This is a genomic window from Aestuariivirga litoralis (assembly GCF_003234965.1).
GTDB classification, from domain to species: domain Bacteria; phylum Pseudomonadota; class Alphaproteobacteria; order Rhizobiales; family Aestuariivirgaceae; genus Aestuariivirga; species Aestuariivirga litoralis.
The window spans coordinates 1-57,671 of sequence record NZ_QKVK01000012.1 but is presented as its reverse complement, the minus strand read 5'-3'; the positions used below and the strand labels follow the sequence as shown (position 1 = coordinate 57,671).

The 57,671-nt window shown below is 66.9% G+C and carries 47 protein-coding genes (1 of these 47 running past the window's edge); 12 read left to right on the top strand and 35 right to left on the bottom strand.

Annotation, left to right across the window (positions count from 1 at the left end; translation table 11 throughout):
* Nucleotides 1-560: the 3' portion of a 5-deoxy-glucuronate isomerase gene (gene iolB / locus DK847_RS19065; RefSeq protein WP_111200143.1), read on the top strand. The gene continues 238 nt to the left of window position 1, outside the view; 560 of the gene's 798 nt are visible here — the last part of the coding sequence; the start codon falls outside the window, past its left edge; the stop codon is at nt 558-560.
* A 115-nt stretch (nt 561-675) separates the two neighbouring features.
* Here iolB and DK847_RS19060 read toward each other — a convergent pair whose 3' ends face one another.
* From DK847_RS19060 to DK847_RS19005, 12 genes are all read right to left on the bottom strand, one after another.
* Entirely contained in the window at nt 676-1,656 is a 981-nt protein-coding gene (locus tag DK847_RS19060; protein ID WP_111200142.1) for a class II aldolase/adducin family protein, read from the bottom strand.
* Nucleotides 1,650-2,399 (bottom strand): TIGR01459 family HAD-type hydrolase, encoded by a 750-nt coding sequence (locus tag DK847_RS19055; RefSeq protein ID WP_161957384.1) that lies wholly within the window; start codon nt 2,397-2,399, stop codon nt 1,650-1,652. The genes DK847_RS19060 and DK847_RS19055 overlap by 7 nt, the downstream gene beginning before the upstream one ends.
* 4 nt (nt 2,400-2,403) lie before the next feature.
* Entirely contained in the window at nt 2,404-3,669 is a 1,266-nt protein-coding gene (locus DK847_RS19050) for an FGGY-family carbohydrate kinase (protein WP_111200140.1), read from the bottom strand.
* The gene (locus DK847_RS19045) at nt 3,666-4,661 is read right to left on the bottom strand and encodes a sugar-binding transcriptional regulator (protein WP_161957383.1); all 996 of its coding nucleotides are present in this window, start codon (nt 4,659-4,661) and stop codon (nt 3,666-3,668) included. The genes DK847_RS19050 and DK847_RS19045 overlap by 4 nt, the downstream gene beginning before the upstream one ends.
* A 7-nt stretch (nt 4,662-4,668) precedes the next feature.
* Nucleotides 4,669-5,724 (bottom strand): glycerol-3-phosphate dehydrogenase, encoded by a 1,056-nt coding sequence (locus tag DK847_RS19040; protein WP_111200138.1) that lies wholly within the window; start codon nt 5,722-5,724, stop codon nt 4,669-4,671.
* Entirely contained in the window at nt 5,721-6,773 is a 1,053-nt protein-coding gene (locus DK847_RS19035) for an ABC transporter ATP-binding protein (RefSeq protein ID WP_111200137.1), read from the bottom strand. The genes DK847_RS19040 and DK847_RS19035 overlap by 4 nt, the downstream gene beginning before the upstream one ends.
* A gap of 197 nt (nt 6,774-6,970) precedes the next feature.
* Nucleotides 6,971-8,290, bottom strand: coding sequence for an iron-containing alcohol dehydrogenase (locus tag DK847_RS19030; RefSeq protein WP_111200136.1), 1,320 nt, complete (start codon nt 8,288-8,290; stop codon nt 6,971-6,973).
* Nucleotides 8,287-9,813 carry a xylulokinase gene (locus DK847_RS19025; RefSeq protein ID WP_111200135.1) on the bottom strand — a complete coding sequence of 509 codons (1,527 nt, stop codon included), beginning with the start codon at nt 9,811-9,813 and terminating at the stop codon, nt 8,287-8,289. Before DK847_RS19025 ends, DK847_RS19030 begins: the two co-directional genes overlap by 4 nt.
* Before the next feature lie 67 nt (nt 9,814-9,880).
* Nucleotides 9,881-11,401: an ABC transporter substrate-binding protein gene (locus DK847_RS19020; RefSeq protein WP_111200134.1), complete on the bottom strand. Its 1,521-nt coding sequence runs from the start codon at nt 11,399-11,401 to the stop codon at nt 9,881-9,883.
* Nucleotides 11,402-11,445: 44 nt separating this feature from the next.
* Complete coding sequence (locus DK847_RS19015; protein ID WP_111200133.1) at nt 11,446-12,354, bottom strand: carbohydrate ABC transporter permease; 909 nt, start codon at nt 12,352-12,354, stop codon at nt 11,446-11,448.
* Nucleotides 12,354-13,280, bottom strand: a complete 927-nt coding sequence (locus DK847_RS19010; protein ID WP_111200132.1) for a carbohydrate ABC transporter permease — start codon at nt 13,278-13,280, stop codon at nt 12,354-12,356. Before DK847_RS19010 ends, DK847_RS19015 begins: the two co-directional genes overlap by 1 nt.
* Complete coding sequence (locus tag DK847_RS19005; protein WP_111200131.1) at nt 13,281-13,463, bottom strand: hypothetical protein; 183 nt, start codon at nt 13,461-13,463, stop codon at nt 13,281-13,283. It lies immediately after the preceding gene.
* Nucleotides 13,464-13,528: 65 nt separating this feature from the next.
* Between DK847_RS19005 and DK847_RS19000 the strand changes: the two genes are divergently transcribed.
* The gene (locus DK847_RS19000) at nt 13,529-16,822 is read left to right on the top strand and encodes an AAA family ATPase (protein ID WP_161957382.1); all 3,294 of its coding nucleotides are present in this window, start codon (nt 13,529-13,531) and stop codon (nt 16,820-16,822) included.
* Here the strand turns inward: DK847_RS19000 and qhpG are convergent.
* The 7 genes from qhpG to DK847_RS18960 form a co-directional block, all read right to left on the bottom strand.
* On the bottom strand, nt 16,789-18,165 hold the full coding sequence (qhpG, locus tag DK847_RS18995; protein ID WP_161957381.1) for a flavin-dependent monooxygenase QhpG: 1,377 nt from the start codon (nt 18,163-18,165) through the stop codon (nt 16,789-16,791). The two genes, DK847_RS19000 and qhpG, sit on opposite strands and share 34 nt — an antisense overlap.
* Nucleotides 18,158-19,498, bottom strand: a complete 1,341-nt coding sequence (locus DK847_RS18990; RefSeq protein WP_111200128.1) for a radical SAM/SPASM domain-containing protein — start codon at nt 19,496-19,498, stop codon at nt 18,158-18,160. The genes qhpG and DK847_RS18990 overlap by 8 nt, the downstream gene beginning before the upstream one ends.
* Nucleotides 19,498-21,267 (bottom strand): ferritin-like domain-containing protein, encoded by a 1,770-nt coding sequence (locus tag DK847_RS18985; protein WP_111200127.1) that lies wholly within the window; start codon nt 21,265-21,267, stop codon nt 19,498-19,500. Before DK847_RS18985 ends, DK847_RS18990 begins: the two co-directional genes overlap by 1 nt.
* Nucleotides 21,260-23,119: a hypothetical protein gene (locus tag DK847_RS18980; protein WP_161957380.1), complete on the bottom strand. Its 1,860-nt coding sequence runs from the start codon at nt 23,117-23,119 to the stop codon at nt 21,260-21,262. The genes DK847_RS18985 and DK847_RS18980 overlap by 8 nt, the downstream gene beginning before the upstream one ends.
* Entirely contained in the window at nt 23,116-24,645 is a 1,530-nt protein-coding gene (locus tag DK847_RS18970; RefSeq protein WP_111200124.1) for an FAD-binding oxidoreductase, read from the bottom strand. The genes DK847_RS18980 and DK847_RS18970 overlap by 4 nt, the downstream gene beginning before the upstream one ends.
* 75 nt (nt 24,646-24,720) lie before the next feature.
* On the bottom strand, nt 24,721-26,043 hold the full coding sequence (locus tag DK847_RS18965; protein WP_425358702.1) for an NAD(P)H-dependent oxidoreductase: 1,323 nt from the start codon (nt 26,041-26,043) through the stop codon (nt 24,721-24,723).
* The gene (locus DK847_RS18960; protein WP_111200123.1) at nt 26,040-26,798 is read right to left on the bottom strand and encodes a class II aldolase/adducin family protein; all 759 of its coding nucleotides are present in this window, start codon (nt 26,796-26,798) and stop codon (nt 26,040-26,042) included. The genes DK847_RS18965 and DK847_RS18960 overlap by 4 nt, the downstream gene beginning before the upstream one ends.
* 133 nt (nt 26,799-26,931) lie before the next feature.
* Between DK847_RS18960 and DK847_RS18955 the strand changes: the two genes are divergently transcribed.
* The 4 genes from DK847_RS18955 (at nt 26,932) to DK847_RS18945 (ending at nt 29,499) form a co-directional block, all read left to right on the top strand.
* Nucleotides 26,932-28,332 (top strand): FGGY-family carbohydrate kinase, encoded by a 1,401-nt coding sequence (locus tag DK847_RS18955; RefSeq protein ID WP_111200122.1) that lies wholly within the window; start codon nt 26,932-26,934, stop codon nt 28,330-28,332.
* Nucleotides 28,333-28,464: 132 nt separating this feature from the next.
* Complete coding sequence (locus tag DK847_RS20730) at nt 28,465-28,602, top strand: hypothetical protein (protein ID WP_161957379.1); 138 nt, start codon at nt 28,465-28,467, stop codon at nt 28,600-28,602.
* An 88-nt stretch (nt 28,603-28,690) separates the two neighbouring features.
* Nucleotides 28,691-29,059 carry a hypothetical protein gene (locus DK847_RS20725; RefSeq protein WP_161957378.1) on the top strand — a complete coding sequence of 123 codons (369 nt, stop codon included), beginning with the start codon at nt 28,691-28,693 and terminating at the stop codon, nt 29,057-29,059.
* A complete protein-coding gene (locus tag DK847_RS18945) occupies nt 29,056-29,499 on the top strand; it encodes a VOC family protein (RefSeq protein WP_111200120.1) in 444 nt (147 codons plus the stop codon). Before DK847_RS20725 ends, DK847_RS18945 begins: the two co-directional genes overlap by 4 nt.
* Here the strand turns inward: DK847_RS18945 and DK847_RS18940 are convergent.
* Nucleotides 29,444-30,049: a GNAT family N-acetyltransferase gene (locus tag DK847_RS18940; protein WP_161957377.1), complete on the bottom strand. Its 606-nt coding sequence runs from the start codon at nt 30,047-30,049 to the stop codon at nt 29,444-29,446. The two genes, DK847_RS18945 and DK847_RS18940, sit on opposite strands and share 56 nt — an antisense overlap.
* Before the next feature lie 219 nt (nt 30,050-30,268).
* Between DK847_RS18940 and DK847_RS18935 the strand changes: the two genes are divergently transcribed.
* From DK847_RS18935 to DK847_RS18920, 4 genes are all read left to right on the top strand, one after another.
* Nucleotides 30,269-31,768 carry a CoA-acylating methylmalonate-semialdehyde dehydrogenase gene (locus DK847_RS18935; RefSeq protein WP_111200118.1) on the top strand — a complete coding sequence of 500 codons (1,500 nt, stop codon included), beginning with the start codon at nt 30,269-30,271 and terminating at the stop codon, nt 31,766-31,768.
* A gap of 49 nt (nt 31,769-31,817) precedes the next feature.
* Nucleotides 31,818-32,111, top strand: coding sequence for a hypothetical protein (locus DK847_RS18930; protein WP_111200117.1), 294 nt, complete (start codon nt 31,818-31,820; stop codon nt 32,109-32,111).
* Nucleotides 32,112-32,135: 24 nt separating this feature from the next.
* Complete coding sequence (locus DK847_RS18925; protein WP_111200116.1) at nt 32,136-32,750, top strand: GNAT family N-acetyltransferase; 615 nt, start codon at nt 32,136-32,138, stop codon at nt 32,748-32,750.
* Between the two features lie 162 nt (nt 32,751-32,912).
* A complete protein-coding gene (locus DK847_RS18920; protein WP_111200115.1) occupies nt 32,913-33,848 on the top strand; it encodes a tyrosine recombinase XerC in 936 nt (311 codons plus the stop codon).
* A gap of 5 nt (nt 33,849-33,853) precedes the next feature.
* Here the strand turns inward: DK847_RS18920 and DK847_RS18915 are convergent, their stop codons facing one another.
* Entirely contained in the window at nt 33,854-35,437 is a 1,584-nt protein-coding gene (locus tag DK847_RS18915; protein ID WP_146256193.1) for a hypothetical protein, read from the bottom strand.
* A gap of 297 nt (nt 35,438-35,734) precedes the next feature.
* Between DK847_RS18915 and DK847_RS18910 the strand changes: the two genes are divergently transcribed.
* Nucleotides 35,735-37,063: an NAD(P)/FAD-dependent oxidoreductase gene (locus DK847_RS18910; protein ID WP_111200150.1), complete on the top strand. Its 1,329-nt coding sequence runs from the start codon at nt 35,735-35,737 to the stop codon at nt 37,061-37,063.
* 236 nt (nt 37,064-37,299) lie between these two features.
* Here the strand turns inward: DK847_RS18910 and lpdA are convergent, their stop codons facing one another.
* The 12 genes from lpdA to pabB form a co-directional block, all read right to left on the bottom strand.
* On the bottom strand, nt 37,300-38,688 hold the full coding sequence (lpdA, locus tag DK847_RS18905) for a dihydrolipoyl dehydrogenase (RefSeq protein WP_111200113.1): 1,389 nt from the start codon (nt 38,686-38,688) through the stop codon (nt 37,300-37,302).
* A gap of 11 nt (nt 38,689-38,699) precedes the next feature.
* Nucleotides 38,700-39,449 carry an SDR family oxidoreductase gene (locus DK847_RS18900; protein WP_111200112.1) on the bottom strand — a complete coding sequence of 250 codons (750 nt, stop codon included), beginning with the start codon at nt 39,447-39,449 and terminating at the stop codon, nt 38,700-38,702.
* A 124-nt stretch (nt 39,450-39,573) separates the two neighbouring features.
* Nucleotides 39,574-40,791, bottom strand: a complete 1,218-nt coding sequence (gene odhB, locus DK847_RS18895) for a 2-oxoglutarate dehydrogenase complex dihydrolipoyllysine-residue succinyltransferase (protein WP_111200111.1) — start codon at nt 40,789-40,791, stop codon at nt 39,574-39,576.
* A 13-nt stretch (nt 40,792-40,804) separates the two neighbouring features.
* Entirely contained in the window at nt 40,805-43,774 is a 2,970-nt protein-coding gene (locus DK847_RS18890) for a 2-oxoglutarate dehydrogenase E1 component (RefSeq protein ID WP_111200110.1), read from the bottom strand.
* Nucleotides 43,775-43,987: 213 nt separating this feature from the next.
* Nucleotides 43,988-44,863: a succinate--CoA ligase subunit alpha gene (gene sucD, locus DK847_RS18885; RefSeq protein WP_111200109.1), complete on the bottom strand. Its 876-nt coding sequence runs from the start codon at nt 44,861-44,863 to the stop codon at nt 43,988-43,990.
* On the bottom strand, nt 44,863-46,032 hold the full coding sequence (gene sucC / locus DK847_RS18880; protein ID WP_111200108.1) for an ADP-forming succinate--CoA ligase subunit beta: 1,170 nt from the start codon (nt 46,030-46,032) through the stop codon (nt 44,863-44,865). Before sucC ends, sucD begins: the two co-directional genes overlap by 1 nt.
* A gap of 31 nt (nt 46,033-46,063) precedes the next feature.
* Nucleotides 46,064-47,026 carry a malate dehydrogenase gene (gene mdh / locus DK847_RS18875; protein WP_111200107.1) on the bottom strand — a complete coding sequence of 321 codons (963 nt, stop codon included), beginning with the start codon at nt 47,024-47,026 and terminating at the stop codon, nt 46,064-46,066.
* A gap of 132 nt (nt 47,027-47,158) precedes the next feature.
* Nucleotides 47,159-48,250 carry a cell division protein ZapE gene (gene zapE / locus DK847_RS18870; RefSeq protein WP_111200106.1) on the bottom strand — a complete coding sequence of 364 codons (1,092 nt, stop codon included), beginning with the start codon at nt 48,248-48,250 and terminating at the stop codon, nt 47,159-47,161.
* Nucleotides 48,251-48,371: 121 nt separating this feature from the next.
* Nucleotides 48,372-49,022 carry a fructose-6-phosphate aldolase gene (gene fsa, locus DK847_RS18865; protein WP_111200105.1) on the bottom strand — a complete coding sequence of 217 codons (651 nt, stop codon included), beginning with the start codon at nt 49,020-49,022 and terminating at the stop codon, nt 48,372-48,374.
* 29 nt (nt 49,023-49,051) lie between these two features.
* Nucleotides 49,052-49,918: an aminotransferase class IV gene (locus DK847_RS18860; protein ID WP_111200104.1), complete on the bottom strand. Its 867-nt coding sequence runs from the start codon at nt 49,916-49,918 to the stop codon at nt 49,052-49,054.
* Nucleotides 49,915-50,478 carry an anthranilate synthase component II gene (locus DK847_RS18855; RefSeq protein ID WP_111200103.1) on the bottom strand — a complete coding sequence of 188 codons (564 nt, stop codon included), beginning with the start codon at nt 50,476-50,478 and terminating at the stop codon, nt 49,915-49,917. Before DK847_RS18855 ends, DK847_RS18860 begins: the two co-directional genes overlap by 4 nt.
* Entirely contained in the window at nt 50,475-51,815 is a 1,341-nt protein-coding gene (gene pabB / locus DK847_RS18850; protein ID WP_111200102.1) for an aminodeoxychorismate synthase component I, read from the bottom strand. The genes DK847_RS18855 and pabB overlap by 4 nt, the downstream gene beginning before the upstream one ends.
* A gap of 54 nt (nt 51,816-51,869) precedes the next feature.
* On the opposite strand from pabB, the gene DK847_RS18845 reads away from it, so the two are divergent.
* Entirely contained in the window at nt 51,870-54,038 is a 2,169-nt protein-coding gene (locus DK847_RS18845; protein ID WP_111200101.1) for a primosomal protein N', read from the top strand.
* A 377-nt stretch (nt 54,039-54,415) separates the two neighbouring features.
* Here the strand turns inward: DK847_RS18845 and DK847_RS18840 are convergent, their stop codons facing one another.
* Nucleotides 54,416-55,339, bottom strand: a complete 924-nt coding sequence (locus tag DK847_RS18840) for an aldose epimerase family protein (RefSeq protein WP_111200100.1) — start codon at nt 55,337-55,339, stop codon at nt 54,416-54,418.
* A gap of 157 nt (nt 55,340-55,496) precedes the next feature.
* The gene (locus DK847_RS18835; protein WP_111200099.1) at nt 55,497-57,299 is read right to left on the bottom strand and encodes an IlvD/Edd family dehydratase; all 1,803 of its coding nucleotides are present in this window, start codon (nt 57,297-57,299) and stop codon (nt 55,497-55,499) included.
* Between the last annotated feature and the right edge of the window lie 372 nt (nt 57,300-57,671).

Here is a 57,671-nt window from a genome sequence, read left to right as displayed (position 1 = left end):
GCAAGCCCTGGTCGGTCTATATCCCCGCCGGCGAGCCGTGGAAGGTGACGGCGGAGAATGACGTGACACTGGCGGTGTGCACGGCACCGGGCGAGGGCGGCAAGTTTCCGGCCCGCGTCATTCCCCCTGAGGGCCTGCACCAGGAGACGCGCGGCAAGGGCTCGAACACGCGGCACGTCACCAACATCATTCCCGAATGGGACCCGGCCGAGGGCCTCCTCGTCGTCGAGGTCATCACGCCGGGCGGCTGCACGTCGTCCTATCCGCCGCACAAGCACGACCAGGACAATCTCCCTCACGAGTCATTGCTCGAGGAGACCTACTACCACCGCCTCAACCCGCCGCAGGGCTTCGCCTTCCAGCGCGTCTATACCGATGACCGCTCGCTCGACGAGGCGATGGCGGTGGAGGACGGCGACGTGACGCTGGTGCCCAGAGGCTATCACCCCTGCGCCACCACGCATGGCTATGACCTCTATTACCTGAACGTGATGGCCGGGCCGAAGCGGACGTGGAAGTTCCACAACGCGCCGGAGCATGCGTGGCTGCTGAAGGCTTAGGCCGCACTTTCACCAAACATCCGTCATCCCGGCGAAAGCCGGGACCCCGCTTTCTACCCGCTCCGGCATCCAAAGCGGGGCCCCGGCTTTCGCCGGGGTGACGAAACTGTGGAACTCACACCTTCAGCGTCTGGCGGTATTTCTCCGCATCCCAGTTCACCAGGCGGTCGACGTCATCCTCCGTCAGCGCCACGAGCGGGTCATCCTCCGCCACCCGGCGCATGACGTCGGCGAGGCAGCGGCCCATGGGTTCGATCGCGGGCTTGGCGTCATCGCGGATCAGGACGCCGAGGCCGGGAATGGCGACGAGGGGCGGGTTGCCGTCGAAGCTGGTGGCGACGCCGACGCCGAGGAAGACCACGTGGTCGGGATAGAAGACCTTGTGCTGGCCGCGCTTCAAGGCCAGCGGATCGGTGGCCAGCGCGTGGGTCTCGTCCATTTCGGCGGGCCTGTAGGACGTGCCGGCGCTGAGCTTTTCCAATGCGACGCGGTCCACCTTCGCGGCGGCGCGGACGGGACGGGTGACGGCGGTGACCACCTTGTCGAGCAGGGCTTCCGCCTCTTCCACGGTATCCGCCGCGACGGCGAGGCCGTGGTTGCCGAGGACGAGCACGTCGACGCCCGGCCGCATGCGCGCTTGGATCGCACCTGCAAGCGGCAGGCCGGGGCGGGCGTAGGGAATGAAGGCCCAGTCGAAACCCTTCAACCTCTCGGCAAGGCGCTGCTCGGCATCGGCACGGATGGCCCAGGCGATGGTGTTGACGCAATGGACATGCACCACCACGCGCTGCGGCATCAGCGCATGCACGGTGGTCTCGATCGAGGGGCGGAGGCCGGTGCTGTTCAGGTCGGTGCGCACGAAGGCGGTGCAGGATTCGCAGGCCGGGTCATTGCCGGCGAGGCCCTGCATGATGGCGGCATGGTCGAGCGGCACGAAGATGTCGCGCGCGGCGGCGTCCTTCAGCCAGGTGCCCGAGGCCTTGATCCACATCACACCCCCGTCCTTGAGCGAGGTGTTGCCGCCGGCGGCCTGCACCAGCAGCGGGTCGCTGCCGACCTTTGCGGAAAGTTGGCGGAGGCGGTCGAGTTCTACCATTGGAAGGCGTCCATCACGTAATCGGGTTGGGGAGAGAGCGTTGCCGGGTCGTGGCCTGCCGACACGCCCTGCAGCACGAGAAGCGTTGAAAAGCCCGCGGCGCGGCCACCCGCCACGTCATGCTCGGCACTGTCGCCGATGCAGAGGATGCGCTGCGGGTTGCCGATGAGGCGCGCGGCGTCCCTGTAGATTTGCGGGTAGGGCTTGCCGATCCAGGTGACCGAGCCTCCCATCTCCTCGTAAAGCGACGCGATGGCGCCGGGGGCGGGCATGAGGCCCTGCGGCGTGAGCATCAGCTTGTCGGGGTTGCAGCAGATGGCGGGCAGCGTGAGGCCGGTGAGCAGCTTGCGATAGTCCTCGAGCGAGGTCGTTGGCGCGTTGGAGCCGAGGATGAGGATCACTTCGGCCTCGCGCGGGTCGTTGACGAACTGGATACCGTCGAAGCCATAGTCCTCGCCGTCCTTGCCGATGAGGAAGGCGCGTCTCGCGGTGAGGCTGGAGAAGGCGACCTCGCCGGAGCTGATGGCATCGACGAAATGCTCGCGCGGCACGCCCATCTTGACGAGGCGCTGGCGATTGGCCTCCGCGCGCTTTCCCGAATTGGTCATCACCGCGACGGGGATGCCGAGCCTGTGCAGTTCGCTGAGCACCCGCGTGGTGCCGGGATAGAGCGTCTGGCCGTCATGGATGACGCCGAACTGGTCGATCAGCATGCCGTCGAAGCGGGATGCGATTTCGTGCAAACCACTAATTCGCATGGCCGATGCCTCGCCATGCCAGGCGGGCCGTGCCGACGGCGGCGTGTTCGCTGAGGGAAGGTTTCTCGGGCACGCCGAGGGCCTTCAGGCGCATCGCCGTCCAGGCGGCATTGGCGGAGCCGCCGCCGGCAGTGCGGATGCTCTTCAGTTTCGAGGCCCCGAGGGCGCCGAGCTTGGCATAGGCCTCCGCCTCGATGCGGGCGATGCCTTCGAGAATGCCCTGGAAGAAGATGCGGTCATCCGCCGGGCGCGGTGTCAGGCGCGGCTGGAAATTGGGGTCATTGACGGGGAAGCGCTCGCCGGGCTTGGGCAGCGGGTAATAGTCGAGGCCGGTGGGATGGTCCGGCTGGAGCAGCGGCGTCAAGCGCGCGATGTCGTCCTTCGAGAAGTATGTGCCGATGGCGGCACCGCCGGTGTTGGACGCACCACCCGCCAGCCACTGGTCGCCGATGCGGTGGCTGTAGATGCCGAAGTCGGGGGCGAAGACGGGAGTCTCCGAGAGCAGCTTCAGCGTCAGCGTGGTGCCGAGCGAGGTGACGCCGTCGCCGGGCGCCGAGGCACCGGACGCGAGGAAGGCGGCGCAGCCGTCGGTGGTGCCGGCGACGATGGCGGTGTTTTCGGGCAGGCCGAGCTCCGCGGCCATCTCCCAGGTGATGTTGCCGATCTTGGTGCCGGCGGGCACGACGGTGGGGAAGAGGCGGGTATCGAAGCCCGTCCTCGTGATCCAGTGTGGCCAATAGCGGGTGACGGGGTCGTAGCCGGACTTGAGCGCGTTGTTCTCGTCGGTGACGTCGTAGCGGCCCGAGAGCTTGCCGAGAATCCAGTCGGCCTGGTGGATGATGCGGTTACCCTTGCCGGTGAGTTCCATGGCGCGGGCCAGGGGCGAGGTCGAGCCGAGGGCTGCCGTCTCGCGGGGTGCTACGGCGGCGATCTTCGCGAGCATCTCCTTGTCGCAGACGTCGTTGTACATGGAGCCGAGGCTTGCAGGTGAGCCGTCGGGATTGATCGCGAGGATGGTGCCCGAGGTGCCGTCGATCGAGATCGCACGCACATGCAAGCCATCGCGCTTCAGGGCGGCGAAGGCGGCGAGGGTGGCGTCCCACCAGATCTGCGGGTCCTGCCAGGCGCGGCCGAAATCTGTGAGGGGCGCCACGATGGGCGCGGTGGCCATCGCCTTGAGGCTGTTCGCCTCGTCGGTGGCGGCAATGCGTACGCCCGAGGTGCCGATGTCGATGCCGAGGACGACGTCCGTCATTCTGTTTCCATGGCGAGGATGGACTGAGCCGTCTGCTCGTCCGTGATGATGACGTCGCACATGCCACCCTTGAGCACGCCCCGCAAGCCTTGCGCCTTGGTCTTGCCGCCCGAGGCGATCATGACGCAGGGAATCTGCTTCAGTTTTTCTGGCGAAAGGGCGACAACGCGCTTGTTCAACTCATGGTCGACGATGCGGCCCTCGCGGTCGATCCAGTGCGCCGAGATGTCGCCCACCGCGCCGGCCTGCGTGAGCGAATCGACATCGGCGCGCGACACGAGCCCGACGCGGGTCATGGTGCAGGTGGGTGTCAATTCACCGACCGAGAGGAAGGCGAGATCGACCTTCGCGCCGCGCTCGAAGATCTCGTGCAGCATGGGCTGCGCCATGAGGAGGTCGCGCGTCGACTGCGTATCGGTGAGGGCAGGGGCGGCGACGTAATAGCATTGCGCGCCGACGAGATCGGCCAGGTGCGAGGCCGTCTCATGCGGGTTCATGGCAGAGCCGCGGGTGAGACCACCGAGCAGCGAGACGACGGAGAGGCGGCCCAGCTGGCGGCGCGGCACGGACTGGATGGAGAGCCTGAGCGTGCGGCCCCAGCCGACGCCAACCGACATGCCGTCCTTGAGCCGCGACGACAAGGCCGCAGCCGCGGCGGTGGCGATGACCTGCGGGATCAGCTCCTGGTTGGGCGGGGTGGGGACCACCGTCGCGTCCTCGAGCCCGTAGCGGCTCTTCAGCTTCTCCTCGAGCTCGACGCAGGAGGCCAGCCGGCCGGTGATGTTGATCTGGACGAGGCCCTGGTCGCGCGCCTGCGCGAGGAGCCGGTTCACGCGCGTGCGGTTGAGGCCGAGCTTCTTGCCGATCTGCGCCTGGGTGAGGCCTGCGACGAAGTAGAGCCAGGCGGCGCGGGTGGCGAACTGCTCCTCGGGGTCGATGGCAAGCGTCGGCACCAGGTCCGGCAAGACATTGCGTGTGTCGCCCTCGCCCATCATCGCCTCACATGCGGTGGAACTGGGCCCAGGGAATGTCGAGGGCGGAGTCGTTGGTCAGCGCGTCGAGCAGGGCGTTGGTGAGGGGCAGCGCCTTCGCGTCGAGCGTGCCGGCCTTCATCATGGCGCGGAGCGTCTTCGCCACGGTGACGCCGAGCTCGGCACCCTCGATGGTGTCGCCCTTCATCGGGCCGTCCTTGGTCTGGCGGTATGTGAGGCCGCGGCCGAGATTGTTGCCGAGGCGCGAGTTGCGGCCGGCCTGGGCCGTAACGTAGAGATCGCCCGCGCCGGGCATGCCCCACACGCTCTGTTCCGTGCCGCCATGGGCGCGGACCAGCACCATCAATTCGCGGATCGCCTGGTCGAAGATGATGGCGGCGGCATTGTGGTTGAAGGCGCGGTTCTCGGTGGCCGCCATCTTCTCCAGATGGCCCGCCGCCCAGCCGACGCCGATGGCGAAGAAATTCTTGAAGGCCGCACAGATCTCGACACCGATGACATCGCCTGAAAGGCGGGGGTGATAGTAATCCGTCTCCAGCATGTCGCAGAGGCTCTGCGCGAAGGGAAGGTCATGCGCGGTGATGACGGTGCCGGTCTGCCGCCGGACCGCGAGCTCGCCCGCGATGCAGGGGCCGCCGATGGCGGCGAGGCGCAAATCGAGGCCGGTGCGGCGCTTCACTTCGGATGCCACGCGGTCAGGCAAGGCGGTGAGGCGAGACTCCTCCGGATGCATGCCCTTGGTGATCATGACCACAGGCACCGGCGCCTTCAGCGTTTCGCACAGGCGGTCGATGGCCCAGGCCACGCCGGCCGAGCTGATGCCGAGGAGGAGGAGATCGGTGTCGGTGCCCAGGGCCTTGGCGAATTCATCGTGCTGGTAGCCCGTGACGCCGTCGGGGAGCCTGACGTTGAGCTTGAGATGGCGGCCCGTCGCCTTCACGCTGTCGATGATCTCGGTGTCGAGATGCGTGCCGACGAGGCGGACGGCATGGCCGCAGTCCCGCGCGGGGAGGCACATGGCGGAGCCCATGACGCCCGCGCCGAGGATGGTGATGGTGCTCACGCCAGGGCCTTTCCGCTTTCGGCGTCGAACAGGTGCACCTTGTCGAGGCGGGGCTTGAGGTTGACAATCTCGTCACGGCTCAAGCTCACACGGTCCTGCGTGATGGCGCAGATTTCCTGGCCGCCCATGTCGGCATAGATGTGCATTTCGGGGCCGGTCGGTTCCACCACCACGACCTTGGCCGGCGCACCGCCGCCGAAGGTGAAGTGCTCCGGGCGGATGCCATAGACCACCTTCTGGCCGATCTTCGCATTGTGGACATCGGGAAGCGGCAGCACGGTTCCGTCCGCGACCTTCACGCCGGTGCCCGTCACCTCGCCCTTCAGGAGGTTCATCGAGGGTGAGCCGATGAACTCTGCGACGAAGAGATTGGCGGGCTTGTCATAGACCTCGAGCGGCGAGCCTTCCTGCTCGATGTAGCCGTCGCGCAGGATGACGATCTTGTCGGCCATGGTCATGGCCTCGATCTGGTCATGCGTCACGTAGACGGTGGTGGTCTTGAGGCGCTCGTGGAGCTCCTTGATCTCGGTGCGCATCTGGACGCGCAGCTTGGCATCGAGGTTGGACAAGGGCTCGTCGAAGAGGAAGACGGCCGGATTGCGGACGATGGCGCGGCCCATGGCGACGCGCTGGCGCTGGCCACCCGAAAGCTCGCGCGGGTAGCGGTCCAAGTAGGGCTCGAGGTTCAGGATCTTCGCGGCCCACTTCACCTTCTCGTCGATCTCGGACTGCGGGCGCTTGGCGAGCTGCAGCGAGAAGCTCATGTTGTCGCGCACCTTCATGTGGGCGTAGAGCGCATAGTTCTGGAACACCATGGCGATGTTCCGGTCCTTCGGGTGGACGTTGTTGACGCGGCGGCCCTGGATCTCGATGTCGCCGCCCGTCACCGATTCGAGACCGGCGATCATGCGCAGCAGCGTGGACTTGCCGCAGCCCGAGGGCCCGAGCAGCACGACGAAGGAGCCATCCTCGATCGTGAGGTTGATGCCGTGCACGACCTCAAGGTTGCCGTAGTTCTTCCTGACGTTCTTGATCGTTACCGATGACATTTTGCCCGAGGCCTCGCGCTTTCAAATGCATGCATGCTGCGGTCCCCTCCCCCTTGTGGGGAGGGGTAGGGGTGGGGGGCGTGCCGCAGGCTCGATCTCAAGCAGCGGACTCGCGGTACCCCCACCCTTAGTCCCTCCCCACAAGGGGGAGGGAAATGAAATGGAATTTCAGCTGATCGCGTCACGATTTCTCTGTCCTATTGTTCGTCGCGGGCGAGGAAATCGTCGAGCAGGCCGGCGTCGTCCGCGAGGTCGAGGAAGGACCAGCGGTTGCGGACGTCGCGGGCGAATTTCATGGCATCGCGCCAGACCTTGCGGTCCAGCCCGAGCTCGGTCGCCGTTGTGGGGCCACCGGCGGCGGCAAGCGTCGCCTTCATCTTGGCGGGGTCCATGAGCATGGGGCGCAGTTCCTCGCGGAGTTGCGGCCACATCTCGCTGAGCTTGCGGTTGAAGGCCTCGGCCCCCGCACGGTCGAAGCTCTTCTTCCTGGCCTCGGCATAGCACATGCGGCCGATGGCTTCGCCATAGCGGGCGATGAATTCCTTCTCCTCGATATGCGTCGCCTTGATGAGGGGCGGGGTGTCGAGGGCCAGAAGCTCGTGGTGGAGGCGCGCGATGGCGAGGGAAGCGACGCCGACCTGCTGGCCATGCGTCGAGCCCGGGTGCTTGTCGCCCGCGAACATGTCGATCCAGTGCGAGACCTGGTGCTCGCCCATGGAGCCGTGGTGCGACACGCCAGTGAAGCAGACGCCGAGGCCGCACAGCGTGAGCACGCGGTGCAGGTGGCCGTTGGCGGCGATGTCATGGCTCTTCAGGCCTGCCGCCGTCTCGATCATGCGCGGCTCGTCGCCGCCGATGAGGGTGTAGGGCACGCTCGAATAGAAGGTGTCGAAGAGGCGGTGCGAGGCCCACCATTCGACCTGTGCCGTGGGGCGGCAGAGCGAGTCGCCGAGGCCCGCGGCGGAGAGCCAGTGCGGGGCGGCGGCGGAGACCTTGAGATCGAGGAAGATGCCGCGCGGGGCATGGGCGGGGAGCGAGGTCTTGTAGCCGTTGGCGAGCGTCACCGAGGCGGTGGAGGCCGCATAGCCGTTCATCGAGGCGGCGGTGCCGAAGGTGGCGTATTTCCGGCCGTCCTTGAAGGTGGCGAACTTGCAGGTGTCGGACAGCGCGCCGGAGCCCACGGCCACGAGCGCATCGGCATGGCGCGTCTTCTCCTGCACCATGGCGATGGTGGGCTCGTCGCAATGGGTGTCCCCCGGCAGCACCAGCTCCTCGATGGTGCCCAAGCCCTTCAGGTGCTTGGCGACGCGCTTGCCCATCGCCTCATGGGTGTTGACGTCCGATACGACGGCAATGCGCTTGCCGAGCTTCAGGGGTGCGAGCACGTCGGCCTCGCCGCCGTCGAGGTCGTCCTCGATGCGGATCACCTCGAAGGGGACGGTGGCGGTCTTGCCGGTGGTGGGGTCCTTCCAGTTGCCCGCCACCACATCGCTGATCAGTTCGTTCCAGTCGGTCATTTGCCTGCACTTCGTGAGAAATCGACGAGTTTCTGGTTCCAGTCGGAAAGCTTCGGCCAGAGCTCGGCATAGATGCCGAGAAGCTCCTGGTAGCGCTCCGAATCCTTCTTCCGTGGACGGAAGGTCTTGGATGGCTTGCCCGACATGGCGGCGGAGGCCTGCGGCACGGATTTGTACCAGCCGGCACCCTTGGCGGCGGCCATGGCCGCACCCAGCGCCGAGGCTTCGGCCGTTTCGAGGCGCTTCACCTCGCGGTTCGAGGCGTCCGCCAGGATCTGGCACCAGAGATCGGAACGCGAGCCGCCGCCCACGGCGGCGAAATGGGTGATGGGTGTGGTGGCGTCCGCCACCTGGTTGGTCATCATCGCCTGTTCGAGGGCGACACCTTCAAGCAGTGCGCGATAGACATCGCCGCGCGAATGATTGCCCGAGAGGCCGGCGATGACGCCGCGCGCGGCTGAGTCCCAGTAGGGCGTCATCACGCCGGACCAGTAGGGCACGAGCACGAGGCCATGCGCGCCGATGGGTGAGGCGGCCGCCTCCTTCTCCAGCGCCTTGAAGATGGCGGGGTCCTTGCCCGGGTTCACGTTGAACAGGCGCTCCACCATCCAGTTGACGAGGAAGGTGCCGGTGCGGATGGCCGTTTCGAAGGAGAAGCCTTCCTCGCCCACCGCCATCATGGTGCGGAAGGCGCGGTGCGCGGCGTAATGCCTGCCGTAGCTGCCGGAGACCGCGGCGGTGCCGAGGTTCACATAGGCGCGGCCGCTGAGGAAGGTGTTGGCGCCGGTGCCGGCGCACTGGCCGTCGCCGCCACCGGCGATGACCGGCGTGCCGGCCTTGAGGCCGGTGAGCTTCGCGGCCTCCGCGGTGACCGTGCCCATGACGTCGCCGGGGCGATGGAGCGTCGGCATCTGGTCGCGGCGCAGACGGGCGGCCTTCAGCAGCACGTCCGACCAGTCATAGGACTGGACATCGAGCAGGCCCATCGGGTCGGCCGAGGCCGTAGAGGTGGCCCATGTGCCGGTGAGGAAATGCGTGAGGACGCCATGGACCTCTGCCGTGTGGGCCGTCTTCGCCCAGACCTTCGGCATGTGGGTGGAGAGCCAGCGGCAGCGATAGAGGCAGGGGGTGACGTCGGCGGGCTTGCCGGAAATGTGGTGGACCGTGTCGGCGCCCAGTTCGGCGACGATGTCCTTCACTTCTGTCTGCGCGCGCTCATCGAGCCACAACGTGCCGGGGCGGAGCGCCTTGCCCTTCGAATCGAACTGCGCGAAGCTTTCGCGCTGGTTGGAGATGGCGAGGCCCGCCACCCGCTTCATGTCGATCTTCTTTGCGAGCTGCTTCAGCGCCTTGATCAGCGCGCCGGTCCAGTCGCTGACCTCCTGCTCGAACCAGCCAGGATGCGGGTTGGAGAGCGGAATGGGCGCGCGGCCTTCCGCGACGATGCGGCCCCTGGCATCGAAGGCAATGGCCTTGGTGGCCGTGGTCGAGCTGTCGATGCCGATGACGAGATCGGGGCGCATGGGACGGGATGCTTCTCTCAGGGATCAAAAACGGAGGCGGCGCTGTGCCGCCTCCGCGTCGGGTTGCTTAGAGGCCGGCGTCGGCCACGGCGGCATCGATCGCCGCGGCGATCGTGTCCATGCACTTCTTCGGGTCGCCGCCGAAGTCCTGGCCGGTGAGCAGCTTGCCGAGGTTGACCGGGATTTCGTTGTTCGAGAAGCCAGCCCACAGCGGCATGTCGGGTTCGGAGGCCATGTCGTTGTCGATGATCCACTTGACCATCTCGAGATGGCGCGTGGTGCCGGGGCCCACGACGGCCTTCTCGTTGACGCGCGGATCGGTGAAGGACGACAGGCGCATCGGGGCGAAGCCGCCGATCAGCGTGCAGCGCGTCATCACGTCCTTCGAGCAGGCCCACTGCATGAAGACCCAGGCCGCATCGACGTTCTTGGAGTACTTCGACAGGCCCAGCACCGAGCCGCCCTGGTGGGCCCGGTTCGGCACTTCGCCGAAGCCCACTTCCGACTTCGGACGCAGGTCCTTGCCGATGAGCGGCTTCGCCGGCATCCACAGGCCCTGGACCTTGGAGTCCTTGCCGTCGAGGCCGGGGAAGAACTCGTCCCAGGACTGGACGAGGGCGCACTGGCCGGACGCCATCATCTGGAACTGGCCGTCCCAGGTGGAGTTGAGCGACTCGGGCGGGGCGTTCTTGGCCCATTCCTGGTACAGCGCGAGGCCTTCGATGCCGGCCGCGTCGTTGCCCTTGAACTTCTTGTCGGCGCCGAAGATCGAGCCGCCGGCGTTCCACACCATCTGGGTCCAGTCGCAGTTCAGCGAATAGTGGCCGGACTTGGCCTGGAGGCCGGTGCCGTACATGCCGTTGGCCTTCTCGGCCTCGGTGATCTTCTTGATGGCGGCAGTGAACTCGTCCACCGTCGTCGGCACCGCGATGCCGTGCTTCTCGAGGATGTCCTTCCTGTACATCAGCATGAAGATCGGGATGTCGAAGGGAATGCCGACCATCTTGCCGTCATACATGGCGAGGCCTTCGACCAGCGGCTTCGAGAAGTCGTCCCAGTCGAAGCCCGGCATGGCGAGATCCGGCTTGTCCTTGTAGTACTGCATCGGATCGATGGTGTCCTGCGCGAAGGTCGCCACCCAGGACTGGTCGAGGTAGTAGAGGTCGTAGGTGCCGAGCTGGCCCTGCACGTCCTGCGTGGCCTTGGCGAGAACCTGCTCGAGCGGAACGATCTCGACCTCGACCTCGATGCCGGTCGGCTCGGTGAATTCCTTCTTGATCTGGTCGAGCACGACGGTGGGCGGTGTGGCTTCCGAGGTGTAGCGGATCTTGGTGCCCTTGAACTTGGAGCCCACGTCCTTCAGCCACTGCGTGGTCGAGGCGTCCTGCGCCATGGCCTCGGTGCCGATCAGGCCGAGGTTGCCGCGGAAGCCGCGCTGGTTGCCGAGAAGGCCGGCCGAGAAGGCCGAGAAGCCGACGCCGGCAAGCGCCATCTTCTTCATGAAGTCGCGCTTCGAGATGCGGCGGGCGGCAAAGTCGCGCGCCACATCGGCGATGAACGTCTTCTTGTCGTAGTCTTTGAAGCTCATTGTGATCCTCCCATGGGTTGAGCCTTAGGTTCTCGCGCGCTGCTTCACTCTTTCAGGGAGCCAAGCGTGAGGCCGCGCACCAGATTCTTTTGAACGAGCAGGATGAAGATGAAGCTCGGGATGATCGCCGCCGTGCCCAGCGCCGCGATGAAGCCCCATTCATTGCCCGTCGAGGTCACGAAGGTCTGGATCTTCACCGGCACGGTGCGGATCTCCGTCGTGAGGAAAAGCGACAGCAGGAATTCGGTCCAGCTGAAGATGAAGACGAGGACGGCAGACGCCGCGATGCCGCCCTTGACCATGGGCAGCACCACCTTGCGGAAGGTCTGGAAGCGCGTGGCGCCGTCGATCATCGCCGCCTCGTCCACGTCCTTCGGCACGTCGTCGAGGAAGGACTTCATGAGGAGCACGGCAATGGGCAGGTTCATCAGCGCGTAGATCATCATGAGGCCGAAATAGCCCATGGCGAGGTTGTCGGTGTCGCGCAGGCCCGCCGTCTTGTAGATCGTCACCAGCGGCACGAGAATCGCGATGGGCGGCATGAAGCGCTGGCCCAGCACCCAGTTGAGATAGTGGTTGCGGCCCTTGAACATCATGCGCGAGATGGCATAGGCCGCAAACACCGCGACGATCATCGTGATGGTGGTGGCGCCCAACGACACGATGATCGATTCCATGATCGACTGGCGCGAATCATAGGCGCCGCCGCCGCCGACACCCATGCCGATGCCCTGGTCGATGGCCATTTCCGAGCGCGACATGCCGAGCAGCGTCACGCCGTAGTTGATGAAGGTCGGCACGAAGTCGAAGAAGTTGACGCGGTCCTTGTCGAAGATCGCCGAGCTCGGCTTGATCGAGGTCAACGCCCACCAGAAGATGGGGAACATGAAGAGGCCGACCACCAGGACGGCGGTGACGTCGCGCAGGATCTGGAGGGGACGCGAGGTTTCCATCAGAGTTTCACCCTGAAGATCTGCATGAAGAGGGTGGAGGCGACGATGACGATGACCAGCGTCAGCAGCGCCACGGTGGAGGCATAGGGGAAGTCGGCATTGCCGAAATAGATGCGGCCGGCATAGGAGGTGAGCGTCTCGGTCGCCGTGCCGGGGCCGGAATCGGTCATCACCTTGATGTAGTCGAAGGCGCGGAACAGGTCGATGCCGCGGATCAGCACCGCGATGGCGATGACCTTCGACATCATCGGCAGCGTGAGCTTGAAGAAGGCCTGGAAGGCATTGGCGCCATCGATGGCCGCGGCCTCGAAGGGCTCCTTGGGGAGCGAGCGCAGGCCCGCCAGCATGATGAGCACCATGAAGGGCGTCCACTGCCAGATCTCGGCCAGCAGCACGCCGGCCATCGCGGTGTTGGCCGTGCCGAGGATCGAGAAGCCGACCGGGAAAATGCCCAGCGCGATGAGCCCGCGGCTCAGCACGCCGAAGGAGCCGTTGAGCATGAGAAGGAACATCATGCCGGTGACGGCCGGCGGGATGACGAGAGGCAGCGTCATCATGGCGCGCAGCACGCCGTAGCCCTTGCGGTCCGAATCGAGGAGGAGCGCGATCAGCATGCCCAGCACCAGCTGGAAGAGGAGTGCGATCCCCGTGTAGAGGAAGGTGTTGTAGATGGCGTTCCAGACGCGCTCGTCGCCGAGGATCTTGGTCCAGTTATGGGTGGGGTCGAAGACCATCTTCCGGGTGGCGGCGTTCTTCTTGTAGAGCGACAGCGTCACCGCATAGAGCAGCGGATAGATGCCGAAGACCACCATCAGCGCCGCGGCGGGGAAGAGCCAGGGGAAGGGGCTTTCGGAGGTCAGCCAGTGCGGCAGCCAGGGACGGCGATCCGTCTCGCGCAGGTCGAGGCTGGCGGAATCGGCAGGCATTCAGGACGGCTCCCATGGCCCGGCGTTGCGGGCGATTGCATTTGTGATTTTGAAATTGCAAAAGTGCAGGGGAATTGCGGACGAGTCAACGCCGCGCAGGTGGTCGATGACGATTTTCGCAGTGCAAACAATGTATTGCGCTGCAGCATGCAGGTAAAAATGACGTTGCGTCATGACAGCCATTGTCCTTCCCTTCGGCGGCAATCCGGCTAATCTGCCGTTCTGGTTGCACAAACGGAGTTGGTCGGGTGGGGCCAGACGAGGAGGTGCGGACGGTTCTCGAGTCTGTCGGCTTGGGAGAACTGGCGCCGCGTTTCGCTGCCGAGGACGTTGACGCCACCCTCCTGTGGTCGCTGGAGGATGGCGACCTGCGCGATCTGGGCCTGACGCTGGGACAACGCAAGAAGCTGCTGGAGCGCCTCAAGGCGGGGCGCAGCGCCGCCGACCGCGAGAGCGGCACGGCGCTGCCCGAGCCGGAGTTCCGCCGCATCACCGTGCTGTTCAGCGACCTTGTCGGCTATACCGAACTCACCCAGCGGCTCGACCCCGACGACATGCGTGGCCTGCTCCAGCGCTACCATGCGGCGGCGCGTGACGCCGCCCGGCAGCATGGCGGCTTCATCGCCTCGGTGCAGGGCGACGGGGTGGTGATGCTGTTCGGCTTTCCCACGGCACAGACCGCAAGTGCCGAGCGCGCCATCGGCGCCGCCCATGCCGTGCTCGCAAGGCTGCGCGGGCTTCAGCACCGCCTGGCCAGCGGCGAGACGATCGACCTCGAGGCGCGCGTGGGGATTGCCAGCGGCAAGGCCATCGTCGGCTTCGGCCCGGATTATGCCGGCGGCGAGCCGCAGATGGTGGGGCCGGTGATCAACCGTGCCGCCCGGCTGCAGGCCACGGCGCCGCCCGGCGGCGTGGTGGTCGACGAGGCGACGCGCGCGCTGGCCGCCGCGGCATTCGCCTTCGACGCGCTTCCGGAGGCGGCGCTGAAGGGCTTTGGCCAGAAGGTGCCCGTGGCGCTGGCCCTGCCGCAGGGCGTGCCCCCCGGCCCACCGCGCAGCATCGACCCCGCCATTCCCAGTGCACATGAGGCGGAACGCGGGCGGCTTGCCGAAGCCTGGCGCGCGGCGCGGCCGCCGCAGCCCGCCATGGTGCTGCTGTCGGGCGAGGCGGGCATCGGCAAGTCGACGCTGGTGGCGCAGTTCGCAGCAGAGCTCCGCGGCGCCGGCGCCCAGGTGAAGCGGCTGTCCTGCATGGCGCTCTCCGCAAACGTGCCGCTGCGCCCGGTGATCGACCTTCTGGACACGCTGCTGGGCACCGCGGCGGACAGCGCGGTGAAGGTGCGCTTCGAGCAGCTGGAGCGGTTGTTCGCCTGGGCAACGCCGGCCGAGCGCAGCGCGGTCGCGGTGCTGATGGGGCTTGGCGGCGTGGTGCCCGGCGGCGTGACCGCCACGCAGCTCGACCGCCGCCTGCTGCTCTCCACCCTCGCCCGCTTCCTGATGCAGAGCGAGGCCGCCGCCCTCCTTGTGGTGGTGGAGGACGTGCACTGGGCCGATGCCACGACGCGTGAACTTCTGGCCGCCTGCGCCGACACTGCCTGCGAGACGCCGGTGATGCTGCTGGCCACCTCACGCGAGGCCGAGGACCCGGTGTGGCGTGCCGAGAGCGGGCCGCTGCAGGTGCCGCTGTCGCCCGTCACCGAGGATGCGGCGCGGCGGGTGCTGGCGCATCACCTGGCGGGGCGCGACCTGCCCGAGGCCATCAACGAGGCGATCGTCACGCGCAGTGCCGGCAACCCGCTGATGCTGGAGGCGCTGGCGCGCTGGGCCCATGACTGGACGGTGGCGCAGCCCGGACAGGAGTTCGAGGTTCCGGATTCGATCTACGAAAGCATCTCGGCGCGGCTCGACGCATTGCCATCGGGCCGCAAGGTGACCGCCGCCCTGTCGGTGTTCGACGAGCCCACCGAGGAGCGCGTGCTGGCCGCAACGCTGGGGATGACGGCGGCGGACCTTGGCCCGGCCCTGGCGGAACTGGCGCGGGCGCGCATCATCGAGCGCCGCGGCGGCAGTGCCGCGGCCAGCGTGCGCTTCAGCCACAGCCTCTACCGCGAGGTTGCCTATGAGCGGCTGGTGAAGTCAGCCCGCGAGGGCCTGCACCGCAGTGCCTTCGCGGCACTGACCAGATCGCATGCCGACCTCGCCCGCCAGCGCCCGGGGCACCTTGCCTGGCATGCCCATGAGGGTGGCGACCACGCCAGCGCGGCGCCGCTGGCGGTGGCCGCGGGCGAGCAGGCGCTGCAGCGTTCGGCCCTGATGGAAGCCACGCATTTCCTGCGCCAGGCGGAGATGTCGATCGAGCGGATGGGGGAGGGGGAGAAAACCGATCCGCTGCGGCTGCGGGTGCTGATCGCGCAGTCATCGATCAGCCGGGCGCGGCTGGGCATTGCCTCGGAAGAGGCGGGGCGGCTGGGCCGCGAGGTTCTTGAGCTGGCGCAGAAGCTGCGCGAGACGCGGAGCGAGCTGATCGCCCTGACCGGCCTCTACACCCACGCCCTGGTGCGGGCCGAATATGCCGCCGCCGGCAAGTGGGCAGGCTTGCTGCATGCCAAGGCGGAGCAGGCGCAGGACCGGACCTTCCGCATGATCGGGCGGCGCGGCATGGGCGTGGTGGCGCTGCATACCGGCGCGCTGGCGGAAGCCGCCCTTGCCCTGCAGGAGGCACTCGACAGCTATGACGAGGCGCAACACCTGCCGCTGGCCCACAGCCATGGCTATGATCATGCCGAGATCAGCTCGGCCTTCCTGTCCTATGCGCTGTGGATCTCGGGCGACCCGGTGGGCGGGCTGGCGGCCAGCGAATTCTCGGTCAGCCATTCGCGCCGCATCCGCCACCATCATTCGCTGGCGCAGGCGCTGATCTTCCGCTCGATGCTGCTGCTGGTGGCCGGCGACTGGCAGCAGTGCCTTGCGGCGGCGCAGGAATGCGCCGAGCTGGGGCGGCGCCACGACCTCGGCGTCATGCGTTCGGCCGGCGGCTTCTTCGTCATGGGCGTGCAGCTGCTGATGCGGGAAGCACCGCCCGCGGCGGCCGAATATGCGGCGCTGAACCAGAAGCTTGCCGATTTCCGGCGGATGAACCCCTACAACTATCAGCAGGTGATCGGCATCGTGCTGGCGCAGCTCTACCTCAGGAGTGGCAGCCCGGCCGAGGCCGACGCGGCCCTGCAGCAGTCGGAGGCGGTGCAGAACCGCACCAGGGAAACCTTCCTCGAGCCCGAGCTGATGCGGCTGCGGGCCCAGATCCTGCGGGCCAGCGGCGAGGAGGGCGCAGCGCGCGACGCGCTGGCGGCGGCCCTGCAGGTTGCGGAGAAGATGGGGGCCCGCATGCTGGCGCTGCGCATTGCCTGCGACATGGCCGAAGCCGATCCTTCGGCCGAGACGCTGGCGCGGCTGGCGGCGGCGCGGCGCAAGCTCACCTCGCAGGATGAAGGCTGGGACCTGATGCGCTGTCAGGCATTGCTGCCTGCCGTCACCCCCGGCTGAGCCGGCGCGGCATTGCCCAGGGCTCCCTCCTCCAGCAGCAGGCGCAGGATGGCCTGGGCCTGGCCTTCGCCGGCAATCCGCGCCAGCCTTTCAGACAGCACGGTGACCGCCGCGGGTGGTGACAGGAGCCGCGCCAGCGCACCAGCGGGAAACGGCCCCAGCCGCGGCACGGCCTGGGCACTGCGGGGCAGCCACAGCGCATCGGCCCAGGCTATGCGGCCATGTTCCAGCACGGCGCTGCGTACCAGGGGGGCCAGGGCGAGGGGCCGCGTGAGGGCCGGCCAGGGTGGTGGCGCAGGTGAACCGGCGGCTTCAGCGGAGGCCATGGCGGACCAGAAGCCCGTGGCGAAGCGTGCCTGATCGGCGAGCGAGCGGCGCGTGGCATCGCGGGCGGAGCTGGCGGCCATCCGGTGACGGTCGCGGATGAAGCTCCGCGCGGCGCCGGCATCGCCCGCCGGATCAAGCAGTGTCGCCGCCGCGGCGGCAGCCTGAACCCCGCTGCGCAGGGCATGGACAATGCCGTGCGAGGCCAGCGGATCATTGGCGAGGGCGGCATCGCCGACCCGCAGCACCCGGGGCGAGAGAAAGGGATCCGCCACCGCCACCAGCATCGAAGCCGACACGGGCCCGGCCCGCAACGCGGCCGGCAGGCCGAGCGCCGAGGGGCGAAGGTGATCGGCAAGGCACCGGGCACGCGTCGCCGCCGTGCCGCCGGCGAGCCTTGCCGCGGGCAGGAACAATGCCCCGTTCACCTCGCCATGCGGCAGCAGCGCGGCCCAGAGCCAGCCCTCGGCCAGGGCCTCGAGCAGCATGGCGGGCTGGCCGGACGGCGGCGCCCCCCTGCCGCCGAAGGCCAGGGCCGCCATGACGGGCGTGCCCTGCGGACGGGCCTTCAGCCCGGCGCGGCCGCGGGCATCGATGACGAAGCGAGCGGCCATGGCGCCCGTGCTGGTGGCAAGGAGGACGTGCTCTCCTCCATCCGCGATGGCCGTCACGCGCGCCGCGCGCAGGCTTGCGGGCGGCAGCAGGCGGCGCAGCGCGGCATGGAAGCGGCTGCGGTCCAGCAGGAGGGGGCCGTCCGCCGCGAAGGGGCGCGTCTCCGGCCTGCCGCGCCAGTGGAGATGCATGGCCGCTGCCCGGCCCAGGCCCGCGGCATCGAGGGCACCGGCCATGCCGCAGGACCGGGCGAGGGCAATGCCGTTGGCGGCAAGGCTCTCGATGCGCGGGACGGGCCCGCGGCCGGGGTCGACGAGTGTGACGGCAAGGCCGGCCTCGCGCAGCGACAGGGCCGCCGCCACGCCGGCCGGGCCGCCGCCGATCACCGCAACGTCGGTGTCAGGCACGGCCGTCGAACCAGTCGGGCCGGGCCGTGGCGAGGCGGGAATAGGCGGTGAGGGCATAGTGCAGCCAGCCGCGCACATAGTCGCAGGCGGGGCGGCCGGCGTTGATCACCTCATGGTGGCAGCCGCCACCGCAGAGCCGCCGCGCCCAGCACGTGGCGCAGGGCGCCTGGGCTTCCACCGCCCGCGCCGCAAGGAAGGACCGGCGGCGGCCATGGTCGATGCCGTTGCCCAGCGAACCCATGGCGCCGGCATCATCGTTCACGAAGCGGTGGCAGGCGGAATAGTTTCCGGCCGCGTCCAGCGCCAGGTAATCCCGTGCCGCGCCGCAGCCATGGCTGCGCGGCTGGCCGCGATGCAGTTCGGTGAGCGCGGTGGCGAGGTTGGCGAAGGGATGGTGGCCGCCCTCGAGGGTGGCTGCCATCCAGGCTTCGCCGCAGGCCATCATCTGCGCCAGCAGGGTTTCGAAGTCGGCAGCCGCCAGTGCGCCCTGGCCGGTGGGCGAGGCGATCATCGGCGACACGCCGACGGAGGTGAAGCCCATCGCCCCGAGCGCTGTCATGGTTTCCGCCAGGTCGAGGTTGTGCGGCGTGGCGGTGACCCGCGCCGAGAGCGCGATGCGGCCGGCATGGCGGGCCAGATGGGCGACCCCCTGGGCCACGCGGTCGAAGCTGCCCGCCCCGCCGCGCGCCGGGCGCAGCCGGTCATTGGCGGCCCGCGCGCCATCGATGCTGACGGTGACGGCGAAGCGGTGTGCGGCGAGGAACGCCGCATCCTCGGCCGTGACCAGCGTCGCATTGGTGGTGGTGGAGAAGCCGACCGACACGGCGCGGGCGGCAGCCCTGCGGCGCGCATGGTCCACGGCCTGGCGGATGAGATCACGCGCAATCGCCGGTTCGCCACCCATGAAGGCGATCTTGACCGCGCCGCCGGGCGGCGTGGCGGCGATGAGCGCGTCGATGGCGCGGCGCGCCACGTCCCAGCCCATGCGGGTATCCGGCCCGCCGAAGCTGCCGCCCGCGGCATAGCAATAGGTGCAGGCGAGATTGCAGGTCTGCGACACGGTGAGTGCCAGGGCGCGCACCGGGCGGGTGAGGTCGGCCGCCGGCGGGAGGCTGGGCGGCGCGTCGAGCCCGAGGCGCTGCAGCGCCGCCGTGGTGGACGCATCGCCGCTCATCAGGCCTTCCGCCAGCGTGGCGGCCTGTGCGTCATCGAGGCGGTAGAGGCCCGCCGTCTCGGCGACCAGCGCCACGTCGCCGGCGAGGTGGGCGTGCCGGCTGCGCGGCCGGGCGGCCTGCATCGCCTCCAGCGCCGGGTGGCCGGCATCCCGGGCCATCAGGCGTCTCCCGGCCAGGCGGCGAAGAAGGGTATGCCGATGCCGAGGCGGGCCAGCGCCTCCGCCTCCGCCTGGAAGTCGCGCATGGCGGCGCGCGCGCGCAACAGGCTGGCCTCGGCGCCCGGCATGTCATCCGCCGCCTCGGCGCGGTAGCCGTCGTGCGTGGCGGCGACGATGCCGGCGAGGAGCTGCAGCGCCCGCGCCACGCTCCCGTCACCGGGGCCGGCGAGGATCATCTGGCGCAGGAAGAGTTCGGGCTTGAGGTGGTAGCGCGACAGGATCGCGGCGGCGTCGCGGAACTTCTGGAAGTGCTGCAGCCCGTCGCTGTCGATGCGCACGGCGAGTTCATAGAGGCCATCGGGGAATTCGCCGGGCGTCTCCCGCAGGTGATCGACGAGGCCGGCATATTCGCGGTCGAGCTGGTTGGCGGGCCGTTCGATGTCGACGAACTGCTGCAGCACCTCGAGGCTTGCAGGCCTCAGGCTGGTGGCGCCGGTGCGCATCGCTTCGGGCAGCGGGCGGACGACCGGCTGGTAGCGCCGCCCCGGCGGGTAATGGCCGGAGGCCGACAGCGTCCACAGGATCTGGTTGACCCAGCGCATGTGGGTCATCTCGCTCAGCGCCACCGACAGGATGAACTGGCGCACGGCGCGCAGGTCCTCGACCAGGCTCGGCCACTGGCGCTGCTCCTCCGCCGTCGGCTCGTCGGGGGCGCGCAGCGAGAAGAGGGCGTAGAGATAGCTCATGGCGAGGGTGAATTCGCGCGGGGCAAGGTCGGTCTCGAGATCCTCGATGGCCTTGGCCGTGGTGGGGTAGGACTGGCGCAGGCCCGCCATCGGCAGCGTGTCGGGCTTTGACTCGGTCTCCACCCCCTGCAGCACGAAGGACAGTTCCTCCCAGCGCAGGTTGATCTCGAAGGGGTCGTAGTCGTCGGGCCGCGCCTGCTCCAGCGTGGCGGGGGCGGAGACATCGCGCCACGGCCCGCGCCGGCGCAGCCAGTCGAGGAAGGTGACGCCCTGCGCGGCATCGTCCTGCGAGGTGCCGGCCTCGCCCACCGGGCCAACCACCGGGCCCAGCACCACGTCCGGGTGGTTGGAGGCCCAGTACTGGCAGGCACAGTCGCGGAAGTCATGCGTCCACGGGCTGCACATCGAGGCGGTGAGCTCGCCCGCACGGTAGACGTCCGGGAACACGCCGTCCTCGTCGAGGAAGCGCCGGCGCCTCCCCTGCAGCACCACCGGGTTGCCGGTGGGCTGGCCGGTGGGATCGCGCTGGGTGAGGGCGATGGTCAGGTCCGCATCCGCCTCGATGCCGCGGATCACCCACCAGCAGGTTTCGCCCTCGTAGGGCGTCATCAGCGTGGCATTCTGGAAGACGTTGAAGTCATAGAGGTCGATGCGCCGGCCATGCTGCTCGATCGAATGCAGGTACCAGGTGCCGCTGCCCAGCGCGGCACCGGCGGCACCGTTGAGCTGCTTCTTCAGCGCGTCGAGCCAGAGCTCGGACCGCGCGAAGATCGGATCGCTCTCGACCTCGGCATTGACGAGGTGGACGCCCTGCGTGCCGTCCGGCCCCGACGGCTCGATGCCGAGGAACTCGAAGGTGAGGCCGGGGAAGAAGCGCACGTCGAGCTGGCGCAGGTCGAATTCGAGGCCGGGGTAGCAGTTGCCCACACCCGACTCCATCAGGCTGGAGGCGGGGTTGCCGAGCACCGGCTGCGGGTAGCGCGGGTCGGGCGCGTGGTTCAGCTTCTTCGGCGCGTCAGCCATGGTGCGGGCCCCCCTCGGCGACGAGCGCGGCGTCGCGCCAGCTCTTGTCGGTTTCGAGCTTGTCGAGATAGGCCATCAGCAGGTCGTAGTGGCGCCTTGTGATGCTGAGCGGCACGCCCATCGAATGGCGCATGAAGGGCGGCATGCGCATGTCATAGGTGATGTCCATGACGTTGCGCGGGTCGCGGTAGCGCGGCGGGTCGTCGGGGCTGGCGCGCCGGGGCGTGCCGCCCTCGGACTCCGGCTTGTCCCACTTGCCCACCGGCACGGCGGCGGGCTTCTGCACGCCGACGCGGGCCGGAAGGTCCGCCACCCGCGCGAAGGGCGGGCGCACGATGCGCCGCACCCGGTCCGGCCGCCGCGCCAGGAACTCGCGCAGCACCATGCTCTCGGCCATGCGGGCATGTACCTGCTGCACCACCTGGGTATAGGGCAGCCGGTCGTTGGGCCCGGAGGTGGAAACCCGCGTGTCGTCCTGGCCGGGCGTATAGTCGGGCGTCAGTTCGGCATAGGGCGCATCGTCGGCGCGCATGGTCTTGGGGCCGAGGCGGGGCGACAGGCCATGGTCCCAGTCCGGCTCGTCCGGCCCGGCAGCGCCGAGAATGCCGGCATTGCCGGCCAGCGCCCAGGAGCGGCGCTGGTCGAGGTTGACGAGGCTCGCCGTCTCGAAGATGCGGCGGAACAGGTCGAGGATCTCTTCCGGCGTCGTCTCGGGGTGGGGCTCGGGCGGCGGCAGTTCGCGGTCGTCGAGTTCGTCGCGGATCGAATACATCGGCCGCCGGTCGGGGGCGAAGTCCGGCGGCCCGGCGAAGGAGCGCGCCTTGGCCCGCAGCACCCGCCCGTCGATGGTGAGGGCCGCCTGGATGATCAGGTCGCAGGTGTTGTCGATGGTGCCCCAGCTGCCGCCCGCCCCTTCGCGCGAGCCGTCATAGCTGTCCTGCGGTGTGGGCCACTTGGGCGTGTTGCCGGTGCGGAAGTTGAAGCCGGACCATGCGGTGCCCGGCGTGAGGATGCGGTTTTCCGGCCGTGTCATCGCATGGTTGCGGCCATATTCGGTGAGTGCGGGCTCGAAGTCGCCCGGCGGGCGCGGCGAGGCCATGGCGGTGGTGGCATCGGGCGGGCCGAAGGTGGCGCCGGAGCCCGGCGTGAAGCGCAGCCGCACCTGGTCGAGCCGCGTGTGGCAGCTCCAGCCCTCGCCGTTGGGCAGGAAGGTCTGCACATGGCCCAGCGGCAGCGGCGCATCGGGGCGCACCAGCGGCACCTCGCCATAGCTGCGCGGGCTGATGGCATCGAGGCTGTGGCGCTTGAAGGAGTCCCCGGCGAAGACGACATGGGCGACGGCGGCGCAGGAGGCGAGCTTGGTGCGCGACTGCGCCTTGCGGTTCGCCGCATCGACGGTGAACACCAGGTCACGCAGGCTGGCCTTGCGGGCCTCGAGGAAGGCCCGCGTCACCGGCACGGCGAGGATGCTGCCGTCATCGTCCTGGACCCTGGCCCAGAGTTCGAAGAAGGGAGCAACGGGGCGGATCCTTCCCCTGGCGTCCTTGAAGGCGATTTCACCCGGTTCCTTGATGACCAGGCGGTGCGGCCAGTGGCCATCGCCGCGCCCGGATTCGAGTTGCAGCGACCGGGTGGCGCGGATCTTGGTCTGGACACCGCGATGCGGGTTCTTGTCGAAGGTCCAGTCATAGGCGTCCATCGGCTCTGGCGACGAGCCGACCCGGGCAATGGCCATGGGCGGGTCGAAGTAGAGGCCGACCACCCTGCCCTGGCCGGGCGGGCGGCCGCACCATGGCGCGCAGGGCTGGTCGGCCGCGGTGCTGCAGGCGCAGGGCTTTTGCGGATCGCTCATGGGGAGGCCTCCTGCGGCGGGGCATCCTGGTGCAGGAGGCCCTGTTCAAAGTCGAAGAGATTGTGCGGGTCGTATTTCATCTTGATGGCCATCAGCCGCGCCAGGTTGGCGCCGAAATACTGCTCGCGGAAGCCGGCGTTGCCGCGGCGCGGATAGTTCTGGTAGCGCGCGCCGTTGCCCATGGCGCCGGCGATGTGGCCGAACTCCTCGAGCCAGGCAACGGCATGGTCACGGTTGGCCTCGAAGGTCCAGAAGCTCCAGGAAAACATGTTGAGGCTGGCGCGGCGGTGGACGAAGGCGTTGAAGTCCGGCGCCTTCTCGTTGATGGCGCCGCCATAGCATTCGAGGGCGATGAAGGTGGTCTTGTCCGGCGCCTTGAGGAAATGGCTGACGATGTCGTGCCAGCGCTCCGGCCCGTGGTGCTCGGCGATGATGCGGCCGTCGGCCAGCGGCTTGGTGTTCATCGACACGCTGGGCATGTCGTTGCCGGGCGGGTGCACGGTCTGCAGCAGGATCTCGTTGAGGTGGAGGTAGTGCCCGCTCTTCCAGATCTCGACCTGCGCGGCCTCGTTCTCGACATGCGCGAGCAGGGGGCCGAGCGCCGCCCGGGCCTCGGCCATGGAGCCGTCATAGAGGCCGCGGATGTTGAGGCCGGGGACCTGGCCGTCCGGGTGTTCGGCGGTCGGCAGATACATCATCAGCGCCTGCAGTCCGATCTTCGGTGCGCCGCCATCGCAATAGTGCTGCTGCAGGGTGGCGAGCGCCCGGCAGGCGGTGGCCACCTCCCGCTCATTGGCGAGCGGGAAGCGCAGGCCGAAGCCGAAGAGCCGGTCCAGCGGCCGCAACCGGTATTCGATTTCGACCAGAACGCCGAACTGGTTGCCGGTGCCGCCGCGCACCGCCCAGTAGAGATCCTCGTGGTGCTGGTCGCCGGCCCTCGCGCGCACCACGCGGCCATCGGCCAGCACCATGGTCACCGCCTCGACATTGTCGCAGTTCATGCCGAAGAGGCGGGAGGTGAAGCCATAGCCGCCGCCCTGCATGTAACCCGCCACGCAAACGGTCTCGCAGCCGCCGCCCGGCACGTGCAGGCCGGCCTCGTCCAGCATCAGGTTGAACTTGCGGAAGCAGGTGCCGGGCCCAACCCGGGCCGTCTGGGCCTCGCGGTCGATCAGCACGTGGTTGACGCCGCTGGTGTCGATGACGAGCTGGTCGTTGACCGAGAAGCCGGCCGTCGAATGCCCGCCCGAGCGGCACACCACCGAAAGCCGGGCCTGCCTTGCGAAATGCAGTGCCGCCACCACGTCGCTCTGCGACACGCAGTTGGCGATGACCTGCGGATAGCTCTGGTAGGTGTGCATGAAGCCCATGCGGGCGTCGTTGTAGCCCGGCTGGCCGGACAGCATGAGGGTTCCGGCAAAGCGCTCCGTCAGGCGGGCGAGCTCGTCCTGGGTGTAGGTGTTGAGGCCGGTCTCGACCTTGTGGCGGCGTGACCCGAAGGCGTAGGGACTTCTCTGTCTGCGCACGCGCCGGCCTCCGGTGAGGCCTGCATTAGGTGGTTATACCTAGTGTATTGTCAAGGTTGAGTTTACGCAGGGTGATCAGAGGGCGTGGAGACGGGTGTCGGACTGGTCCATGCGGCGGCGGATCTGGGTGACCAGCAGGCTCTCGTCGGGTGCGCAATTGTCGTAGGTGAGGCGGTCGCCGGCCTTGATGGGCTTCAGCACCTTCGCCCCCTGCGCCAGGCCCAGCGGCACGGCATTGGCATTGCGGGCCTCCGCATGGGTCATGGCCCAGGCGCGATAGTCCGTTTCGCCGATGCGGCCGAGGATCTCGCCCACCGCCAGGTCACGCTTGGCCACCGTCACGCATTCGGCCACGGGCTGTTCGAGCGGCACCATGTCGGCCTGGCCGTGGAGCACGGCGCGGGCGGCGGAGAGCGGCACCTCCATGCTGGTGAGGTGATAGGGGCGCGTCAGCGCGAAATAGGGGCCCTTGCCGACCTTGAGGTCGATCAGGCGCTCCTGCAGGCGCGGGTGATCGGTGGTGACGATGCAGAAGACGCCGGGGGCAACGCCCTTGCCGATGGAATAGTCGACACAGCCCTTCTTCGACAGCACGCCGCCATGTTCCTTCGGGATCAGCACCGAGGCCAGTTCCTCACGCGTGGCGGCGGGGCCGTGCATGCCGGGCACGTCGGGCACGAGGCCGGTGCAGTTGGCGATGGCCACCATCTCCACCATGGTCTTGGAGCCGTCGACGAACTCGACCAGCATGCGGGCATTCATGTTGCGGGCCCTGGCCTCCGCCTCGTAGTCGGCGGGCACCGCGTCCCATTTCAGCGGATTGTTCTTGCCCTTGCCGGCACAGACCACTTCGAGCCCGATCGACTGGGCGAAGCCGATCAGCTCCAGCGTGGCGGCGGGCTCGTCTCCCGCGGCACCGGTATAGACGACGCCGGCGCGCTTCGCCGCCTCGTGCAGGTGGCGGCCGATGGTGATGTCGGCCTCGACATTGAGCATGACGACGTGCTTGCCGCTGGCGATGGATTCGAGCGCGAACTGCGTGCCGGTGTTGGGATTGCCGGTGGCGTCGATCACCACGTCGATGCGGCCGGACCTGGCCAGCACGGCAGGATCAGACGTGATGGCGATGTGGCCCGACTCGATTGCCGCATCGATGGCGGCGGGCGTTTCGGCATAGACCGTGCGGTCCTCCGGAAAGCCCGCCATGGCGGCGGCGGCGCGGGCCTGGGGCGGGCGCATCTCGGCCACCGCACCGAGGCGGAGCCCCGGCATGCGGTTCAGCTGCACCATGATGTCGGTGCCCATCTGGCCGCAGCCGGCGAGGCCGATGGTGACGGTTCTCCCCGCCTCGGCGCGGGCCTTCAGTTCGGAAACGAGCGGGGAGACGCCTGCGATCACTTCTTCTTCGTGCCCTTCTTTGCTCCGCTGGTTTTCGGCGCGGCCTTCTTCGGCACGTCGCGGCGGACCAGACCGGTGACCGAGGGTGCGTCGGTCTTCTTGAACTCGCCTGCCTGCTTACCATAGGTCTTCATGCGCGCCAGCACGGTATTCATCTGGTTCGACCTGAGGATCACCGGCTTGCCGACCTGGAGGGCGGCCCAGTACTGGTGGGCGATGGTCTCCACCTCGCCGGCGCGCCACAGGGCCTTTTCGAGATTGGGGCCGAAGGCGATCTGGCCATGGTTGCCGAGAAGGCAGGCGGAGCGGTCCTTCAGCGCCTTGAGCATGGCGGCGGAAAGCTCCGGCGTGCCGAACTCGGCATAGTCCGAGCAGCGGATGTCGGTGCCGCCGGCAATGCCGATCATGTAGTGGAAGGGCGGAATGTCCTTCCTCAGGCAGGCCAGCGCGGTCGCGTAGATCGAATGGGTGTGGACGATGGCGCCGGCTTCCGCCCGGTGCTTGAAGATGTCGAGGTGCATGCGCCATTCGGTGGAGGGCAGGTATTCGCCGACATAGCCGCCGTCGAGGTCCATCTCGACGATGTGCTCCGGCTTCATCCGGGCATAGGGGATTCCGGACGCGGTGATCAGGAAGCCCTCGGGGGTGCGCACGCTCACATTGCCGGAGGTGCCCTGGTTGATCCCCTCCTCGTTCATCCTGAGGCAGGTGTCGATCACTGCTTCGCGGAGATCGAGGTACTTGAGCTTGGCCATGTGAGGGGTTCCCGGATTGAAGGTCAGGTGAGCGGCTATAGACCGGGCCCGCCGTGGCGGACAAGAGCCGGAGGTGATTGACGCCCATGCAGCGAATGCGAGAGAGTGCCGCAAAAGAATTGGAACGGGCGGCATGGGGCAGGACGGGTTGCGCGGCATCGCGGTGGTGGACGTGGGTTATACCAACACCAAGATCGCGCTGTTTTCAAAGCATGGCGAGTTGCTGGCCGAGCGCAAGGCGCCAAGCCTGCACCTGCCCGCACCGCCCTACAGGCACATCGACCCGGAGCCGATGGTGGCGCTGTGCCGGAGCGCCCTGCCGGAGCTCGACGCCATGCTGCCCATCGACGCGATCGTGCCCACGGCGCATGGCGCGGCCATGGCCTGCCTCGATGCGCAGGGCGATCTGGCGCTCCCCGTGATGGACTACACGAGCGAGCCCCCGGCGGAGATCGTGGCCGAATACGAGAAGATCATGCCGGGCTTCGACGAGGCGCTGTGCCCGCTGCTGCCCATCGCGCTGACCCACGGGCTGCAGCTTTACTGGCAGCAGCGGGCCTGGCCGGATGCGTTTGCCAGGGTGAAGACGCTGCTGCCGTGGATCCAGTATGTCGGCTTTCGCCTCAGCGGTGTCGCGGTGACCGAGATTTCCTCGATGGCCTGCCAGACGCATCTGCTCGACATCCGTGCGCAGGCGCCGTCCAGTACCGCGAAGCAGCTGGGCTGGGACCGGCTCTATGCGCCGCGCGCCAGGGCATGGGAGACGATCGGCACGCTGAAGGAGGAGTTCCGGGGCCCAAGCTTTCGCGGCGAGGGCCGCGTGCTCGGCGGCGTGCATGACTCGACGGCCAATTTCATGCGCTATGTCTGCGCGGGGCTTGACCGCTTCACGCTGGTGTCCACCGGAACCTGGAGCATCAGCTTCGATCCCTCGACCAGCGTCGACGTGCTGGACCCCGCACGCGACACCAACACCAATACCGACGTGCTGGGCCGCAATGTCTGCTGCAGCCGCTTCTTCGGCGGCATGGAATTCGCGGCGGTCGCCAATGGCGCCCCGGCGGAGGCGGCAAGCCTTGCCTGTGTTGCGGCGCTGGTGGCACGCGGGACTTGCGCCGTGCCGTCCTTCACCATGACCAGCGGGCCGGTGCCCGACTCGCTCGGCAAGGGACATGTGACGGGGCCGGCGGCGGAAAGCGCTGAGGAGCGCGCCTCGCTCGCCGCGCTTTATTGCGCGCTGATGGTGTCGGAGCAGCTTGATGCCATCACCTCGAAGGACGACATCATCGTCGATGGGCCATTCTCGCAGAACCCGGTGCTGCTCGCCGTGCTGGCGCAGCTGAGGCCGGCACAGAGGGTGAAGGCCTCCACCCTGCGCGACGGCACCACGGCGGGTGCGGCGGCACTGGCCATGATCGAGGACGGGACGCTGCCGACGATCGCCATCCGGATGGCCGAGGTGACGGCGGCGGAAGTCGCAGGCCTTGCGGAATACCAGGCAGCGTGGCGGAGGAAGGCCTATGGGACGAGGTGAGTGGCACTGCGTGCCTGCGCTCTCTCCCTCATCATCGCCGGGCTTGTCCCGGCGATCTTCTTGGGGCCGCGGAAAGGATGCCCGGGACAAGCCCGGGCATGATGAATGGATGCGTGACGGAGACGACGTGACATGAAACCCTGCCTCGCGGCGATCACCGTAAGCTTCGACCCCTATGCGGTGGGCGCCCATGCCGAGGGGAGCTATAGCTGCTTCTTCACCACCAGGGGCGTGAAGGAGCCGGCGCTGCCGGGCGCGCCGCTTCCCTAAAATGTGACCAGCCCCGCACAAGGCCGGTTAACCATCCGAAAAGGCATCGAGCGCAGGATGGCGTCCGGTTTGTTGCGTGAGGTGTTCCATGTCGGACGAGTCCTTCACTCTCGTGTCTCCCGGCTACCGGCCCCAGGCGGGGCGGCTGGCCTTTGCCATCGGCGCCAGTCTCGTGGCCGAGATGGATGACGACGACCTGGCCCAGAGCTGGCAGGCCGCCGAGGAGCTGACCGCGCTCGAGGCGGCCGAGCTGAGCGAGGCTGCCGCACTGCACCTCATGGAACTGCTGGACGAGGGGCTGCCCGCGGCCGACCTGTCCGAGGCGGTGGCCGATGCCGCGGTGGTGTTCCTCATCGCCATGAAGCGCCACGGCATTGCCGACCCGAAGCGGATTCCCGCCTGCGCCGTGATGTGGAACTTGCATGCCGAGCGGGCGAGTGTTCACATCGCTTCATGAAGAAGCGACCTGCCGACAAGACACCACCCGTTTCCGCCGCGGATTATGGCCGGGCCCTGCGCGGCATCGGCTTCAACCTGCTGGTCACCGACGTGGCACGCGCCGTCGGCTTTGCAACCGAGGTGCTGGGCGCCACCAGCTTCTATGACGACGCGGATTTCGCGGCGCTGCGCTGGAACGGCCAGGACTTCATGTTCCACGCCGACCACGCCTATCGCGACAATCCGCTGTCAGGCATCGTCGCCGGGCTCGAGGCGCGCGGGGCTGGGGTGGAGCTGAGGCTCTATGGCTGCGACCCGGACGTGGCCGAGGCGAGGGCGCGGGAGCTGGGCTTCACGGTGCTGGCAGGCAGCATCGACAAGCCGCACGGCCTGCGCGAATGCATCATCCTCGATGACGACGGATACGCCTGGGTTCCGGCTGTGGCGCTGACGCGATAGGCGACCAGTCGAAGACGGCGGTCACGAAATCACTGGTGTCATGCATCGCCTCGTCGAGGAGCGAGACGGGCGTGGGGGCGGGCGCCTCGATCTCGCCCAGGGCCTCGCCATGGTCGATCTTGAAATGCGCGCCGAACTTCTCGCCCAGGCGCTGCATGGGCTGGTTCTCGCGGGCGCAGATCATGTGCAGCTGGTGGATGGCGCGGTTCTGGGCGGCGGTGATGATGCGGTCCATCAGCACCGAGCCCAGCCCATGGTGGCGGTGCGCGGTCTCGACCACGAAGGCGGCTTCCGCCATCTCGTCACCCACGGCATGGAGCGAGCGGAGCTCGGCGGAGGCATACATCTCCGGCCCGACGAAGGCGCCATAGATCACCGTGCCGATGCGGCGGGCGGTGTCGGCATAGGCGTTGAGGAAGTTGTCGTTGACGGGGGTGCCGAAGCGGAATTGCCGGGTCTCGGGGTCGAGCCTCAGCAAGTGCCGGCGGAAGCTCTCCGTCTCGATCGGCCAGAGCTTGCGGATGCGATATTTCTGAAGGTGGCGGTGCATCGGCTTCGAGTCCTGCCTGAACTTAATTTCGTCCGGCGAAATTAAGAATATGGTGCAGTGCAGTAAAAATCCAATGAATGATCCATGCGGTTTACGCATGGCTCTTCGCGGGTGCAGCAAAACTCGCCCTGGCATCACCGCGGTTGCAGGGCTGACCCTTGCTGAGGGGGCGCCCGGCTTCTAGGTTGCGCCACCCATTCAGACTGGCAGGAGGCCTTCATGGTCAAGGAGATCGGACATTTCATCGGCGGCAAGCATGTGAAGGGCAGCTCGGGCCGCTTCGCCGATGTCTTCAACCCCAATACCGGCGAGGTCCAGGCCCGGGTGGCGCTGGCGTCGCCCGCCGAGCTTCGCGCCGCGGTGGAGAACGCCAAGGCGGCCCAGCCCGATTGGGCGGCCAAGAACCCGCAGGTGCGCGCCCGCGTGATGATGAAGTTCCTCGAACTCGCGAGGACCCATGCCGAGGAGATCGCCACGCTGATCTCGATGGAGCACGGCAAGACCATTCCCGATGCGCTGGGCGACCTGCAGCGCGGCGTCGAGGTGGTGGAATTTGCCTGCGGCATCCCGCATCTCCTCAAGGGCGAATACACCGACGGGGCCGGTCCCGGCATCGACATGTATTCGATGCGCCAGCCGCTGGGGCTAGCGGCCGGCATCACGCCGTTCAACTTCCCGGCCATGATCCCGCTGTGGAAGGCCGCACCGGCGATCGCCTGCGGCAATGCCTTCATCCTCAAGCCCTCGGAGCGCGATCCGTCCTGCCCGATGCGGCTCGCCGAACTCTTCCTCGAGGCGGGACTGCCGCCCGGCATCTTCAACGTCGTCAACGGCGACAAGGAAGCGGTCGACGGCATCCTGGACGATCCGGACATCGCGGCGGTGGGCTTCGTCGGCTCGACGCCGATCGCGCATTACGTCTATTCGCGGGCCACCAACAACGGCAAGCGCGCGCAGTGCTTCGGCGGCGCCAAGAACCACATGCTGATCATGCCTGACGCCGACATGGACAAGGCGGTGGATGCGCTGATCGGCGCGGGCTATGGCTCCGCCGGCGAGCGCTGCATGGCGATCTCGGTCGCGGTGCCGGTGGGCGAGGCGACGGCCAATGCGCTGGTCGAAAAGCTCATCCCGCGCGTCGAGAAGCTGAAGGTGGGGCTTTCCACCGACCGCGAGGCGGATTACGGCCCGCTGGTGACGAAGCAGGCGCTGGACCGCGTGGTCGGTTACATCGATCAAGGCGTGAAGGAAGGTGCGACGCTGAAAGTGGATGGCCGCGGCTTCAGGATGCAGGGCTACGAGAAGGGCTTCTTCCTCGGTGGCACGCTGTTCGACAACGTGACGAAGGACATGAAGATCTACAAGGAAGAGATCTTCGGCCCCGTGCTCTCGGTTGTCCGTGCCAAGACCTATGACGAGGGACTGAAGCTGGTGAACGACCATGAATATGGCAACGGCACCGCAATCTTCACGCGCGACGGCGACACGGCGCGCGACTTCGCCTCGCGCTGCCAGATCGGCATGGTGGGCATCAACGTGCCGATCCCGGTGCCGCTCGCCTACCACACCTTCGGCGGCTGGAAGCGCTCGGCCTTCGGCGACCTGAACCAGCACGGGCCGGACTCGGTGCGCTTCTACACCAAGACCAAGACGGTGACAGCGCGCTGGCCTTCCGGCATCAAGGAAGGTGCGCAGTTCTCGATCCCGACGATGCGCTGAAGAAACAGGGGCCCCGGAACTCCGGGGCCCTTTTCCTGTTGGAGACGAGATGACGCAGCATTCCCCCTTCGAGATGGGCCTGTCCTCCGCCGAGGTGATCGCCAGGCGGCTTCCCGGCCTGTGGTGGGGCATGTTCGCGCCCAGCGCGTCGTCGCAGGCGGAACTCGTCAAGATGGTGGTCGAGAAGCAGATGGCCTTCGTGGAAGGCTGCGTGGCGGTGCAGACCGAAATGTTCAAGATGATGGTGTCGCCGATGGATGGTTCGCATGAGCGGTTCATGCAGGCAGCGCTGGGCCCCTCTGTAAAGCGCGTGAAGGCCAACCTGAAGCGCTTGCGGCGCTAGGGCTTTCGCTCCTATTGATCGGCCATGGCTGACCTTCGCAAAGACCCGCTGCCCGTGGGCTATCACCCGCTGCCCCCGGGCCACCTCGCCAATGTGGTGACCTGCCTCGAGATGACGGCGAGGCCGGCGCTGCGGCCCGCGCCCGAGCAGGGCTTCACGCTCGCGCGCATGGGCGCCGCCGACACCGGCCGCTTCCGCAACCTGTTCCGCGCCATCGGGCAGGACATCATGTGGTTCTCCCGCCTGATGCTGGAAGAGGAGGCACTCGCCGCCATCATCGGTGACGCAGATGTGCAGTGCTTCGCGCTGGTGAAGGACGGGCATGACGTTGGGCTTCTCGAACTCGACTTCCGGGAAGACGGGCAGTGCGAGCTGTCGTTCTTCGGCGTCGTGCCTTCCGCCGTCGGCGGCGGCGCGGGGCGCTTCCTCATGAACGAGGCGCTGACGCGCGCCTGGGCCCAGCCCATCACCCGCATGTGGGTGCACACCTGCCACTTCGACCACCCGGCCGCACTCGGCTTCTACCAGCGTTCGGGCTTCCGGCCCTATGCGGTGATGGTGGAAGTGCATCCGGATCCGCGGCTGACGGGGCAGATGCCGAAGCACGCCAGCCCGCAGGTGCCGCTGATCGGAGGGTGATCTCCGCTCCGGCTCTCACCAGCGCCGGGCGTGACCCGGCGACCCTTTTGCCGCCGCACGAAGGATGCGCGGGCCGGGCGCGGGCAAAGTGCGTGGGTGTGCGGCAGCGCGGCTCCGCCGGGTTAACAGCTTGCTAATGCCCGGACCTTAGCCTTCCACCCCATGTCCGACTTCGCCACCAGCCTTGCACCCGATGCCGCTGCCGCCGTGCAGGGGTGGCTGGCGAGCCTCAAGTCCGAGCGGCGGATGTCGGCGAAGACGCTGGAGGCCTATGCGCGGGACCTGGGGCAATTCGCACGGTTCCTCGCCGACCATCTGGGCACGCCGCCGTCGAACCGCGACCTCGCCCTGCTCACCGTCTCCGATTTCCGCGCCTTCATGGCCAGGCGGCGGATGAATGGCGTCGAGAGCCGCACGCTGGCGCGGCAATTGTCGAGCCTGCGTTCATTCTACCGGCATGCCGAGAAGACCGGGCTGTTCCGCAACCCCGCCCTCTCCGCGCTCCGCGCGCCCAAGCTGCCGCATGCGGTGCCGAAGCCGCTGTCGCCCGACAAGGCGAAGGAACTGGCGAAGGCCGACACACTGGCGGGTGACGAAACCCCGCGCTGGGTGCTGGCGCGCGACCAGGCGGTGCTGACGCTGCTCTACGCTTGCGGCCTGCGCATCTCGGAGGCCCTGTCGCTCACCACGGCGCAGGTGGAGCAGCCCACGCTGACCATCACCGGCAAGGGCAACAAGACGCGGCTCGTGCCGCTGCTGCCGGCGGCGCGGCAGGCCGTGGCGCTCTACCGCGAGCTCTGCCCCTTTGCGATGAAGCCCAATGAGCCGATGTTCCGCGGGCAGAAGGGCGGGCCGCTGAACGCCCGCAACATCCAGCTGCTGATCGCGCGGCTGCGCGGCGCGCTGGGCCTGCCGGACACGGCAACACCCCATGCACTGCGCCACTCCTTCGCCACGCATCTCCTTGCCAATGGCGCCGACCTGCGCGTGATCCAGGAGCTGCTGGGCCATGCCAGCCTCTCCACTACGCAGGTCTACACCGAGGTGAACCGGGCGCATCTTCTCGAGCAGTATCGCAAGGCCCATCCGCGGGCGTGACGCCTCTACTGGAACAGCTGGTCGAGGTCCTTGGTGGTCTGGGTACCCGACTTGAACTCGAGCTTTGCTTCCTTGATGACATGCGCAAGGTAGGCCTGCAGCAGCAGGGCGCTATCGACGGAGAAGTTCACGCCATCCTGGAACGCGCCCTTGTTGAGCTGCAGTCGGCCTGCCGTCGCGCCGTCCTCGTAGATCAGGAATACCACCTCGGTGGACGACTTGCCCTTCTCGCCATTCTGGTGCTCAGCGGGGCACTGCTCGACGGGAAAGCAGATCACACGCTTTGCATAGATCTTGCGGATCTTGTTCTCATGCGCCACCGTCGAATTCTTGCGCAGCTTCACTAGGGCGTTGCGGATGTTCTCAAGCTGGTCGAGATTCACCTCGATCAGGTCGCGCGTCGTCTCGTTTTCCGCGGCCGGATCGACGAGTCTGAAGTTGAACATCAGCTCACCGACATTCGTGACCTTGGGCTCGAGCCAGAAGACGCCCTGTTCCCTGGTGCCGGGAATGTAATAGGGCACCTTTGGAAAGACCTGCGATGCCTTCCGGGCAGTCATGTAAAGGTCCTTGTCGTTGGGTTTGACCGAGGTGAGATAGACCTCGAACCGGGCGTTCTCCGCATCATACTTCTGTTCGAGCTCGTCGATGTGGCTGGCTATGGCGGCGATGGTTTCGTCCAGCGTCAGCTTGTCATCGGCATCGGTCGCGCGGGTCAGTTCGTCCTTCTGCTCGGTGAGGACCTTGGTGAGAATCGCGATCTCGGCGCTGAGTTCGCCGATCTGGCGGTTCACGGCATCCGCATCTCCCACATCGATGCTGACAGTCGTGCCATTGGCCGCGACCTGGGTTGCCTGCGGCGCGGCTGCGGAGGCTTCATCTGCCGCAGGCTGCGGTTGTCCGGAGGCCTGGGCACCGTTCACCTGCACCTGCACCACCGTGGTGCTCTGGCTGAGATTGCCCTGCGCAACCAGCTTCGCCTTCTCCGGATTGGTGGCGGCGAGGATGATCATCTGCTGGCGCATCATCTCGAGCTGCTCGATGGACTTGGTGAAGCCGGAGAGGGTGATGTCCATGGTGGCGAAGGCACTGGCGAAGCTCGCCTTGTGCGCCGGTTTCAGCTGCTGCTCGAGCGCGATCACCTGAACGTCGTCGACAAGCAGGCCATTTTCCCGCACATCCGCCTGCAGCACCGCGAAGGCGTGGCCATCAACCACGACGGAGAGCGGCACGACGCTGTTCAAGGCGGCGGGCGGCACGAATGTGCTGGGACGCACGATCAGCACCGGTTCGCCCTTTTCGCCGTAGGTGAACGTGACCCCTTCGCCATTGCTCACGCTCATGCCGCCAGACGGCGTGGGCATGGCCATCCACGGAACCGCGGCGACGGCGGCGGCGCGGGGCGCCTGCTTCTTGCGCGTGGGGGAGGTGGCCGGCTTGCTGCGCCGGGCACGCGGCGCGCTGTAGGAGCGGTTGCTCATCGCGGCGCCGATGGCGCCCCCGACGAGACCGCCCACAAAGGCCGCACCTGCGTTGCCAGCCATGGCCTGGTCCGCCGACACCAGGGACATCAGGGATATCGCGATCATCAATGACTTCTTGCGCATCGTCGCCTCACGTGTTCCGGGGAGAAGCCCCTCTCCCACCTGCCTCTTCCTCCCATGGCATGCCGTCCGCCGCCGTGAGCTAAGTCAAAATTGCTTATTTAATAAGTTGAATATGAGTTGGCCGAGCCGAGTTTGGGTTGTGGTTTGGCCGGGACCGGAAATCCCGGTTGCGGGTGCGGCGCTGCTGCGCCTGATGCAAGGCAGATCTGGCGGTACGGTGGTTTGCGCGGTCCGGCGGCGCTGGCTAGTATCCACGTCCCACAACCTTGAGTGAATGCCGTGCCCGCCATCAAACGTGTCGTAACCGATTCCCGCCTGCCGAAGACGGCCGATGTCTGCGTCATCGGGGGCGGCGTTGCCGGGGTTTCCACCGCGCTCGAGCTCGTCGAGCGGGGGCTCGACGTGGTGCTGCTGGAGAAGGGCGAGATCGCCGCCGAGCAGTCGAGCCGGAACTGGGGCTGGTGCCGCCAGATGGGGCGTGACCCGCGCGAGATTCCGCTGATCCAGATCTCCATGGCGATCTGGGACGGCATGGACCAGCGCGTCGAGGGCCAGACCGGCTTCACCCGCTGTGGCATCCTCTATCTCTGCGAGGACGAGAAGCAGCTCGCCGCCAAGAATGACTGGTACGAAAAGAACGCCAGGCCCGCAGGCCTTGCCACGCGCATGATCGGCGCGGCGGAAGCGAATGAGTTGCAGCCCGGCTGCACGAAGCCATGGAAAGGCGCGCTTTATACGCCGAACGATGGCCGCGCCGAACCCTTCGTCGCCGTGCCGCTGATGGCGGAGGCCTTTCGGCGCAAGGGCGGCAAGCTCTTCACCAATTGCGCGGTGCGCGGGCTCGAGACGAAGGCTGGGCGTATCTCGTCGGTCGTCACCGAGAAGGGAGCGATCGCCTGCGACACGGTGGTGCTGGCGGGTGGTGCGTGGTCGCGGCGCTTCTGCCACAACCTCGGCATCGAGCTGCCGCAGCTCACCGTGCTCAATTCGGTGATGCGCACGGAGCCCATCGACACGGGGCTGACGCGCACCTGCTCCGGCGGCGGCTTCACCTTCAGGAAGCGCATGGATGGCGGCTACACGGTGACGGACAACCACTTCTCGGTCGCCGACATCGTGCCGGACAGTTTCCGCCTGTTCCGCGAATTCCTGCCCGCACTGATGCTGGACTGGAGCGGCCTGCGGCTGCGCCTCGGCAAGCGCTTCATCGAGGAAGCGAAGCTGAAGCGGCGCTGGGCGCTGGACGAAGTCTCGCCCTTCGAGCAGGTGCGCATCCTCGATCCTGAACCGGTCAACGAGGTTCTGGACAAGGCCGCGGCGGCACTGAAGGAATACTATCCCGTCTTCAAGCCGATGAAGATCGCCGAGCGCTGGGGCGGGGCGATCGATGCGGTGCCGGATGCGGTGCCGATCATCTCGAAGGTGGAGAAGCTGCCGGGCTTCCACCTGTGCACCGGCTTCTCGGGCCACGGCTTCGGATTGGGCCCGGGCGCGGGACGGCTGATGGCGGAGATCGTGACGGGCGCGAAGACGTGCGTGGACCCGTCACCCTTCCGCTATACGCGGTTCTTCGACGGAACGAACCCGCGGCCGACGACGGGGCTGTAAGTTCCATTCATCCATCCATAACTGCCGTCATCCCGGCGAAGGCCGGGATCCAGCTTTGGGTCGACACATGCTGAGTTCACTTCGCCCGGGCTTGACCCGGGCGTCCTTTTTCGCAGGCAGTGAAAATGATGCGCGGATCAAGTCCGCGCAAGGTGAGGGCGGAGAGGCGTACAGAAAGCTGGGCCCCGGCTTTCGCCGGGGTGACGGTCATAAGGTAGCGTGACGGCGCGCCGCGACTACGAATGAATCGCCCGGCCCGCCACCGCGAGGGCCGCTTCCTTCACGGCTTCCGACAGGGTGGGATGCGCGTGGCAGGTGCGGGCGAGGTCTTCGGCACTGCCGCCGAACTCCATCAGCACTGCGGCCTCGTGGATCAGCTCGCCCGCCATGGGGCCGACGATGTGGACGCCGAGCACGCGATCCGTCCTGGCATCGGCCAGAACCTTCACGAAGCCGTCCGTCGTCTGGTTGGCCTTGGCGCGGCCATTGGCGAGGAAGAGGAACTTGCCGGCCTTGTAGTCGACACCTTCCGCCTTGAGCTCCTCCTCGGTCTTGCCCACCGCGGCGACTTCCGGTGAGGTGTAGACCACGCCGGGAATGACGCCGTAGTTCACATGGCCCGCCTGTCCGGCGAGGATCTCGGCCAGTGCGATGCCCTCGTCCTCCGCCTTGTGGGCCAGCATGGGGCCGCGGATGACGTCGCCGATGGCATAGATGCCCGGCACGTTGGTCTGGAAATGATCGTCGACCTCGACGCGGCCACGATTGTCGCGCTTCACGCCGACCTCGTCGAGGCCGAGGCCTTCGGTGTAGGGCGTGCGGCCGACGGCGACGAGCACCACTTCGGCCTCGATGTTCTCGGGCGTGCCGCCGGCGGCGGGCTCCACCGTGAGCGTCACCTTGTCCTTGGCCTTCACCGCACCGGTGACCTTGGAGGAAAGGTGGAAGCTGAAACCCTGCTTCTGCAGCATGCGCTGGAAGTTCTTGGCGACGTCCATGTCCATGCCCGGCAGGATGCGGTCGAGATATTCGATCACCGTCACCTTTGAGCCGAGGCGCGCATAGACGGAACCGAGCTCGAGGCCGATGACGCCGGCGCCGATGACGGCAAGCGAGGCGGGAACCTTCTCCAGCACGAGGGCGCCGGTCGAGGAGACGATCTGCTTTTCGTCGACGTCGATGCCCTTGAGCCTGGCGACGTCCGAGCCGGTGGCGATGATGATGGACTTGGTCTCGATGGTCTCGTCACCGACCGTCACCTTGCCGGGACCGGCGATCCTGCCGTGGCCACGGAACACGGTGACCTTGTTCTTCTTCAGCAGGAAGTCGATGCCCTTGGTGTTGCCGTCGATGGCCTCCTGCTTGAAGCCCATCATCTTCGGAAAGTCGATGGCGGTCTCGGCCTTGATGCCCATCTTGGCGAAGCTGTGCTTCGACTCGGCATAGAGCTCGGACGCGTGCAGCAGCGCCTTGGAGGGGATGCAGCCGACGTTCAGGCAGGTGCCGCCATGGGTGGCGCGCTTCTCCACCACCGCGACCTTGAGACCGAGCTGTGCCGCACGGATGGCGCAGACATAGCCCCCGGGGCCGGTGCCGATGATGGTGACGTCGAACTGGTTCGCCATTTTCGTGTTCCTTAGCAGCGCCCGCCGGCGACGGGGATGATGGAGCCGGTGACATAGGAAGATTGCTCGGAGCACAGCCACATGATGGCATCCGCCACCTCGTCCGCCGTGCCTTCGCGCTTCATCGGGATCGCGTCGCGCATCATCTTCACGCGGCCGGGGATGCCCGACGAGTCATGGATCTCGGTGTCGATGATGCCGGGGCGGAGTGCATTGACGCGCACGCCCTCGGCGGCGACCTCGCGGCCGAGCCCGATGGTGAGGACGTCGATCGCCCCCTTGGAGGCACCATACTCGACGCCGAGGCCCGGTGCGCCGTGATAGGCGGCGGCCGACGACATGTTGACGATGGAGCCTCCGGTGCCGCCATGCTTCGTCGACATGCGCTTCACCGCCTCGCGGGCGCAGATGATCGCACCGAAGGTGTTGATGTCGAGGATGCGGCGGATGCGCGCCGTGGTCATCTCGTCCAGCCGGTTCTGCTGGTCCATGACGCCGGCATTGTTCACGAGGACCTTGAGGGGGCCGAGCCTGTCGGCTGCGGCGAAGAGGGCGAGGATGTCGGACTCCAGCGCCACGTCGCCCTTGACGGCGACGGCCCTGCCGCCGGCCGCGGTGATGGACTTCACCACCTCGTTCGCGGCGGCCTCGTTGGCGGTGTAGTTGACGACGACGGTGTAGCCCGCCCTGCCCAGTTTCAGCGCCGCGGCGCGGCCGATGCCGCGGCTGCCGCCGGTGACGATGGCGATGTTGTCTGTCATGTCGCAATGCTGCTGAAAAGGATGGCCGGGTCAAGCCCGGCCATGATGAACATTAAACTCATCATGCCCGCGCCTGTCACGGGCACCCTTTGTGGATGCGTCCATGCGGGGCGACGGGTCTTCATCACAGGTCCAGGATGATCCGCTGCGGATCCTCGAGGTTCTCCTTGATGCGCACCAGGAAGGTGACGGCTTCCTTGCCGTCGACGATGCGGTGGTCATAGGAGAGGGCGAGGTACATCATCGGGCGGATCACCACCTGGCCGTTGATGGCCATGGGGCGCTCCTGGATCTTGTGCATGCCGAGGATGCCGGACTGCGGCGCGTTGAGGATCGGCGTCGACATCAGCGAGCCATAGACGCCACCATTCGAGATGGTGAAGGTGCCGCCCTGCATGTCGGTGATCTGCAGATTGCCGTCACGCGCGCGCTTGCCGTATTCGGCGATGGTCTTCTCGATGCCGGCCAGCGACAGCAGGTCCGCGTCGCGCAGCACGGGGACGACGAGGCCCTTGTCGGTGCCGACCGCCACGCCGATGTTGTAGAAGTTCTTGTAGACGATGTCGTCGCCGTCGATCTCGGCATTGACGGCCGGGATCTCCTTCAGCGCCTGGATGCAGGCCTTCACGAAGAAGCTCATGAAGCCGAGCTTCACGCCATGCTTCTTCTCGAAGAGCTCCTTGTACTGGTTGCGGAGCTGCATGGTCGCCGTCATGTCCACCTCGTTGAAGGTGGTGAGCATGGCGGCGGTGTTCTGCGCATCCTTGAGACGGCGCGCGATGGTGAGGCGGAGCCTGGACATCTTCACCCGCTCCTCGCGGGCGGCATCGGCCGGGGCCGACGGCGCGCGAGCGGCGGGTGCCGGAGCGGCCGGGATCACCAGCGGCTTGGCCTCGGCAGCAGGCTTTTCGAGATGCGCGATGACGTCGCCCTTGGTGAGGCGGCCGTCTTTGCCGGTGCCGGCGACGGCGGAAGTATCGACCTTGTTCTCTTCCACCATCTTGCGGACGGCGGGCGAGAGCGTCTGCTCGGCCGCCTTCGCGGCGGGCGCGGCTTCGGCCTTCTTCGGGGCTTCGGCGGCCTTCGCGGGCGCAGAGCCGGCGGCACCCTCCTCGATGGTACCGAGGAGCGCGCCGACATTCACCGTGGTGCCGGGCTCGGCGGAGATCGCCGCGAGCTTGCCCGACGCAGGGGCGGGAACCTCGACCGTCACCTTGTCCGTCTCGAGCTCGACCAGCGGCTCATCCGCCTTCACGGCCTCGCCCGGCTTCCTGAACCACTTCGCAATCGTCGCCTCGGTGACCGATTCACCCAGTGCCGGAACGCGGATTTCCTTTGCCATCGTCTTTTGTCCCTTAAGCCTTGTTCTCGCCCAGCGCCTCGTCGAGGAACGTGCGCAGTTCCTTGAGGTGCCGGCTCATCAGTCCGGTTGCGGTTGAAGCGGACGCCGCACGGCCCACGTAGCGCGGACGCGGGGATTTGGCGCCGATGTATTCGAGCACGCGCTCGATGTTGGGCTGCACGAAGCTCCAGGCGCCCATGTTGTAGGGCTCCTCCTGGCACCACACGAACTCGGCCTGCTTGAAGCGCGAGAGGATGTTGATGAGCGCCTTGTGCGGCCACGGATAAAGCTGCTCGACGCGCAGCAGGTAGATGTCGTCGAGGCCGCGCTTCTCGCGCTCCTCGTAGAGATCGTAATAGACCTTGCCGGTGCACAGGATGACGCGGCGGATCTTGTCATCCGGCTTCAGCTTGATCGCCTGGTCGGCAAGCATCTCCGCATCGTCCCATAGCAGGCGATGGAAGGTGGTGCCCTCGTCCATCATCGAGAGCGGCGAGGTGGCGCGCTTGTGGCGAAGCAGCGACTTCGGCGTCATGATGACCAGGGGCTTGCGGATGTCGCGCTTCAGCTGGCGCCTGAGGATGTGGAAGTAGTTGGCGGGCGTGGTCACGTTCGCCACTTGCATGTTGTCTTCCGCGCACATCTGCAGATAGCGCTCGAGGCGGGCGGAGGAATGTTCCGGGCCCTGGCCCTCATAGCCATGCGGCAGCATGACGGTGAGGCCCGACATGCGCAGCCACTTGCGCTCTCCGCTCGAGATGAACTGGTCGAACACGACCTGCGCGCCGTTGGCGAAGTCGCCGAACTGGGCTTCCCAGATGGTGAGCGTGTTGGGCTCGGCCAGCGAGTAGCCATATTCGAAGCCCAGCACCGCCTCCTCCGAGAGCATGGAGTTGATGGCGTCGATCTTGATCTTCTGGTCCTTCACCAGGTGGTTGAGCGGCGTGTAGCGCTTTTCCGTGTCCTGGTCGACGAGCACGGCGTGGCGCTGCGAGAAGGTGCCGCGCTGCACGTCCTGGCCGGAGAGGCGGATGGGGAAGCCATCGAGCAGCAGCGAGCCGAAGGCCAGGTGCTCGCCCATGGCCCAGTCGATGCCGGTGCCGTCCTCGATCATCTTGCGGCGCGCATCGAGCACGCGCTGCATGGTACGGTGGACCTTGAAGGTCTTGGGAATCTTGGTGAGCTTGAGGCCGATTTCCTTGAGCTTGGCCAGCGGCACGCCGGTGTCGCCCTTGCGCGGCTCCTCATGGTCCTTCGCGGCCTTGAGGCCGGCCCAGCGGCCATCGAGCCAGTCGGCCTTATTGGCCTTGTAGTTCTCGGCGACGGTGAAGTTGTCGTCCAGCGTCTTGCGATAGGCCGCCTTCATCGCGTCGAAGTCGGCCTCCGAGATGACGCCTTCCTCGATCAGGCGCTTGCCATAGAGCGCCACCACGGTGGGCTGGCTGGCGATGCGCTTGTACATCAGCGGCTGGGTGAAGGCCGGCTCATCCGTCTCGTTGTGGCCGAAACGGCGGTAGCAGAACATGTCGATGACGACGGGCTTGTGGAACTTCTGCCGGAACTCGGTGGCGATCTTCGCGGCATAGACGACCGATTCCGGGTCATCGCCGTTGCAGTGGAAGATCGGCGCCTCGATCATCTTGGCGACGTCGGAGGGGTAGGGCGACGATCGCGACCAGTGGGGCGCTGTCGTGAAGCCGATCTGGTTGTTGACGATGAAGTGGATCGAACCACCACAGCGGTGGCCGCGGAGCCCCGACAGGCCGAAGCATTCTGCCACCACGCCTTGCCCCGCGAAGGCCGCGTCGCCATGGATCAGGAGCGGCAGCACCGAGGTGCGCTCCTTGTCGCCGCGCTGGTCCTGCTTGGCGCGCGCCTTGCCGAGCACCACGGGGTCGACGATTTCCAGATGCGAAGGATTGGCGGTGAGCGAGAGGTGAACCGTGTTGTCATCGAACACACGGTCCGACGACGAGCCGAGGTGATACTTCACGTCGCCCGAGCCTTCGACCTCGTCAGGCGTCGAGGAGCCGCCCTTGAACTCGTGGAAGATCGCCGAGAAGGGCTTCGACATGACGTTGGCCAGCACGTTGAGGCGGCCGCGATGGGCCATGCCCAGCACGATTTCCTTCATGCCCAGCTGGCCGCCGCGCTTGATGATCTGCTCGAGCGCGGGGATCATCGATTCACCGCCATCGAGGCCGAAGCGCTTGGTGCCGGTGTACTTGACGTTCAGGAACTGCTCGAAGCCCTCGCCCTCGATAAGCTTGTTGAGGATGGCCTTCTTGCCGTTGGCCGTGAAGCTGATCGACTTGTCGGCACCTTCGATGCGCTCCTGGATCCAGGCCTTCTGCTCCGGGTCAGAGATGTGCATGAACTCGACGCCGAGCGTGCCGCAGTAGGTGCGCTTCAGGATGTCGGTGATCTGGCGGATGGTGGCGAATTCGAGGCCCAGAACCTTGTCGAGGAAGATCGGCCGGTCCATGTCGGCGGCGGTGAAGCCATAGGTGGCGGGGTCGAGCTCCGGATGGCTCTCCGGCGCCTTGAGGCGCAGCGGATCGAGATCGGCCGCCAGGTGGCCGCGCATGCGGTAGGCGCGGATCATCATCAGCGCGCGGACGGAATCCATCGTCGCCTTGCGCACGTCCTCGGCCGAAAGCGTCGGCGCCTTGGCCTCAGGCGCTGCACCCTTGCCGGCCTTGGCGGCGGGGGGAGCGGCGGGCGGCCAGTTGCCGTCAAGCGCCGAGACGAGATCACCCGACTCCGGCCGCGGCCAGTCCTTGCGCTGCCATGACGGACCCTCGACCTGCTGCTTCGCCTGGGCGGCGTTGTCTTCCAGCCCGGCAAAGAATTGCCGCCAGTGGGAATCCACGGCGGCGGGGTTCTCGAGGTACCTGGCGTAGAGCTGCTCGATGTATTGGGCGTTGCCGCCATAGAGGAAGGAGGTTTGCTCGAAGGCAGTGGTGAGATCGGTCTTGTTCATCCCATTTTCCTCTCTTGGCAGCACTCCGCGCGGATGCGGGGCAGCCTATCGTGCAATGCTGAAAGACTGCTTTCAGCCTTGTCGTCTTGTTCCCCTGCCCCCTGTGGGGAGGGGTAGGGGTGGGGGTGATGCCGGAGCGAGATGTTCGACCATCGAACCCGCGGAACCACCCCCACCCTTAGTCCCTCCCCACAGGGGGGAGGGAAATGTGCGTCAGCCCTTCAGCTTCTTGACCAGCGTCTTGCCCAGCAAAGCGGGCGAATCCGCGACGGCGATGCCGGCGCGCTTCATGGCGTCGATCTTGGACTCGGCCCCGCCCTTGCCGCCGGAGATGATGGCGCCGGCATGGCCCATGCGGCGGCCGGGAGGGGCGGTGCGGCCGGCGATGAAGCCGGCCATCGGCTTCTTCTTCTTCGACTTCGCAATGAACTCCGCCGCGTCCTCCTCGGCCGAGCCGCCGATCTCGCCGATCATGATGATCGATTCCGTCGCGTCGTCGGCGAGGAACATTTCCAGCATGTCGATGAACTCGGTGCCCTTGACCGGGTCGCCGCCGATGCCCACCGCGGTCGTCTGGCCGAGGCCTTCCTGCGTGGTCTGGAACACCGCTTCATAGGTGAGCGTGCCGGAGCGCGAGACGATGCCCACCGAGCCCTTCTTGAAGATGTTGCCCGGCATGATGCCGATCTTGCACTCGTTGGGCGTCAGGACGCCAGGGCAGTTCGGCCCGATGAGGCGCGACTTCGAGCCCGACAGCGCGCGCTTGACCTTCACCATGTCCATCACCGGAATGCCTTCGGTGATGCAGACGATGAGCGGGATCTCGGCGTCGATGGCCTCGAGGATCGCGTCCGCCGCGAAGGGCGGCGGCACGTAGATCACGGAGGCGTCCGCACCCGTGGCCTGCTTCGCGTCCCAGACGGTGTCGAAGACGGGAAGCCCGATGTGCTTGGTGCCGCCCTTGCCCGGTGTCACACCCGCAACCATCTGCGTGCCATAGGCAATGGCCTGCTCGGTGTGGAAGGTGCCGTTGTTGCCGGTGATGCCCTGGCAGATGACCTTGGTGTTCTTGTTGACGAGAATGGACATCAGGCCGCTTCCTTCACAGCTTTGACGATCTTGGATGCGGCATCATCGAGGTCGTCCGCGGGGATGACGTTGAGGCCGGACTCACGGATGATCTTCTTGCCGAGGTCCACGTTGGTGCCCTCGAGGCGGACGACGAGAGGAACCTTGAGGCCCACCTCCTTCACCGCGGCGATGACGCCCTCGGCGATCACGTCACACTTCATGATGCCGCCGAAGATGTTGACGAGGATGCCCTTCACCTTCGGGTCGGCGGTGATGATCTTGAAGGCCGCCGCGACCTTTTCCTTCGAAGCGCCGCCGCCGACGTCGAGGAAGTTGGCAGGCTCGGCGCCATAGAGCTTGATGATGTCCATCGTCGCCATGGCGAGGCCGGCGCCATTCACCATGCAGCCGATCGAACCATCGAGCGCCACATAGGACAGGTCATACTTGGAAGCTTCGATTTCCTTCGGGTCTTCTTCCGTCAGGTCGCGGAGTTCCTTGATCTCGGGGTGCCGGTCGAGCGCGTTCGAGTCGAAGTTGATCTTGGCGTCGAGGCAGATCAGGTTGCCGTCCTTGGTGACGACGAGCGGGTTGATCTCGAGCAGGCTCATGTCCTTGTCGACGAAGGCCTTGTAGAGCTGGCCGATCATCTTGACGCACTGCTTCACCTGGTCGCCCTTGAGCTTGAGGGCGGACGCGATGCGGCGGCCGACATAGGGCGCATAGCCCGCGGCGGGATCGACCTGCACGGTGATGATCTTCTCCGGCGTGTCATGGGCCACCTTCTCGATGTCCATGCCGCCCTCGGTCGAGGCGATGAAGGCGACGCGCGAGGTTTCGCGGTCGACCAGGATCGAGAGATAGAGTTCGCGGGCGATCGCGGTGCCTTCCTCGATGTAGAGGCGCTGCACCACCTTGCCCTCGGGGCCGGTCTGGTGGGTCACCAGCGTCATGCCGAGCATGCGCGTGGCCTCGGCCTTCACCTCGTCCACCGACTTCACGACCTTGACGCCGCCGCCCTTGCCGCGGCCGCCGGCGTGGATCTGCGACTTCACGACCCAGACGGGGCCGCCCAGCGTCTGCGCGGCCTTCACGGCTTCATCGACGGTGAAGGCGGGAATGCCCTTGCCGGTCGTCACGCCGAAGCCGCGGAGCACTTCCTTGGCCTGGTACTCATGGATGTTCATGTGCGCGTTCCTGTTTTACGTGCGCGTCAGATCAGGCGAGATCGGGAGCAATGGTCTTCGCCGCGGCCATCAGGCCGTGCACGGCATCGACCGACTTCTTGAAGCCCGCCTTGTCCTCGTCATTGAGCGCGATCTCGGCGATGCGCTCCACGCCATTGGCGCCGATCACCACAGGGACGCCCACATAGGTGTCCTTCACGCCATACTGGCCGGTGAGGTGGGCCGCGCAGGGGAGAAGACGCTTCTTGTCCTTCAGGTAGCTCTCGGCCATCTCGATCGCCGAGGTGGCAGGCGCATAGTAAGCCGAGCCGGTCTTCAGCAGGCTGACGATCTCCGCGCCGCCGTCACGGGTGCGCTGGACGATCTTGTCGATCTTCTCCTGGCTGGACCAGCCCATCTTGATGAGATCCGGCACCGGAATGCCGGCGACCGCCGAGTAGCGGATGAGCGGCACCATGGTGTCGCCATGGCCGCCGAGCACGAAGGCGGTGACGTCCTGGACGGAGACGTTGAATTCCTCGGCGAGGAAGTGGCGGAAGCGCGCGGAGTCCAGCACGCCCGCCATGCCCACCACCTTCTCCGGTGGCAGGCCGCAATACTTCTGAAGCGCCCAGACCATGACGTCGAGCGGGTTGGTGATGCAGATGACGAAGGCATTGGGGGCATATTGCTTGATGCCCGCGCCGACCGAGGCCATGACCTTGAGGTTGATCCCCAGGAGGTCGTCACGGCTCATGCCGGGCTTCCTCGGCACACCGGCCGTCACGATGCAGACGTCGGCGCCGGCGATGGCCTCGTAGGAATTGGCGCCCGACAGCCTGGCATTGAAGCCCTCGACCGGGCCCGACTGGGCGAGGTCCAGCGCCTTGCCCTGGGGCAGGCCCTCGGCAATGTCGAAAATGACGATGTCGCCAAGTTCCTTCAGCGCCGCGAGATGCGCGAGGGTGCCCCCGATCATGCCGCCGCCGATCAGAGCGATTTTCTTCCGAGCCATGTTGGATTTCCTTCTTGAAGGCCGTGCCGTCAGGTCGTTTTGCAGTGCAAAAGCGACGTTTGTGTAGACCCGATATCTATCACCTTCAAGACGCCGGCCTAGTCCTTTCGGACGAGAAACTTGACCAAAACGTCAAGTTTCGGCGATTTTTTTGCCCCACCAGGAGGCTGACTGCATCTCCTTGAGACGCGACACGGTGCGGCCGAATTCGAAGGCGTGATCACCCGCCGGATAGATGCCCTCCGGGGCTTGCGCGGAGGTGGCCACCAGCCTGACCCGGGCGTCATAGAGCGTGTCGATCAGCAGGACGAAGCGCTTGGCCTCGTTGCGGCGATCCGGATTCAACTCAGGGATGTGCTCGACGAAGAGGACGGGGAAGTTTTCCGCGAGTGCGAGATAATCCGGGGGGCCGAGGGGCTTTTCGCAGAGTTCGCCGAAGGAAAAGCGGGCGCAGCCATGGGCGGCCTGGGGCACGTGCAGCTTGCGGCCCAGCACGTCGATGTCCATGGGCTCGCCGCGCTCCGTGTCGGTGAGGCGCTGCCAGAGGTCCTGCAGGCGGGCGTCGGTCTGGGCCGAGATGGGGGTGAGGAAGGTCTCGTGCGCCTTCACCCGGCCGAGGCGGTAATCCGTCGGGCTCTCCAGCGAGACGACGTCGAGGCGCTGCCTAATGAGGGCGATGAAGGGCAGGAAGAGCTGGCGGTTGAGGCCGTTGCGGTAAAGCTGGTCGGGGGCGAGGTTCGAGGTCGTCACGATCACCGTGCCCGCCGCCAGCAGGCCCTCGAACAGGCGGCCGACGATCATGGCATCGGCAATGTCGGTCACCTGCATCTCGTCGAGGCAGAGCAGGCGGGCTTCCCTGGCGAGTGCCCTGGCCACGGGGACGATGGCATCCTGCGTGTGCGATTGCCGCGCGGCGTGCAGGCGCCTGTGCACATCCTGCATGAAGGCATGGAAGTGGACGCGGCGCTTGGGGGCGGTCTGGACCGTCTCGTAGAACAGGTCCATCACCATGGTCTTGCCGCGGCCCACCTCGCCGAAGATATAGAGGCCCTTGGGCGGGGGCGGGGATTTCTTGAAGCGCGCGAGGAGGCCGGAGGCGGGGGACGACTGCTGCAGCTCGGTGGCGAGCTGGTCGAGCCTCGCCACGACGGCGCGCTGGGCGGCATCGGGCCTGATGAGGCCAGCGTCGCGGCGGCGGTCGTATTCAGCGAGGATGGCGGCCATTACGCACCGCCCTCCGCCTCACACCCCAGCCTCATCATGCGCGGGCCTGACCCGCGCATCCTTTTCGGGGCCGCACAAAGGATGCCCGGGACAAGCCCGGGCATGATGTGTCTGGAGTGCGTCAGAGCGACTGCCCGGTCTTCTTCCAGTCCGCCAGGAACTGCTCGATGCCCTTGTCGGTGAGCGGGTGCTTGACCAGGCCCTTGATGACGGCGGGCGGGCAGGTGGCGACGTCGGCGCCGATGAGGGCCACCTGCTTCACGTGCAGGGCCGTCCTCACCGAGGCGGCGAGGATCTCGGTGTCATAGGCGTAATTGTCATAGATCTGGCGGATCTCGGCGATGAGGTCGGTGCCGTCCAGATGGATGTCGTCGAGCCTGCCGATGAAGGGCGAGATGAAGGTGGCGCCGGCCTTGGCGGCGAGCAGCGCCTGGATGGCCGAGAAGCACAGCGTGACGTTCACCATGCAGCCATCGGATGTCAGCGCCTTGCAGGCCTTGAGGCCGTCGAGGGTCAGCGGCACCTTGATGGTCACGTTGTTGGCGATCTTCCGCAGGTCTGCGGCCTCGCGCATCATGCCGTCATAGTCGAGCGAGACGACCTCGGCCGAGACCGGGCCTTCGACGATCGAGCAGATCTCGGCGATCACGTCCTTGAAGTTGCGGCCGGACTTGGCGATCAGCGAGGGGTTGGTGGTGACGCCATCGAGCAGGCCCAGATCGTTGAGCTCCTTGATGTCCTTCACTTCGGCGGTATCGGCAAAGAATTTCATGGGCAGGGTCCTTTTTGCTGGGCCGAGCCTTACCGCCCGGCCTTGCCCAAATCAACCATGCGGGGGTCGTGGCCGCATTGCAGGCGCGCCGCCTCGCAGAGCGACTGGACGAGGGCGGAGAGATCGGCCTGCGGCAGGGGCTCCCGGTCCAGCGCCGTGACGGGGCGCAGGAAGCGCAGGCTGTTGGTCAGGAAGACGGCGTCCGCCTCCTTCAGTTCGGCGGGCTTCACCACCCGCTCCTCGGGCTTGAGGCCCAGGTGGGCGGCCGAGTGGAGCAGCGTCTGGCGGGTGACGCCGGTCAGGATGCCCTGGTCGCGGGACGGCGTGACGAGGCTCTTGCCCTTGAGCAGGAAGATGTTGGCGATGGTCGTGCAGGCGACGTTGCCCCAGGTGTTGAGCATCAGCGCGTCCTCGACGCCGTGGCTCGCCGCCTCGCGGGCGGCTGCGATGTTGTCGATATAGGAGAGGGTCTTCAACCGGCAGGAGAGGGATTGCGGGTTGCGGCGGATCGCGGTCGATGACAGCGCCACCGGCTTCAGCATCATGTTCGGGTCGAAGGCATCGAGCATCAGGAGGAGGCTCGAGGAGCCGCCCACCGCCGCCAGCCCCCGCGCCGCCGTGCCACGGGTGAGGGTGACGCGCAGCACGTGGTGAAGCTTCGGAATGCCGGCGAGGATCTCCGCCACCGCATCGTCCAGCCCGTCGCGGTCGAAGCCGATGCCCAGCTCATGCGCCGCTGCCTCGAGCCTTGCGAAATGCATGTTGCCCCACAGCGGCGTGCGGTTGAGGACAAGGATCGTCTCGAAGAGGCCGTCGCCCAGCAACAGGCCGCGCTCGCCGCGCTCAACCGCCAGCGGGCCCTCGGTGAGGGCGCCGTTGAACCAGGTGCGGCTCATTCCACCGCCTTCAGGAAGTTCCGCAGCATGTCGTAGCCGCCCTCGGTGAGGATCGATTCGGGGTGGAACTGTACCCCATAAGTCGGGTGGCTGGCATGGCGCAGGCCCATGATCTCGCCCTCGTCGCTTTTCGCCGTCACGACGAGAGGCGTGTCGCGGCCCTCGAGCTCCACGATGAGCGAATGATAGCGCCCGGCACTGAAACGCTGCGGCAGGCCCTCGAAGAGGCCCTTGCCGTCATGGTTGATCTCGGAGGAGTCGCCATGCATCGGGCGCTTGGCGCGCGTCACGAGCCCGCCGAAGACCGCACCCATCACCTGGTGGCCGAGGCAGATGCCGAGGATGGGGCGCTTGCCCGAATACTCCTGCATGATCGCCATCGATTGGCCCGCCTCGGTGGGTGAGCAGGGGCCGGGTGAGATGACGATGGCCTTCGCTGCGGCGAGATCCTCCGGCGTCACCTCGTCGTTGCGCACCACGCGCGTCGTCTGGCCCAGCTCCTCGAAATAGCGCGCTACGTTGTGGACGAAGGAGTCATAGTTGTCGACGATGAGGATCATGGCCTGAAGGCCTCCATGATCCGCTTGATCTTGGTGAGGCTCTCTTCGTATTCCGCCGCCGGGTTCGACCTTGCCGTGATGCCGCCGCCGCCTTGCACGCGGGCGATGCCGTTCGAAAACTGCGCGGTGCGGATGGCGATGTTCAGGTCGGTGCGGCCATTGAAGCCGATATAGCCGATGGTGCCGCAATAGACGCCGCGGGGCGCCTGCTCGATCTCGGCGATGATCTCCATGGCGCGGATCTTCGGCGCGCCGGTGATCGAGCCGCCGGGGAAGGTGGCGCCGATCAGGTCGCCGATGCCGTGGCGGTCCTTCAGCTCGGACGTGATGACCGACACGAGGTGATGGACATTGGCATAGGTCTCGAGCCCGCAGAGCACCGGTACCTTCACCGTGCCGGGCTTCGAGACGCGGGAGAGATCGTTGCGCAGCAGGTCGACGATCATCACGTTCTCCGCGCGGTCCTTGCGCGAGGAGGTGAGGTCGGCGATCAGGTTCGCATCGCGCACCGGATCGGCATCGCGGCGGCGCGTACCCTTGATGGGGCGGGCCTCGACGGTGGTGCCGTCGTAACGCAGCAGGCGCTCCGGCGAAGAGGACGCGATCTGGATCGAGCCGTAATCCATGTAGGCCGCGAAGGTGGCGGGGTTCTTCTGCCGCAGCACGCGGTAGAAGCCCAGGGGATCGAAGCCTGCCGGGATCGGGGCTGAAAACATCTGCGTGATGTTGGCCTGGAAGATGTCGCCCGCCAGAATGTAGTCCACCGTGCGCGCGATGGCCTTTTCGTAGTCCTCGCGCGTGAAGTTCGACTGCCAGCCCTCGATGGCATGGCCGCCCGTCACCTTGGGGCGGTGGCGCAGCAGCTCCTCCATCTCGTCGGCGCGCGCGGGTGTTTCGGAAATGATCCAGGCGCGCTCCTGCATGTGGTCGAAGGCGGCCACGCAGTCGAAGTGATGCAGGATGAGGTCCGGGCAGATCGGGGCAAAGTCCGGAATCCGCGCGTGTGGTTCGAGGCGGCGGCCATAATCATAGGAGATGTACCCCGCCAGCCCGCCCTGGAAGGGCGGCAGGCCGGTGACGTGGCGCTGGCGATTCTCGGAGACGATGCGGTCGATGAGGGTGAGCGGGCTCTTCTTCGTGGGCACGCCGTTGAGGAAGGTGCCCCTGGCATTGACCTCGAGGCTGGCCGCCGGGTTGCAGGCGAGGAAGGAATAGCGCCCCAGATGCTCCGAGCGCATGACGCTTTCGAGCAGCGTCACATGGCGCTGGCCCTTCAGCCGCAGGGCGAGCGCCGACGGCTCGAGGCAGATGATCTCTCGGACATGGGGTTCCCTCATGGGGCCAGCATATAAGGGTGGAAGGGGGCCGCCCCCAAGTCTATTTCAGACTCAATGACCCGCGATTCCGCCATAGCCGAGGTGCTGCTGCCGCTGGCGCTCGACGGCCCCTATTCCTACCGGGTGCCGGAGGGCATGGCGCTGGAGCCGGGAAGCTATGTCATCGTGCCGCTGGGCCCGCGCCAGATGATCGGCGTGGTCTGGGCGCTGAAGGACGAGGCGGGCACCGACAAGACGCTGCGCGACGTGGGCGAGGTCTTCGACATGCCGCCCTTGCCCGAGACGCACCGGCGCTTCATCGACTGGCTCTCGGCCTATTACCTCGAACCTGCGGGCAACGTGCTGCGCATGGTGCTGCGCTCGCCCGGCGCCTTCGAGGGCCCGCGCGAGCAGATCGCCTATCGTGCGACTGAATCGGCTCCGAAACGGATGACGCCGCAGCGCGCCCGCGTGCTGGAGATCGCGCGCGAGGGATTCGCCATGCGTGCGGCGGAACTGGCCGAAGCCGCGGGCGTGGGCACTTCCGTCATCAAGGCATTGGCAAAGGACGGCGCGCTGGAGGCCGTGGCGCTGCCGGCGCTGAAGCGCTTCCCGGAGCCCGACCTCAATGCCGGCGGCTTCGCGCTCTCGAAGGACCAGCAGGCGGCGGCGGAAGCGCTGCGCGCCGTGGTGGCGCAACGCCAGCACAAGGTGATGCTGCTCGACGGCGTCACCGGCTCCGGCAAGACGGAGGTCTATTTCGAGGCGATGGCGGCGGCGCTGGCCGCCGGAGGGCAGGTGCTGCTGCTGCTGCCCGAGATCGCGCTCACCCAGCCCTTCCTCGAACGCGTCGAGCGGCGCTTCGGCTGTGAACCCGCACAGTGGCATTCGGACCTGCGCCCGCGCGAGCGCGAGCGGGTGTGGCGCGGCGTGGCGGACGGCACGGCGAAGATCGTGGTCGGCGCGCGCTCCGCGCTCTTCCTGCCGTGGAAGAAGCTGAAGCTGATCGTGGTCGATGAGGAACACGAGAGCGCCTACAAGCAGGACGACGGTGTTCCCTATCACGCGCGCGACATGGCGGTGCTTTACGGGTCAATCGGGAAATTCCCGGTGGTGCTCTCCTCCGCCACGCCCTCGCTCGAAACCCTGGTGAATGTCGACCGCGGCCGCTACGGCGTGGTGCGCCTGACCGACCGGCACGGGCGGCCGGAGCTGCCGGAGATCGGGCTGATCGACATGAAGCGCGTGACCTCCGAGCCCGGCACGTGGATTTCGCCGCCGCTCTTCGACGAGGTGAAGACCACGCTGGAGCAGGGCGACCAGGCGCTGCTGTTCCTCAACCGGCGCGGCTATGCGCCGCTCACCCTGTGCCGCGCCTGCGGCCACCGGCTGGAATGCCCGAACTGCGCGGCCTCGCTGGTGGAGCACCGCTTCCGCCGGCAGCTGATGTGCCACCATTGCGGCCACCTCGAACCCATGCCGAAGGACTGCCCGAGCTGCCACACCGAGGGCAAGATGGTGCCGGTGGGGCCCGGCGTCGAACGCCTCGCGGAAGAGGCTGCAGTGCGTTTCCCGGAGGCGCGCATCGCCATTCTCTCCAGCGATCTCTCACGCGGGACTCTGCTGCGCGATGCGATCCGCGACGTGGAGGAGGGGCAGTTCAACCTCGTCATCGGCACGCAGCTCGTCGCCAAGGGGCACCACTTCCCGCACCTGACGCTGGTCGGCGTGGTCGATGCCGACCTCGCGCTCGAGTCCTCCGACCCGCGCGGCGGCGAGCGCACCTGGGCGCTGATGGCACAGGTGGCGGGGCGCGCCGGGCGCGGCGCCAAGCCGGGCCGCGCCCTGGTGCAGACCTACTTGCCCGAGCATCCGCTGATGCAGGCGCTGAAGAAGGGCGATCGCGATTCCTACCTGAACCAGGAAAAGGCGATCCGCGAGAATGCGGGACTTCCGCCCTATGGTCGGCTGGCGGCGATCATCATTTCGGGAAACGATGCGGCGGAGACGGAACGCTTCGCGCGCTCGCTCGGACTGATTGCTCCGTTGGTGGACGGTATCACCGTGCTGGGGCCGGCGGCCGCGCCGATCGCCATGGTGCGCGGGCGGCACCGCTTCCGGTTTCTCATCAAGGCGGCGCGCGAGGTGAACGTGCAGGCGTTCCTGCGGCTGTGGCTGAAGGACGTGAAGCCCAAGGGGTCCCTCTCGCTGCAGGTGGATGTGGACCCGTATAATTTCCTGTAGATGCCGAGAGGCTCATCATGCCCGGGCCCGTCCCGGGCATCCTTTGCGCTGATACAAAGGGATCGCCGGGACAAGCCCGGCGATGATGAGTGAGAGAATTGGGCGAAGGCCCTGCCGACATCGCATAAGGAAAATAAACCTTGACAGCGCGCGCTCGATGTGCTAGGGAAAGGTATGCTCGGAAAGTGTGGGTTGTGATGATTGGTCGGCGGGAGCCGGCCTTTTTGCGTTTTGCGCATCTCTCTGATTAGGCCCGTCATCCCGGCGAAAGCCGGGGCCCCGCTTTTGTCACCGCGCGTGCTGAACCAAAGCGGGGTCCCGGCTTTCGCCGGGATGACGGTTCCAAATGGGATGCTGCGGTGGGACGGGCGACGGTCTTAGTCGAAGAACCGCCACTCCATGCGGTGGCGATACACCTCTCCCGGGCGTAGCTCCGCGCTGGGGAAATTCTTGTGCGACGGCGCATCCGGCAGGTTCTGCGGTTCGATGGCGATGGCGCCGTATTGCTTCAGGGGGCCGGTCTTGCCGGGAAAGCCGGGGTTCCAGTGTTCGGCGGTGTACATCTGCATGCCGGCCTCGGTGGTCCAGACCTCCATGCGGCGGCCTGAGACGGGGTCTTTCAGCGTCAGGCCGTGCTTCAGCGTGCCGCGGGGGCCGTCGAGGACCCAGCAATTGTCGTAGACCCCGCCGACCGGGCGCAGTTGCCGGAAGTCCCAGCGGCTGCCGGTGACGTCGCGCAGCTCGCCTGAAGGCAGCAGCAGCTCGCTGAGCGGCAGGTAGCGCGAGCCCATGATCTGCATCTCGTGGTCGAAGGCGCCGCGCGCGCCGCCCGAGAGATTCCAGTAGGCGTGGTTGGTGAGGTTGACGACGGTGGGCTTGGTGGTGCGGGCCTCGAAGTCGAGCGACAGGGTGTTGCCGCTCACCGCATAGGTCGCAGTGACTTCGAGGCTGCCTGGATAGCCTTGGTCGCCGTCGGGAGAGTGAAGGGAGAAGGTGATGGTCTTGTCGGTTGCTTCCGCCTTCCAGTGGCGGATGGCGAAATTGTCCGGGCCGCCATGGAGCTGGTGCTCGCCGAAATTCCTGGCGAGCTGGTATTCGGTATTGTCGATGCTGATGCGGGCGTTCGCAATGCGGCCCGCGATGCGGCCGGCGACGGCGCCGGTGGTCCAGTCGCCCGCCAGGATATCGGCCTCCGTGCCCCCGCCCATCACGCAGTCGGCGCCGGCGAAGTCGAGTGCCACGAGTCGGGCGCCCAAGGTGGAGAAGCGGGCGCGGATCTGGTCGGTGGACAGGGTGAGCATCGGAGACTCCGTCAAATTCTCCCTCCCCCTTGTGGGGAGGGGTAGGGGTGGGGGTCGTTCCGCGGGCGCTGACGCGGCTAAGCTCTTTTCTGCGGCATCACCCCCACCCCTGCCCCTCCCCACAGGGGGGAGGGGAATGCTGGAGGCGCCTTTCGTCCTAGTGGTTGTCGCGCGGCAGGCCCATGGTCTTGGCGACGCGCTGGAACTTGGTGGCGCCCTTCAGCACCATGCCTTCGGCGAGTTGGCCCACTTCCTTGCGGAAGATTTCCTGCCAGGGCGTCTGGCTCGGCGGCACCTTGTAGCCGCCGGCCTTCTCGAGTTCGGCGCGGCGCTTCTCGAGTTCCTCGTTGGACACCAGCATGTCGCAGGTGCCCTTGTTGAGGTCGATCCGCACCATGTCGCCATTCTTCAGGATGGCGAGGCCACCGCCCGCTGCCGCTTCCGGCGAGGCGTTGAGGATCGAGGGCGAGCCCGAGGTGCCGGACTGGCGGCCGTCACCCACGCAGGGGAGCGAGCGGATGCCCTTCTCGAGCAGGTAGTTGGGGGCGCGCATGTTCACGACCTCCGCCGCACCGGGATAACCCAGCGGGCCGACGCCGCGGATGAACAGGATGGTGTTCTCGTCGATACTGAGCTTCGGATCGTCGATATGCGCGTGATAGTCCTCCGGGCCGTCGAAGACGATGGCCTTGGCCACGAAGGCATTGGGGTCCTTGGGGTTCGAGAGATAGCGCTGGCGGAACTCCTCCGAGATCACGGAGGTCTTCATGATGGCGTTGTCGAAGAGGTTGCCCGAGAGGCGCTTGAAGCCCGCGTGCTCCTTCATCGGCTTGCCGAATTCGCGGATCACCGCGCGGTCCCAGCTGAACTGGCCCTTGCAGTTTTCCCCGATGGTCTTGCCATTGGCGGTGATGCAGTCTTCGTGGATCTTGCCATTGGCGATGAGCTCGGCCACCACGGCGGGAACACCGCCGGCGCGGTGATAGTCCTCGCCGAGATATTCGCCGGCGGGCTGCAGGTTGACGAGCAGCGGCAGGTCATAGCCGTGCTTCTCCCAGTCGGCCACGGTGAGCTCGATGCCGAGATGTGCCGCGATGGCGTTGAGGTGGTTCGGCGCATTGGTCGAGCCGCCGATGGCGGTGTTGACGGCGATGGCGTTCTCGAAGGCCTTGCGCGTCATGATCTTCGAGGGCGTCAGGTCTTCCTTGACCATGTCGACGATGCGGCGGCCGGTGGCATAGGCCATCTGGCCGCGCTCGCGATAGGGGGCCGGAATGGCGGCATTGCCGGGAAGCGACATGCCCAGCGCTTCCGCCAGCGAGTTCATGGTCGTTGCCGTGCCCATGGTGTTGCAGAAGCCGGTGGACGGCGCCGAGGTGGCGACGAGTTCGACGAAGCCTTCGTAATCGAGCTCGCCGGTGGCCAGCTTCTCGCGCGCCATCCAGACGATGGTGCCGGAGCCGGTGCGCTGGCCCTTGTACCAGCCGTTCAGCATGGGGCCCGACGAGAGGGCGATGGCCGGGATGTCGACGGTCGCCGCGGCCATGAGGCAGGCGGGGGTGGTCTTGTCGCAGCCGATGGTCAGCACCACGCCATCGAGCGGATAGCCGTAGAGCACCTCGACGAGGGAGAGATAGGAGAGGTTCCGGTCAAGCGAGGCGGTGGGGCGCTTGCCCGTCTCCTGGATGGGGTGGACGGGGAATTCCAGCGGAATGCCGCCCGCCTCGTAGATGCCGTCGCGCACGCGCTTCACCAGGTCGACATGGGCGCGGTTGCAGGGGGAGAGATCGGAGCCGGTCTGGGCAATGCCGATGATCGGCTTGCCGCCCTGAAGCTCGGAGCGGGTCAGGCCGAAGTTCAGGTAGCGCTCGAGATAGAGCGCCGTCATGTCGGCATTGGCCGGGTTGTCGAACCAGGCCTGGGAACGGTACTTGAGCGGCTTCTGCGGGGTGTCTGCCATGGGATCCTCCAATTGTCCTACATTTACAGGGGGGGCCCGGCGCCGTCCATGGGGAGTGCACCTGCGAAGGCGAGGCGGAAGGATCAATGGCTGCGGAGAGGGGTCCGTTCCCCGCGGCGTGACAGGTTTTTGACCATCTGGACGGGTTTGCCCACGCTCCAGGTGCTTCAAACGCTCGCTTTCAGGCCGCCATGACGACCTGATGAACATTACAAATCAGTCACTTATCAGTTTTCTGACATTTTCGCGTTTTCCGCTGTTGACAGTTCAGGGTGCGCCGCCATATACACCCCCTCACTGAGGGACGCGGCGCTGCGGCGCGGCGGGCCTTTTTGCCGAAAGCCGACAAGCTGGCGAACTGCCGGTTAGCCT

Excerpts from the sequence above, each read along its gene's own strand:
- DK847_RS19060 (WP_111200142.1), bottom strand. The coding sequence starts at position 1,656 with ATGGTAGAACTCGACCGCCTCCGCCAACTTTCCGCAAAGGTCGGCAGC.
- DK847_RS19050 (WP_111200140.1), bottom strand. The coding sequence starts at position 3,669 with ATGACGGACGTCGTCCTCGGCATCGACATCGGCACCTCGGGCGTACGC.
- DK847_RS19045 (WP_161957383.1), bottom strand. The coding sequence starts at position 4,661 with ATGGGCGAGGGCGACACACGCAATGTCTTGCCGGACCTGGTGCCGACG.
- DK847_RS19035 (WP_111200137.1), bottom strand. The coding sequence starts at position 6,773 with ATGTCATCGGTAACGATCAAGAACGTCAGGAAGAACTACGGCAACCTT.
- DK847_RS19030 (WP_111200136.1), bottom strand. The coding sequence starts at position 8,290 with ATGACCGACTGGAACGAACTGATCAGCGATGTGGTGGCGGGCAACTGG.
- DK847_RS19025 (WP_111200135.1), bottom strand. The coding sequence starts at position 9,813 with ATGCGCCCCGATCTCGTCATCGGCATCGACAGCTCGACCACGGCCACC.
- DK847_RS19020 (WP_111200134.1), bottom strand. The coding sequence starts at position 11,401 with ATGAGCTTCAAAGACTACGACAAGAAGACGTTCATCGCCGATGTGGCG.
- DK847_RS19015 (WP_111200133.1), bottom strand. The coding sequence starts at position 12,354 with ATGGAAACCTCGCGTCCCCTCCAGATCCTGCGCGACGTCACCGCCGTC.
- DK847_RS19010 (WP_111200132.1), bottom strand. The coding sequence starts at position 13,280 with ATGCCTGCCGATTCCGCCAGCCTCGACCTGCGCGAGACGGATCGCCGT.
- DK847_RS19005 (WP_111200131.1), bottom strand. The coding sequence starts at position 13,463 with ATGGCTGTCATGACGCAACGTCATTTTTACCTGCATGCTGCAGCGCAA.
- DK847_RS18990 (WP_111200128.1), bottom strand. The coding sequence starts at position 19,498 with ATGGCCCGGGATGCCGGCCACCCGGCGCTGGAGGCGATGCAGGCCGCC.
- DK847_RS18985 (WP_111200127.1), bottom strand. The coding sequence starts at position 21,267 with ATGGCTGACGCGCCGAAGAAGCTGAACCACGCGCCCGACCCGCGCTAC.
- DK847_RS18980 (WP_161957380.1), bottom strand. The coding sequence starts at position 23,119 with ATGAGCGATCCGCAAAAGCCCTGCGCCTGCAGCACCGCGGCCGACCAG.
- DK847_RS18960 (WP_111200123.1), bottom strand. The coding sequence starts at position 26,798 with ATGGCCAAGCTCAAGTACCTCGATCTCCGCGAAGCAGTGATCGACACC.
- DK847_RS18955 (WP_111200122.1), top strand. The coding sequence starts at position 26,932 with ATGGGGCAGGACGGGTTGCGCGGCATCGCGGTGGTGGACGTGGGTTAT.
- DK847_RS20730 (WP_161957379.1), top strand. The coding sequence starts at position 28,465 with ATGAAACCCTGCCTCGCGGCGATCACCGTAAGCTTCGACCCCTATGCG.
- DK847_RS20725 (WP_161957378.1), top strand. The coding sequence starts at position 28,691 with ATGTCGGACGAGTCCTTCACTCTCGTGTCTCCCGGCTACCGGCCCCAG.
- DK847_RS18945 (WP_111200120.1), top strand. The coding sequence starts at position 29,056 with ATGAAGAAGCGACCTGCCGACAAGACACCACCCGTTTCCGCCGCGGAT.
- DK847_RS18940 (WP_161957377.1), bottom strand. The coding sequence starts at position 30,049 with ATGCACCGCCACCTTCAGAAATATCGCATCCGCAAGCTCTGGCCGATC.
- DK847_RS18935 (WP_111200118.1), top strand. The coding sequence starts at position 30,269 with ATGGTCAAGGAGATCGGACATTTCATCGGCGGCAAGCATGTGAAGGGC.
- DK847_RS18930 (WP_111200117.1), top strand. The coding sequence starts at position 31,818 with ATGACGCAGCATTCCCCCTTCGAGATGGGCCTGTCCTCCGCCGAGGTG.
- DK847_RS18925 (WP_111200116.1), top strand. The coding sequence starts at position 32,136 with ATGGCTGACCTTCGCAAAGACCCGCTGCCCGTGGGCTATCACCCGCTG.
- DK847_RS18920 (WP_111200115.1), top strand. The coding sequence starts at position 32,913 with ATGTCCGACTTCGCCACCAGCCTTGCACCCGATGCCGCTGCCGCCGTG.
- DK847_RS18915 (WP_146256193.1), bottom strand. The coding sequence starts at position 35,437 with ATGATCGCGATATCCCTGATGTCCCTGGTGTCGGCGGACCAGGCCATG.
- lpdA (WP_111200113.1), bottom strand. The coding sequence starts at position 38,688 with ATGGCGAACCAGTTCGACGTCACCATCATCGGCACCGGCCCCGGGGGC.
- DK847_RS18900 (WP_111200112.1), bottom strand. The coding sequence starts at position 39,449 with ATGACAGACAACATCGCCATCGTCACCGGCGGCAGCCGCGGCATCGGC.
- odhB (WP_111200111.1), bottom strand. The coding sequence starts at position 40,791 with ATGGCAAAGGAAATCCGCGTTCCGGCACTGGGTGAATCGGTCACCGAG.
- DK847_RS18890 (WP_111200110.1), bottom strand. The coding sequence starts at position 43,774 with ATGAACAAGACCGATCTCACCACTGCCTTCGAGCAAACCTCCTTCCTC.
- sucD (WP_111200109.1), bottom strand. The coding sequence starts at position 44,863 with ATGTCCATTCTCGTCAACAAGAACACCAAGGTCATCTGCCAGGGCATC.
- sucC (WP_111200108.1), bottom strand. The coding sequence starts at position 46,032 with ATGAACATCCATGAGTACCAGGCCAAGGAAGTGCTCCGCGGCTTCGGC.
- mdh (WP_111200107.1), bottom strand. The coding sequence starts at position 47,026 with ATGGCTCGGAAGAAAATCGCTCTGATCGGCGGCGGCATGATCGGGGGC.
- zapE (WP_111200106.1), bottom strand. The coding sequence starts at position 48,250 with ATGGCCGCCATCCTCGCTGAATACGACCGCCGCCGCGACGCTGGCCTC.
- fsa (WP_111200105.1), bottom strand. The coding sequence starts at position 49,022 with ATGAAATTCTTTGCCGATACCGCCGAAGTGAAGGACATCAAGGAGCTC.
- DK847_RS18860 (WP_111200104.1), bottom strand. The coding sequence starts at position 49,918 with ATGAGCCGCACCTGGTTCAACGGCGCCCTCACCGAGGGCCCGCTGGCG.
- DK847_RS18855 (WP_111200103.1), bottom strand. The coding sequence starts at position 50,478 with ATGATCCTCATCGTCGACAACTATGACTCCTTCGTCCACAACGTAGCG.
- pabB (WP_111200102.1), bottom strand. The coding sequence starts at position 51,815 with ATGAGGGAACCCCATGTCCGAGAGATCATCTGCCTCGAGCCGTCGGCG.
- DK847_RS18845 (WP_111200101.1), top strand. The coding sequence starts at position 51,870 with ATGACCCGCGATTCCGCCATAGCCGAGGTGCTGCTGCCGCTGGCGCTC.
- DK847_RS18840 (WP_111200100.1), bottom strand. The coding sequence starts at position 55,339 with ATGCTCACCCTGTCCACCGACCAGATCCGCGCCCGCTTCTCCACCTTG.
- DK847_RS18835 (WP_111200099.1), bottom strand. The coding sequence starts at position 57,299 with ATGGCAGACACCCCGCAGAAGCCGCTCAAGTACCGTTCCCAGGCCTGG.